The sequence below is a fragment of the Streptomyces sp. NPDC029044 genome, assembly GCF_040637495.1.
In the GTDB taxonomy this organism is placed as follows: Bacteria; Actinomycetota; Actinomycetes; order Streptomycetales; family Streptomycetaceae; genus Streptomyces.
The window spans coordinates 1-57,327 of the sequence record NZ_JBEZWN010000038.1 but is presented as its reverse complement, the minus strand read 5'-3'; the positions used below and the strand labels follow the sequence as shown (position 1 = coordinate 57,327).

Below are 57,327 nucleotides of genomic sequence, written 5' to 3'. Positions count from 1 at the left end.
GCACGCGATGGCTGCCGGAGTGCCGTACGCCGACGCCCGGTGTCTGGTCGCCTACGACGGCCGGGGCGACGCCGTCGCGACGGTGACGGTGTGGTCGGCGGGTCCGGGGAAGCCCGGGGTGCTCGAGCCGATGGGCGTGCACCGGGACCATCGCGGGCAGGGCCACGGCAAGGCGATCACCGTCGCCGCGGCCGCCGCCCTGCGTGAGCTGGGCTCGTCGAGCGCGCTCGTGTGCACTCCGAGCTCCAACGCCGCCGCCGTCGCCACCTACCGGGCGGCCGGCTTCGCGTCCCTCCCCGAGGTCAGGGACCGACGCCGGGACGCGAGCTCGTCCCTGCGGTCCGGACCTAGTAGGGCGCCCGGAAGTTGATGTACCCCAGCAGCACGATCACCGCCGCCACACAGCCCAGCACCACGGCGGTCGAGACCCACGGGGAGCGGCGGCGGGAGCCGACGTGCTCGGGGTCGGCACGGAACGGTACCGGACCGGGCGGGTCGTGCTTCCAGCGCGCGGCGAGCATACGGGCCCGCGCCGAGGGCTCCTTGTGCTCGGCTCCGTCCGCCCATCTGAGGTCGAACTCGCGCTGCTGGTCGTCCTGTTCGTGATCCGCCATGCCCGCTCCACCCCGTGTGATCCTGCCCCCAGAATAGAACAAACGCCCGCGCTCCCGCTGTCGGAGACGACAGCGGGAGCGCGGGCGCGATGCCTAGATCAGGCGTCGATCGATCAGGCGTCGATCACACGTCGAAGTACAGCTCGAACTCGTGCGGGTGCGGACGCAGCTGGAGCGGCGCGATCTCGTTGGCACGCTTGTAGTCGATCCACGTCTCGATCAGGTCCGGGGTGAACACGTCACCCTGGAGCAGGAACTCGTGGTCGGCCTCCAGGCGGTCGAGGACGGCAGGGAGGGAGGTCGGCACCTGCGCGACGCTCGCGTGCTCCTCGGGGGCCAGCTCGTAGAGGTCCTTGTCGATCGGCTCGGCCGGCTCGATCTTGTTCTTGATGCCGTCGAGGCCCGCGAGGAGGAGGGCCGAGAAGGCGAGGTACGGGTTGCCGGAGGAGTCGGGCGCGCGGAACTCGACGCGCTTGGCCTTCGGGTTGGAGCCCGTGATCGGGATACGCATGGCCGCGGAGCGGTTGCGCTGCGAGTACACCAGGTTGATCGGCGCCTCGAAGCCCGGGACCAGACGGTGGTAGGAGTTCACCGTCGGGTTGGTGAAGGCCAGCAGCGACGGGGCGTGCTTGAGGATGCCGCCGATGTAGTAGCGGGCGGTGTCCGACAGGCCCGCGTAGCCGGCCTCGTCGTAGAACAGCGGCTGGCCGCCGGTCCACAGCGACTGGTGGACGTGCATGCCCGAGCCGTTGTCACCGAAGATCGGCTTCGGCATGAAGGTCGCGGTCTTGCCGTTCTGCCAGGCCACGTTCTTCACGATGTACTTGAAGAGCTGGAGGTCGTCGGCAGCGGCGAGCAGCGTGTTGAACTTGTAGTTGATCTCCGCCTGGCCGGCGGTGCCCACCTCGTGGTGCTGGCGCTCGACCTGGAGGCCGGAGGCGGCCAGCTGGAGGGAGATCTCGGCACGCAGGTCGGCGAAGTGGTCGACCGGCGGGGTCGGGAAGTAGCCGCCCTTGTAGCGGACCTTGTAACCACGGTTGTTCTCGACCGCACCGGTGTTCCAGGCGCCGGCCTCGGAGTCGATGTGGTAGAAGCTCTCGTTCGCCGAGGTGGAGAAACGGACCGAGTCGAAGACGTAGAACTCGGCCTCGGGACCGAAGTACGCGGTGTCCGCGATACCGGTCGACGCGAGGTAGGCCTCGGCCTTCTTCGCCACGTTGCGCGGGTCACGGGAGTACTGCTCGCCCGTGATCGGGTCGTGGATGAAGAAGTTGATGTTGACGGTCTTGTCGCGCCGGAACGGGTCGACCCGGGCGGTCGACAGGTCCGCGCGGAGCGCCATGTCGGACTCGTGGATGGCCTGGAAGCCGCGGATCGAGGAGCCGTCGAAGGCGAGCTCCTCGGCCGGGTCGAAGGCCTCGGCAGGGATCGTGAAGTGCTGCATCACGCCCGGCAGGTCGCAGAAGCGGACGTCGATGAACTTGACGTCCTCGTCCGCGATGAACTTCTTGGCCTCGTCGGCGTTCTGGAACATCCAGCTCCTCCTACTCCCGACCGTCCCGCCGGGGTGGTAGTTCGTTCGTGCGGCCAGTGCGGGTGGCACACGCTGACCTCGACCCTAGGGACGGGTGGTTTCTCGGGCGTGACTCATTTGTTTCGCACAAGTTAACCGGCTCACCCTCCACCGTAGCCCCGACGCACCCCGCCGTGCCCTGGTCATTTACGGGCGCAGTACCGTGGACGGGTGGACAACAGGCAAGCACTCGGATCGTGGCTTTCCGGGCCCCGCGCGGCCGCGGAAGAGGCCGGTGTCGACTTCGGATACCGGGGTGAGCAGCTCGGTCTGCCCGAGGAGGGCCCCGGCTCGATCGCCCGCCCGGGCCGCCGGCTCCTCGCCCTCGCGGTCGACTGGGGCCTGTGCCTCCTGATCGCATACGGTCTCATCACCCAGAGCTACAACGAGGCGGCCCAGATCTGGGCACCGCTCATCATGTTCGCGCTGATGGTCCTCACGGTCGGTTCGGTCGGCTTCACTCCGGGCAAGCGCCTGCTCGGCCTGCGGGTGCTCGCCCTGGACACCGGCCGGGTCAGCCCCTGGCGCGCCGCGCTGCGCACGGTGCTGCTCTTCCTCGCGATCCCCGCCCTGATCTGGGACCGTGACGGCCGCGGCCTGCACGACCGGCTGGCCGGTACGGTCGAGGTCCGCATCTGAGGCGAGCGCGACACGAGATGAACGAGGGGCGCCCGGAGTGATCCGGGCGCCCCTCGTTCATCTCGTGTGCGGTGTGTCAGCGAGCCTTCGGCCCGCCCTTCGGCAGCCGCATGCCCTTCGGCATCGGCCCCTTCGGCAGCGGCATGTTGCTCATCAGGTCACCGAGGGCGCGCAGCCGGTCGTTGGTGGCCGTGACCTGCGGGCCGGTCAGGACGCGCGGGAGCTTCAGCATGGTCGTCCGCAGCTTCTTCAGCTCGACCTGGCCCTCGCCCGTGCCCACGACCAGGTCGTGCACGGGGACGTCCGCGACGATGCGGTTCATCTTCCGCTTCTCGGCGGCCAGCAGGGTCTTCACCCGGTTCGGGTTGCCCTCGGCGACCAGCACGATGCCGGCCTTGCCGACCGCGCGGTGCACCACGTCCTGGTTGCGGTTCATCGCCACCGCGGGGGTGGTCGTCCAGCCCCGGCCGATGTTGTCGAGCACCGCCGCCGCGGCGCCGGGCTGTCCCTCCATCTGCCCGAAGGCGGCCCGCTCGGCCCGGCGCCCGAACACGATCGCCGACGCGAGGAAGGCGAGCAGGAGGCCCAGGATGCCGAGATAGATGGGGTGACCGATCAAGAAACCGATCGCGAGGAAGACACCGAAGGTGACGATTCCGACTGCCGCGAGTACAAGACCGATCTTCTTGTCGGCCCTACGGGTCATCTTGTAGGTCAGGGCGATCTGCTTCAGTCGCCCGGGGTTCGCAGCGTCCGCTGCAGGTTCCTTCCTCGCCATGCCACGCAGTCTACGTGGCCCCACAAGCGCCGACGACGGCAGTGCCCGCGGGGGCCCTGGGGGAGGGCCGGGGGTCAGGGGCGGACGGACAGGGACTGCTCGATGACGCGCTGCGTCTCGACCCGGTCCTTGGCGCGACGGCGGTCCTCCAGCACGGAGGTCCAGGCGTTGCGGCGGGCGGTGCGCTGACCGCTGCTCAGCAGCAGCGACTCGACGGCACGCAGTGCGGTCGTGAAGGACGGGATCGCGGTGGCGCGGACGGGCGGCGCGGCCTGCATGGGTGAGGTCCCCCCTCGGGATGGGTGTACGTGCTGTGAGTTCAGCGTCACTGATTGGTGTTACCAGGGCGTGACCGGCCGGTCAAACACCCATGAAGCCCTGGCGGGGAGCGGTGGAACGCCGACGCGGTCCTGACATGTGCCCTCATCTGCGAGGACGGTCAGGACCGCGTCAAATCGGTCACTACCGGCGAGTAGTCTCTTGTGCGCGAATTCACACGCTTGTCCCGCCCCGAGGTGGGCAGGGGGTGGTGACGATGCGTCAGACGGCCTGCGCCGCGATGTACCCGTCCCGCTTCTCGACGGCCATCTGGTACAGCCGTCCGGCCCGGTACGAGGAGCGCACCAGCGGCCCGGACATCACACCGGAGAAGCCGATCTGCTCGGCCTCCTCCTTCAGCTCCACGAACTCGTGCGGCTTCACCCAGCGCTCGACGGGGTGGTGGCGCACCGAGGGCCGCAGGTACTGCGTGATGGTGACCAGCTCGCAGCCCGCCTCGTGCAGCTGCTTGAGCGCGTCGCTGACCTCCTCGCGCGTCTCGCCCATGCCGAGGATGAGGTTCGACTTGGTGACCAGTCCGTAGTCGCGCGCCTCGGTGATGACCTTCAGGGAGCGCTCGTAGCGGAAGCCGGGGCGGATGCGCTTGAAGATCCGCGGGACCGTCTCGACGTTGTGCGCGAAGACCTCGGGACGGGAGGAGAAGACCTCTTCCAGCTGCTCCGGGACGGCGTTGAAGTCCGGGGCGAGCAGCTCGACCTTGGTGCGTCCGGCCTCGCGACCGGCCGTCTGCTGGTGGATCTGGCGCACGGTCTCGGCGTACAGCCAGGCGCCGCCGTCCTCCAGGTCGTCGCGGGCCACGCCGGTGATCGTGGCGTAGTTCAGGTCCATCGTGACCACGGACTCGCCGACCCGGCGGGGCTCGTCACGGTCGAGCGCCTCGGGCTTGCCGGTGTCGATCTGGCAGAAGTCGCAGCGCCGGGTGCACTGGTCGCCGCCGATCAGGAAGGTCGCCTCGCGGTCCTCCCAGCACTCGTAGATGTTCGGGCAGCCGGCTTCCTGGCAGACCGTGTGCAGGCCCTCGCTCTTCACCAGCTTCTGCATCGCGGTGTACTCGGGACCCATTTTCGCCCGGGTCTTGATCCACTCGGGCTTGCGCTCGATGGGGGTCTGGCTGTTGCGGACCTCCAGGCGCAGCATCTTGCGTCCGTCGGGTGCGACTGCGGACACGACCGGCTCCCTAGCGATTGATTCTTCGGCGTCCTCAAGGGTACGCCCGTTGATTTGAAAGCTCGCGGGGCGTCAACCCCTCCAGCTCCCGCGCGGGCCGATTTATGCCGCCGGCGTCTTCTCGATCTCCCGCGGCTTCAGGTCCGCGTTCTCCAGGACCTCCGTCAGGTGGCGCTCCACCACCGGCAGGACCTCCTCGATCGTCACGTCCCGGCCGAGCTCGCCCGCCAGCGAGGCCACGCCCGCGTCGCGGATGCCGCACGGGATGATCCGGTCGAACCACTTGTTGTCCGGGTTCACGTTGAGCGCGAAACCGTGCATGGTGACGCCCTTGGCCACGCGGATGCCGATCGCTGCGATCTTGCGGTCCTCCCGGCGCTGGCCCGCGTTGGACGGCGCGTACTCCGGGCCGTTCATCCGCGGGTCGAACTCCTCGTCGTGCAGCCGGGGGTCGAAGTCCAGCGCCAGTCCTCCGAGCGCGGGGCGCTGCTCGACGGGGTCGCCCAGGATCCAGACGCCGCTGCGGCCCTCGACCCGGCTGGTCTCCAGGCCGAACTCCGCGCAGGTACGGATCAGTGCCTCTTCCAGGCGGCGTACGTGCGCCACGACGTCCACCGGGCGCGGGAGCTTCTGGATCGGGTAGCCCACCAGCTGGCCCGGGCCGTGCCAGGTGATCTTGCCGCCGCGGTCGACGTCGATGACGGGGGTGCCGTCGAGGGGCCGCTCGTTGTCCGCCGTGCGCCGTCCGGCCGTGTAGACCGGAGGGTGCTCCAGGAGCAGCACGGTGTCGGGGATCTCGTCGGCGAAGCGCGCCGCGTGCACCCGGCGCTGCTCGTCCCACGCCTCCTGGTACTCGACGGCCTCGTCACCGAACCCCATGCGGACGAACCGCAACTCACTCACGGCAAGCGCCTCCCTCGGACGGGTGTATCAGGCACGTAGCGCGCCCAAGCCACTGTACGTCCGGCCCGGACACGTCAGTCCCGGGGCCAATCCTCACACGATCGGATGAATGTCCGGGAAAATGTGTGATGGGGTGCTTACTCTCCGCTACATTCGCGCCGTCCAGCAAGCCAAAAGGCCTGCTCACAGGCAATCCGGCACATCACCAACACCGGAAGGCAGGAGACCGCACCGCACCATGACGGAACGACCCGCGCAGCGCACCCCCAACCGACAGCTCGCCGCGCTCATCGCAGAAGCGGGGTTCTCCAACGCGGGACTCGCCCGTCGCGTGGACCAGCTCGGTCTCGAACACGGGCTTGATCTGAGATACGACAAGACCTCCGTCACCCGGTGGCTGCGCGGTCAGCAGCCCAGGGGCACCACCCCCGCCCTGATCGCCGAGGTCTTCACCCGGCGCCTCGGCCGCCGTCTGACCGCCCAGGACCTCGGCCTGGACGCCTGCGCCCCGGTCTACGCGGGGCTGGAGTTCGCCGCCACCCCCGAGGAGGCCGTCGACATCGTCAGCGGGCTGTGGCGCAAGGACTCCGGCAGCCACGCCGAGCTCCGCAAGATCGCCTTCACCCCGGCCGGGCTCGTCGTGCCCAGCCGCGACTGGCTCATCGGCCGGGCCGACGAGAAGGTCGCCCGGGGCGAGCCGGCCCCTGCCCGCATCCCGGTCCAGGGCCGCCCCGCCCTGCGCCCCACGGGCCCGGCCGAGCCGGGGGTGCCGTCCCTGCCCCGCCAGCGCGGCCAGGCCGAACGCGGACCCGGCCAGAAGGTCACCGCCGGCGACATCGCCGCCCTGCGCTCGGTCGGCGAGCTGTTCCGCACCCTCGACGACGCCTACGGCGGCGGTCACGCCCGCCAGGCCCTCGTGCGCTACCTGGAGCACGAGTGCGAGCCCATGCTGCGCGGCACCTACGGCGAGCAGACCGGCCGCCGGCTGTTCGCCGCCGCCGCGGACCTGACCCGGCTCGCGGGCTGGACGTCGTACGACATCGCCGCGCACGGACTCGCCCAGCGCTACTTCGTGCAGGCCCTGCGGCTCGCCCAGGCGGCCGGGGACCGCACGTACGGGGCCTATGTGCTGGTCACCATGAGCCGCCAGGCCGTCTACCTCGGGCACGGGCGGGAGGCCGTCCAGCTCGCCCGGGTGGCCCAGCAGGGCGTCGGCACCTCCGGGCCGCCCGTCGTGCAGGCCCTGCTGCACGCCTCCGAGGCGCGCGGGCACGGGGTGCTCGGCGAGGTCCGGGCCTGCACCGCCGCCCTGGTCCGCGCGGAACGCGCCCTGGAGACGGCCCGGCCCGGGGACGACGTCCCGCACTGGGCGAAGTTCTTCGACGAGGCCCAGCTCGCCGACGAGTTCGGCCACTGCCACCGCGACCTCCAGCAGTTCCGCGCCGCCGCCCAGCACGCGGAACGCTCACTCCAGCTGCGGGCCCCCTCCTTCGCCCGCAGCCGCCTCTTCTGCCGCGTGGTCCTCGCCACCGCCCGCCTGGGCCTCGGCGAACTCGACCAGGCCTGCCAGCTGGCCGCGGAAGCGGCGGGTCAGGCCGCGGAGATGCGCTCGGTGCGGGCGGTGGAGTACGTCAGGGACTTCGAGCGCCGCCTGGAGCCCTACAAGGACGCGGCTCCGGTGCGGACTTACCGCGACAAGGTAGCGGCCTTGGGGTGAGGTTGTTCGGCGGCGCGGGGCTGTATCGATGTGCGGCTCCGCCGCGCGGGCGCGAACAACCCCCACGCACCCGCACCAGACGAACGACCTACGCAGCCCTCGGAACAGTCGGCACGGGGTCGGCGACATGCATCGACCGCCCCGCCCCCAAGTCCGCCAGGATCGCCGCCGACGCCCGGTGTCCGGAGTGCAGAGCGCCCTGGACCGTACTGGTGTCCCGGTGATCCCCACACACATACAGTCCGGCGATCAACCGCACCGGCCGCCGCAGATCATGCGGCGGCCGCATCGCCGGCACGGCCTCGGCCGTGTGGTGCACGGCCAGCGTCTCCCACCGCGCCGTCGGTACCCCGTACAGCCGCGCCAGATGCATCCGCACCGCGGTGTCGACATCGCCCGGCGGCGGTCCCAGCACCGTCGACGACACCAGCGCCCGTCCGGCCGGCGCCCGGGTCGGATCGACGAGGCTGACCACCGCCGTGTGCGCGACCGGCCCGCCGAGATCCGCGTCGAGCAGCAGTGACGCCCCCGTGCCCGGCGGCTCGTCGGTCGTGTGGTGCACCACCGTCACCGGGTGGAACTCCGGCACCCGCAGGCCGGGCAGCAGGTCCGCGGCGGCCCGCGCGCCCGTCGCCACCAGGACCGCCCGGCACCGGATCTCACCGTGCTCCGCGGTGGTCACCGAGGTCGTCGACACGGAGGTGACGCGGACGCCGGTGTGCACCGTGCCCGGCGGCAGCGTGCGCGCCAGCAGCTCCGGCAGGGCGTCGGCGCCGCCCTCCGGCAGACACAGCCGGCCCCGGGCGAAGGCGCGCAGGGCGAGGTCCGCGCACCGGCTGGACGTCGTCAGACCCGGGTCGCACAGCAGCGCGGCGAGCAGCGGACGCAGGAAACCGTCGATCGTACGCGCGGGCAGACCGCGCGCCGCCAGGGCCTCACCGGCGGGCAGCTCCGGGCGGGACAGCAGCCGTTCGGCGGGGGTCCCTGCCAGGCGGGACAGAGCGGCCCCCAGCCGGGCCTGGTCGACGGCCGTGCCGAGCGGAGCACCGGACCGGCTCCTGGGGACGGAGACCTGCCGGCCGGGCACGGCCACCGGCCTCCTGGGCGGCCTCGGTGCGGACGGCGGCCGGGGAGCACTCGCCAGCGTGCGTACCGCGTGCAGTGCGCCCCGTGCGCCCCCCGCGCCCGGCTGGACGCCGGCGCGATGATGGCGTCCGTCGCCGTGCAGCAGGACACCGGGTGTGAAGGGCCGCAGCGCCAGCCCGTCCAGACCGGGTGTCAGCCGTAGTTCGGGATACGCCGTGGACAGCAACTGGCCGATCCGGTCGAGCCGGAAGCCGTCGACCTTCTCCGTCGCCATGCGGCCGCCGACCCCGTGGGCGGCCTCCAGGACCATGGTCGTCACTCCTGCGCTGGTCAGCCGGTGCGCGGCCGAGAGTCCGGCGACCCCGGCCCCCACGACGACCACGTCCGCCTGGTACGCGGGCTCAAGCACGTGCCCCTCCTCGAGGTTGCGCGGGCGCTGGAGACGTCATGCCCTCAACAGGCCGCAGGGATACGCGAGTTCTGGTCGAGGGTAGGACCGTGATCGGTCAGCGGGAGTCGCGCATCGGCAGGGCACGGTCGCACGGCGGTCGCATACGGACGCCTTGTGGGCATGAAGTGGTCGCAGGAGGCTGGTGTGCGGCGCGAACGAGCTGTCTCGGAACGGCCGGTCGGATCCCGGACAGACGGCCGGTCCGCGCCGCCGCCGTCGCCGACGCGCACCGCGAGGCACCGCCGGGGTCCGGCCCCGCAGGCCGGGGAGGCGTCACAACGCCGCCCGGACCGCTCCCTCGATCTCCGGGAAGGCGAACCGGAAGCCCGACTCCAGCAGCCGCGTCGGCAGCACCCGCGCACTGCCGAGGACGTCCCCGGCCATCTCGCCGAGCACCGTCCGCAGGACGGCCGCGGGCACCGGGAACAGGGTCGGGCGGTGCAGCACGCGCCCCATCGCCGCCGTGATCTCACGGTTCGTCACGGGGTGCGGGGCGGTGACGTTGAACGGCCCGGACAGGCCGTCGGTGTCGATCAGATGCCGGATCGCGGCGACCTCGTCGTGCAGCGCGACGAACGACCAGTACTGCCTTCCGTCGCCCATCCGCCCGCCGGCCCCCGCCCGGAACAGCGGGAACAGCCGCCCCCAGGCGCCGCCCTCGCGGGACACGACAAGACCGGTCCGGGTGAACACCGTGCGGACACCGGCCTCCTGGGCGGGTGCGGTGGCCCCCTCCCACTCGACGCACAGCTCGGGCAGGAAGCCCTCACCCGCCGGTGCGCTCTCGTCGACCGTGCGCTGTCCCGTCTCGCCGTAGTAGCCGATGGCGCTGCCGTTCACGAAGACCTGCGGCCGGTCCTTAGCGCCCAGCGACGCGACCGCCTCGGCGAGGGCCGCCGTGCCGTTCACCCGGCTGTCGCGGATCCGCCGCTTGTAGGCATCCGTCCAGCGCCGGTTGCCGACCCCGGCCCCGGCCAGGTTCACCACCGCATGACACCCGGCCAGCCCGGCCGTGTCCACACGCCCGCCCTCGGGATCCCAGCGGATCTCCCCGGCCGAGCGGGGCGTGCCGCGCACCAGGCGGCGCACCTCGTGTCCGTCGGCGGTCAGGGACCGCACCAGGGCGCTGCCGATGAGCCCGGACGCACCCGCCACCGCGATTCTTGAACGTTCCATGAACCCATCCTGCCGCGCTGCTCCGTAAAACCACTGCAAGGCCCTGATCCGCTCGCCGTAGGGTGACGCCCATGCCCGAGCTCCCCGCACCGCACATCCGCACCGCCCGGCCCGACGACGACGGCGAGCTGGCGCTGCTCGACCGGCTCGCCTGGTCGCACCTGCACGCGGTGACGCCCGAGCCCCAGCCGCCCTACGCTCCCTTCTTCAGCGAGCGGCACACCCCCGAGGACTGCCTGGTCGCCGAGCTCGACGGCCGTCTCGCGGGCTACGTCCACCTCGGTTTCCCCACACCGCTCGACTCGAACCGGCACGTCCGCCAGATCCAGGGTCTCGCCGTCGCCGAGGAGGCACGTGGCCGTGGCGTCGGCCGGGCGCTGGTCAGGGCCGCCGTCGAGGCGTCCCGCCGGCGCGGCGCGCGCCGTATCACCCTGCGGGTCCTCGGGCACAACACCAAGGCCCGGGCGCTCTACGAGGCCGAGGGGTTCGTGGTCGAGGGCGTCCTGCCCGAGGAGTTCCTGCTCGACGGGGCGTACGTCGACGACGTGATCATGGGGCGCGTCCTGTGAGCCGGAGCTAGGCCGTGTCCGACCTAGGGCCCCCTGCCCGAGCGAAGCCGAGAGCTTGGGGGAGCGTGCCGGCCCCGGCCCTCGCGGGGCAGGCGGGACCCCGCGGAAACCCGCTAGGACGCGGCCAGCTCGCCCGTGTCCACCGGGGCCGTCGCCGTCGCTGCGTCGCGTGCGTCGGAGGCGACCTCGTCCGCCGTCAGCACGTAGCCCGTCTCGGCGTCCGTGGTGGAGCGGGCGAAGACCACGCCGAAGACCCGGCCGTCCGTGGTGAGCAGCGGGCCGCCGGAGTTGCCCGGGCGGACGGTGGAGCGGATCGAGTAGATCTCCCGGGTGGCCGTCCCGTCGTTGTAGATGTTCTGGCCCGTCGCCCGCACCCGGTTCGCGACCGTCGCCGCCTGGAGGTTCAGGTCGCCGTCCTCCGGATAGCCCGCGACCACCGCCGAGTCGCCCCGCTCGGCGTCGTCGTCGAAGCGCAGCACGGGCGCCTTCAGCCCCGGCACGTACAGCACGGCCACGTCCTTCTGCGGGTCGAAGAGCACCACCCGCGCCTCGTACGTCCGTCCGACCCCGCCTATCTGCACGGTCGGCTCGTCGATGCCCGCCACCACGTGGGCGTTGGTCATCACGTGCTCCCGGGAGTACACGAACCCGCTGCCCTCGCGGCCCTGCGTGCCCGCCACGCCCTCGACCTTCACGGTGCTCCGCTTGGCGGCGTCGGTCGCGGCGGCGGTGACACTGTCGCCGGTGGGTTTGGCGACCTCGGCCGTCGACTCGTTCTCGAAGGGGTTGAAGACCTGCGGGAAGCCCGCCTGCGTCAAAGCGGACGTGGCCCCCGAGAACCAGGCCGGGGTCGTGTCCGGCATCGTGCGCTGCACGGCGCCGAGCAGGCGTGAGTCCCGGATGGCCGAGGTGACCAGCGGCGACGAGGACGCGCCCAGGACGCTCGCGGCCACCCACGCCACGATCAGCACGGCCACCGCGTTAGCCACGGCCCCGCCGATCCCGTCCGCCACTCTGAGCGGCCCCCGGTCCAGCTCCCTCCGCAGCCGCAGCGCGAGACGCCCCGCCAGTTCGTGCCCCACGACCGCCGGGAGCAGCACCGTGAACACCGCCGTCAGCGTCGCCCGCGTCGTCCCCGGCTCGACCAGGCCCATCACCCACGGCAGGACCCACACGCCGACGACCGCACCGCCCACGAAGCCCGCCAGCGACACGCAGCCGGCCACCAGCCCGCGCCGGTAGCCGGACGCTGCGTAGGCCAGGACGACCAGCAACAGCAGGATGTCGAGCAGGTCCACGCACGCCGCCTTTCTCTCGGAACCCCTTAATACGCGGGGGGAGGGCCCGGTGATCAGTCACACGCGCACGCGATGATCGGAATCGGCCACGCGGGCGTGCATTCGGAAAAACGTCGCGGACCGTGACGATGGTTCCACCGGGTGGCACATCACACATCGCGGACGGACCCGATCAGGCCGACAGTGGGACCATGCGTGTCTTCCGAAGACGGCGGGGCACACGCAGGCACTCCGCCGACGGGACACCCGGCACAGCCGGCCTGCCGCGCGCGGCCCGGGTCCTGCTCGGCTGCCTCCCGGGCGTCGCCGCCGTCGTGGCGCTGGTCCTGTGCGCCCACGGCGTCGAGAACGCCGCCGAGACCGGCTCCGACGCCGCCCCGCCCCGCTCCGAAGCCACGCCCTACAGCGCACCGCGCCCGTCCGTCGTACCGAGGGCGCACTGGCTGGGCGACGCCGCCCGCGCGCAGCCCCGCCCGCGCTACGACGACCGGGTCGCCGCCGTCTTCGTCCACCACACCGACTCGCCCAACGGCTACGACTGCGCCGACGCGCCGCGCATCATCCGGGACCTCTACACCGGCCAGACCGGTACCCGTGACTGGGACGACATCGGCTACAACTTCGTCGTCGACCGCTGCGGCACCATCTACGAGGGCCGCGCCGGGGGCGTGGAGCGCGCCGTCACCGGCGCCCACACCCAGGGCTTCAACCACCGCACCGCCGGCATCGCCGCCCTCGGCACCTTCACCGAGGGCATGCCCGTCCCGCGGCCCATGGTCCGCGCGATCGCCGCGCTGTCCGCCTGGAAACTGGGCCTGAGCGGCACCGACCCGCGCTCGCACGTCCGTCTGGTCTCCAGCAACGGCCTGAGCCGGTACGCGGCCGGCTCCACCGCCCGCCTGCCCGCCCTCGCCGGCCACAACGACGGCTACATGACCAGCTGCCCGGGCGCCGCCCTGCACGCCCGCCTGCCCGAGATCAGACAGCTCGCGGCCCGTCTCCAGGGCCGGCCGGACGGCCCGCAGCGAGGCCACAGCGAACGCGCGGCGTCCTGAGATCCCGGCTGCCTACGGTCGTCCCCACAGCCGGCCGACCGAAGGCGGGGACCATGAACAACGGTCGTAGCAGGACTCCGGGAGACGCGGACGTGCGGGCGGGGAGCACCCGCGGCCCCTGGGCGGTGCTCTGCGCGGTCGTGACCGTCGTCCTGGGCCCGGCCGCGGTCACCGCCTGCGCCCTCGGCCAGGCCAACGCCGCTCCGATGCACCACGCGGTGCGGGCCGGTCAGACGCACGCGGAGCGCCCGTCCGGCACCAGCCGCCGCCGGGCCGCCTGATCAACCCCTGAAGCGCTCCCACAGCCGGGGGTAGCGCTCGGCGAGCAGCGCCTCGTTCTCGAAGTCGAGCGGTGTGCCCTCCGGCTCGGGGGGCGCCGGCGCGATCTCCAGATCGGGGGCGACCACCCCGGTGAGCTGCTCGTAGGCCTCGTCCGCCGCGTAACCGAGCTCCTCGCCGTCGCCGTCGATCTCCTCGTCGAAGTCGTCCAGCAGACCGGCGAGCGCGTCCGGGTCGTGCACGGCGCCTTCGAACACCTCGCGGCCCTGGCCGATCAGCCAGCACCGGAAGAAGTCGAAGGCGTCGTCGCTCGCCCCGTCGAGCAGCACCCAGGCAGCGCCCCACAGGTCCCAGCGGTAGGCGCGGTTGTAACGGGACTCGAAGTGACGGGCGAAGTCCAGGACCGAGTCCGGGTCCAGCTGGGCGAGCCGGTCCACGAGCAGGTCGGCCTGCTCCTCCGGGTCGCCTTCGGCTGCCTCCCGGGCGTCGTCCACCAGCTCCCAGAACTCCGTCTCGTCCATCACGGGTCAAGCATCGGCCCTGGGACACAGGGCCGCACCCGGAGTGCGCGGGATCGTTATGCGCCTCACTCGGGCCGGTAGAGCCGGGCCAGCCGCTCCGCGTCGGCGGCGAACCGCTCGCGCAGACCCGCCGGCTCCAGCACCTCCGCCTCCGGGCCCAGCGCCGCCAGCTGGGTGTGGGCGACCTCCTCGGACTCCACCGGCAGGTCCACCGTCACCCAGCCGCCCTCGTCCGGGGCGCCCGCGTCCGCCAGGGCCTCCCGGGCGGTCAGCGCGTCCAGGGCGTACGGCAGTGCGCGCACGCCGTCGGGGGACAGCCGCACCACGACCCGCGTCCGCAGGATGGACCGCGCGAACTGTTCCGCCCGCTCCTCCCAGAACGCGGGCAGGTCGAAGTCCGGCTCCCGCTCGAAGCGCTCACCGTCCGCGTCCACCGCCGTGAACCGGTCGATCCGGTACACCCGGAAGGACCCACCCCGGGCCACCCGCGCGCACAGGTACCAGACGCCCGCCTTCAGCACGAGCCCGTACGGCTCCAGCTCCCGGACGACCTCGTCCTCCCCGCGACGGTAGCGGGCGGCGATCCGCCGGTCGTCCCACACCGCGTCGGCGACGGCGGGCAGCAGGGCCGGCGTCTTGGGCTCCTTGAACCAGCTCGGCGCGTCCAGGTGGAACCGCTGGGCGGCCGACCTGGACGCGTCCCGGAGGGAGGGCAGCAGCGCCGCCGACACCTTCAGCCGAGCCGCCGACGCCGCGTCCTCCAGGCCCATCTCGCGCAGCGCCCCCGGCACCCCGGACAGGAACAACGCCTCGGCCTCGCCGCGGTGCAGCCCGGTCAGCCGCGTCCGGTACCCGCCGATCAGCCGGTAGCCACCGGCCCGTCCCCGGTCCGCGTACACCGGCACGCCCGCCTCCGACAGCGCCTGCGCGTCCCGGGTGACGGTCCGCTCCGACACCTCCAGCTCACGGGCGAGTTCGGCGGCGGTCATGGAAGGCCGGGACTGGAGGAGCAGCACCATCTTGATCAGCCGGGCAGCACGCATGGCCACATCATGCAGCAGGCCCCCACCGCGGTGGGGGCCTGCCGATCACCGGTCTGCGATCACAGACCGTACTTCTCGCGCGCTTCCTTCACGGACGCCGCCTTGACCTCGCCGCGCCCCGCGAGCTGGGCCAGGGCCGCGACGACGATCGACTCGGCGTCGACACCGAAGTGGCGGCGGGCCGCCTCACGGGTGTCCGACAGGCCGAAGCCGTCGGCACCCAGCGAGGACCAGTCCTGCTCGACCCACTGCGCGATCTGGTCCGGGACCTGGCGCATGTAGTCGGAGACCGCCAGCACCGGGCCCTCGGCGCCCTGGAGCGCCTGCCGCACGAACGGCACCCGCTCCTCGCCGCGCAGCAGCGCCTCGTCCGCCTCCAGGGCGTCCCGGCGCAGCTCGCTCCAGGACGTCGCCGACCACACGTCCGCCGCCACGCCCCACTCCTCGGCGAGCAGCTGCTGTGCCTTCAGCGCCCAGTGGATCGCCGTACCGGAGCCGAGCAGTTGGATCCGCGGGGCGTTCGCGGGAGGCGTGATGCCCGCCGACTCCGCCGTGTTGAAGCGGTACAGGCCCTTGACGATGCCCTCGTCGACGCCGTCGACGGACGGCTTCGCGGGCTGCGGCATCGGCTCGTTGTAGACCGTCAGGTAGTAGAAGACGTTCTGGTCCTCACCCGGGGCCGCCTCGCCGTACATCCGGCGCAGACCGTCCTTGACGATCGTGGCGACCTCGTAGGCGAACGCCGGGTCGTACGTCAGCGCCGCCGGGTTGGTCGCCGCGATCACGGGGGAGTGGCCGTCGGCGTGCTGAAGGCCCTCGCCCGTCAGCGTCGTACGGCCGGCCGTGGCGCCGACGAGGAAACCGCGGCCGAGCTGGTCGCCGAGCTGCCACATCTGGTCGGCCGTGCGCTGCCAGCCGAACATCGAGTAGAAGATGTAGAACGGGATCATCGCCTCGCCGTGCGTCGCGTACGACGTCGAAGCGGCGATGAAGTCGGCCATCGAACCGGCCTCGGTGATCCCCTCGTTGAGGATCTGGCCGTTCTGGGCCTCCTTGTAGTACATCAGCTGGTCGCGGTCGACCGGCTCGTACGTCTGGCCCTTGGGCGAGTAGATGCCGAGCGAGGGGAACAGCGACTCCATGCCGAAGGTGCGCGCCTCGTCCGGGACGATCGGCACCCAGCGCTTACCCGTCTCCTTGTCGCGGACCAGGTCCTTGACCAGACGGACGAACGCCATGGTGGTGGCCACGTTCTGCGAGCCGGAGCCCTTGTCGAAGGAGGCGAACGCCTTCTCCGCCGGGGCGGGCAGCGGCGCGACCGGGTGCACGCGGCGGGCCGGGGCCGGACCGCCGAGGGCGGCACGCCGCTCCTGGAGGTAGCGGACCTCGGGGGAGTCGGCGCCCGGGTGGCCGTAGGGCACCACGCCGTCGACGAAGTCGCTGTCCTTGATCGGCAGTTCGAGCAGATCGCGCATGTTCTTGAACTCGTCCACCGAGAGCTTCTTCATCTGGTGGTTGGCGTTCTTCGACGCGAAGCCCTCACCGAGGGTGTGGCCCTTGACCGTCTGGGCCAGGATCACGGTCGGCGCGCCCTTGTGCTCGACGGCCGCCTTGTACGCGGCGAACACCTTGCGGGACTCGTGGCCGCCGCGCGAGAGGTGGAAGCACTCGAGGATCTTGTCGTCGCTCAGCAGCTTCGCCATCTCCACGAGCGCCGGGTCGCCGCCGAAGAAGTCCTGGCGGATGTATGCGGCGTCGCGGGTCTGGTACGTCTGGATCTGCGCGTCCGGTACCTGACGCAGGCGGCGTACGAGCGCGCCCGTGGTGTCGAGCTGGAACAGCTCGTCCCAGGCCGTGCCCCAGAGCGTCTTGACGACGTTCCAGCCGGCGCCGCGGAACTGGGCCTCCAGCTCCTGCACGATCTTGAAGTTGGCGCGGACCGGGCCGTCGAGGCGCTGGAGGTTGCAGTTGATGACGAACGTGAGGTTGTCCAGCTCCTCACGGGCCGCGAGCGCCAGGGCCGCCGTCGACTCGGGCTCGTCCATCTCGCCGTCGCCGAGGAACGCCCACACGTGCGAACCGGCGGTGTCCTTGATGCCGCGGTTGGCCAGGTAGCGGTTGAAACGGGCCTGGTAGATCGCCGACAGCGGGCCGAGGCCCATGGAGACCGTCGGGAACTCCCACAGCCAGGGCAGCCGGCGCGGGTGTGGGTAGGAGGGCAGGCCGTTGCCGCCCGACTCCCGGCGGAAGTTGTCGAGCTGCTCCTCGTTCAGCCGGCCGTCGAGGAACGCGCGGGCGTAGATGCCGGGGGAGGCGTGGCCCTGGATGTAGAGCTGGTCGCCGGAGCCGTCCTGCTCCTTGCCCTTGAAGAAGTGGTTGAAGCCCGTCTCGTACAGCCAGGCCGCGGAGGCGAAGGTGGCGATGTGGCCGCCGACGCCGTATTTGCTGCCCCGGGTCACCATGGCGGCCGCGTTCCAGCGGTTCCAGGCGGTGATCCGCTGCTCCAGCGCCTCGTCACCGGGCACGGCCGGCTCGGCGGAGGTGGGGATGGAGTTGACGTAGTCGGTCTCGAGGAGCTTCGGCAGCGCGATGCCGGCGCCCTCGGCGCGCTCCAGCGTGCGGCGCATCAGGTATGCGGCACGGTGCGGCCCGGCAGCCTTGGTGACCGCGTCCAGAGAGGCCTGCCATTCGGCGGTCTCCTCCGGGTCCCGGTCGGGGAGCTGGTCGAGCTCGCTCGGCTGGATGGCGTTGGGGTCGGTCATGTCGCCGCCTTCCTCAGTCGAAGGGGGTTCCCTCACATAAGGGGATCGGGGGTGCCCTTTGTCTTTGGCAGGACAGGGCGTGAGGCTCTGGTGGAAGCCCGTCGGCGACTGTAACCCGCTGATCGATGATCGATCAAAGGGTTGAGGGGCAAAACCTCTTGATCACGAGAAAATAGGCACGGGGTGCCTTCGGCGGTGGCACGCGGTGACGGGCTGATGAACGGTTTTCGCAGGTCGGAGGCGTCTGAGCGAGGGTGCGCTCGGGTGTCACGCCCGGGGCGCGCAGCCCAGCACGTGGGCCTTCACGAGTTCGGCGATGCGGGGGTCGCGGCGCTTGAAGGCGGCGACGAGCTCCTCGTGCTCCTCCGCGTACGACTGCTGCTGGGTGCCCAGCCAGCGGATCGACAGGGCCGTGAACACCTCGATGCCGAGGCCTTCCCAGGTGTGCAGCAGGACGGAATTGCCCGCGGCGCGCACGAGTTCGCGGTGGAAGGCGACGGTGTGGCGGACCTGGGCCGTGCCGTCGGAGACGCGGTCGGCCTCGTACAGGGCGCTGACGTGGGGCTCCAGAGCCGAGCAGTCCTCCGCGAGGCCCTGGGCGGCGAGCTCGGCGGCGATGGCCTCCAGACCGGCCCGGACCGGGTAGCTCTCCTCCAGGTCGGCGGCCGTGAGGTTGCGGACGCGCACGCCCTTGTTCGGAGCGGACTCGATCAGGCGCAGCGACTCCAGCTCACGCAGGGCCTCGCGGACCGGGGTCTGACTGACCTCCAGCTCGGTGGCGATCCGGCGCTCGACGATCCGCTCGCCCGGCTGCCAGCGTCCGCTGATGATCCCTTCCAGGATGTGCTCGCGGATCTGCTCGCGGAGCGAGTGGATGACGGGCGCGGTCATGAGGGCTCCTCGGTCGGGATTGACGTTTAGACAATACGGCCGGTTCGCTCCGCGGGTGGGGCGGGTGGGGGTGTCTTGATGCAGGTGAGACGAGACTTACACAACGGGTGTCGGGCGGTCCTTCGGCTGCCGCGCCGTCGTGGTCGGTCGCGCCCCGCGGCGGAGCCGCACATCGATACGGCCCCGCCCCCGGGTACGACGGTGCCCCGTCCGGGAGATCCGGACGGGGCACCGATCAGCCGTGGAGCCGAAGGTCAGAGGCCGAGCTCGACCTCGAACTCGCCCGCCTCCAGGATGGCCTTGACCGCCGTCAGGTAACGGGCCGCGTCGGCGCCGTCCACCAGTCGGTGGTCGTAGGACAGGGTCAGGTACGTCATGTCGCGGACGCCGATGACCGTGCCCTCCTCCGTCTCGATGACGGCGGGGCGCTTGACCGTCGCGCCGATGCCGAGGATCGCGACCTGGCCCGGCGGCACGATGATCGTGTCGAAGAGCGCGCCGCGCGACCCGGTGTTGGAGATGGTGAAGGTCGCGCCGGACAGCTCGTCCGGGGTGATCTTGTTGGCGCGGACCTTGCCCGCCAGGTCGGCCGTGGCCTTGGCGATACCGGCGAGGTTGAGGTCACCGGCGTTCTTGATGACCGGGGTCATCAGGCCCTTCTCGGAGTCCACCGCGATACCGATGTTCTCGGTGTCGAAGTAGGTGATGGTCCCCTCGGCCTCGTTGATCTTGGCGTTGATCGGCGCGTGCGCCTTCAGCGCCTGGGCCGCGGCCTTGACGAAGAACGGCATCGGGGAGAGCTTGACGCCCTCACGCGACGCGAACGCGTCCTTGGCACGGGCGCGCAGCTTCATCAGCCGCGTGACGTCGACCTCGACGACCGAGGACAGCTGGGCCTGCTCGTGCAGGGCCTTGACCATGTTGTCGCCGATGACCTTGCGGATCCGCGGCATCTTGACGGTCTGGCCGCGCAGCGGGGACGCCTCCAGCACCGGGGCCTTCTTGCCGACCGCCGGAGCGGCGGCCGCGGCCGGAGCCGGGGCGGTGGTGGCGGCCTTGGCGGCCTCGGCGGCGGCGACGACGTCCTGCTTGCGGATGCGCCCGCCGACGCCGGTGCCCTTGACGGTGGCCAGGTCGACGCCCTGCTCGGCGGCGAGCTTGCGCACCAGCGGGGTGACGTAGGCGCCGTCGTCGGCCGGCTTGGCGGCGGCCGGAGCGGCCGGGGCCTGGGCCGGAGCCGGGGCGGGCGCCGGAGCGGCCGGGGCCGGGTCGGGAGCCGGGGTGACCTGCTGCTGCGGGGCCGGGGCCGACGGGGCCTGCGGGGCCGGGGCGGCCTGCTGCGGCGCCGGAGCCGGGGCGGGCTCGGGCTGCGCCGGGGCGGCCGGGGCCTCCTGCGCGGGGGCGGCGGCCGGAGCGGCACCCGCCTCGCCGATGACGGCGAGCTTGGCGCCGACCTCTGCGGTCTCGTCCTCGCCGACCACGATCTCCAGCAGCGTGCCGGAGGTGGGGGCGGGGATCTCGGTGTCGACCTTGTCCGTCGACACCTCCAGCAGCGGCTCGTCGGCCTCGACGCTGTCACCGACCGACTTCAGCCAGCGGGTGACGGTGCCCTCGGTGACGGACTCGCCGAGCGCGGGCAGGACGACGTCCGTGCCCTCGGCGGAGCCGCCGCCGGCAGCGGCGTCGGCGGTGGGAGCGGCCGCCGGGGCGGCCTGCTCGGTGGACGGGGCGGCCGCGGCCGGCTCGGGGGCCGGCTCGGCGACCTGCTCCGCGGCGGGGGCCGGGGCGGCGGCGGGCGCGCCGCTGCCGTCGTCGATCAGGGCCAGCTCGGCGCCGACCTCGACCGTCTCGTCCTCGGCGACCTTGATGGAGGCCAGGACACCGGCGGCGGGCGAAGGAATCTCGGTGTCGACCTTGTCGGTCGACACCTCGAGCAGCGGCTCGTCGGCCTCGACGCGCTCGCCCTCGGCCTTCAGCCAGCGGGTGACAGTGCCCTCGGTGACGCTCTCGCCGAGCGCCGGAAGGGTTACGGAAACCGCCATGGTTTCGGTTGCTCCTTACGGAAAGTGCGGAAGTCTGTGTCGTCGCGTTCGTCGACCGAGGGGTCAGTCGTGCGCGTGGAGGGGCTTGCCGGCCAGGGCCAGGTGGGCCTCGCCGAGCGCCTCGCTCTGGGTCGGGTGGGCGTGGATGAGCTGCGCGACCTCGGCGGGCAGCGCCTCCCAGTTGTAGATCAGCTGGGCTTCGCCGACCTGCTCGCCCATGCGGTCGCCGACCATGTGGACGCCGACGACGGCACCGTCCTTGACCTGGACGAGCTTGATCTCGCCCGCGGTGCCCAGGATCTTGCTCCTGCCGTTGCCCGCGAGGTTGTACTTGAGAGCGACGACCTTGTCCGCGCCGTAGATCTCCTTGGCCTTGGCCTCGGTGATACCGACGGAGGCGACCTCCGGGTGGCAGTACGTCACCCGCGGGACACCGTCGTAGTCGATCGGAACGGTCTTCAGACCGGCCAGGCGCTCCGCCACCAGGATGCCCTCGGCGAAGCCGACGTGCGCGAGCTGGAGGGTCGGGACGAGGTCACCGACGGCGGAGACGGTCGGCACGTTCGTGCGCATGTACTCGTCGACCAGGACGTAGCCGCGGTCCATGGCGACGCCCTGCTCCTCGTAGCCCAGGCCCTGGGAGACCGGGCCGCGGCCGATGGCGACCAGCAGGACCTCGGCCTCGAACTCCTTGCCGTCGGCGAGGGTGACCTTGACGCCGTCCTGGGTGTACTCGGCCTTCTGGAAGAAGGTGCCCAGGTTGAACTTGATGCCGCGCTTGCGGAACGAGCGCTCCAGCAGCTTGGAGGAGTTCTCGTCCTCGACCGGGACGAGGTGCTTCAGGCCCTCGACGATCGTGACCTCGGTGCCGAAGGACTTCCACGCGGAGGCGAACTCGACGCCGATGACACCGCCGCCCAGGATGATCGCGGACTTCGGCACGCGGTCCAGGACGAGGGCGTGGTCGGAGGAGATGATCCGGTTGCCGTCGATGTCCAGGCCGGGCAGCGACTTCGGCACGGAGCCGGTCGCGAGCAGGATGTGGCGGCCCTCGACGCGGCGGCCGTTCACGTCGACGGACGTGGGGGAGGACAGCCGTCCCTCACCCTCGATGTACGTCACCTTCCGGGAGGCGACGAGCCCCTGCAGGCCCTTGTACAGGCCCGCGATCACGCCGTCCTTGTACTTGTGGACCCCGGCGATGTCGATGCCCTCGAAGGAGGCCTTCACACCGAACTGCTCGCTCTCGCGGGCCTGGTCGGCGATCTCGCCCGCGTGCAGCAGGGCCTTGGTGGGGATGCATCCCCGGTGCAGGCAGGTGCCGCCGACCTTGTCCTTCTCGATCAGGGCGACGTCCAGGCCCAGCTGCGCCCCGCGCAGGGCCGCGGCGTAACCACCGCTGCCACCGCCGAGGATCACTAGGTCGAAAACGGTGCTGGCGTCGTTCGCCACGTCACGTCCTCCATGCATGTGCGCCGTGAGCCGGTCTTCGGTGACCGGCAGGCGGCTGGTGTCCGGCCGCTCGTTCTTCGGCCCTTCGGTGGGGCCCTGTCCTGCCGAGCCCCATCTTCGCACTTGTCGACACACAAAGAGACGCCGGGCTGCTGTGTGAGACGCCCCACGTTGTCCGACCCAGGGGGCGCGGGGAACTGCGCGACCAGCCCCCACGCCCCCGCACTCGCCACACAACGGACGAGACCGGGCTCTCAGGCGAAGGTCAGCCCAGGTCACCCGCTGCCGTCAGCTCGGCCAGCCGCACCAGCGTCCGCACGGCCGTCCCCGTGCCGCCCTTCGGCGTGTACCCGAACGGCCCGCCCTCGTTGAAGGCCGGCCCGGCGATGTCCAGGTGCGCCCAGGTGATGCCCTCGCCCACGAACTCGCGCAGGAAGAGACCGGCGACCAGGCCGCCGCCCATCCGCTCACCCATGTTCGCGATGTCGGCCGTGGGCGAGTCCATGCCCTTGCGCAGGTGCTCCGGCAGCGGCATCGGCCACGCCGGCTCGCCGACCTCCTCGGCGGCCTCGCACAGCGCGGCGCGGAACGCGTCGTCGTTGCCCATGATCCCGAACGTCCGGTTGCCCAGCGCCAGCACCATCGCCCCGGTCAGCGTCGCCACGTCGACGATCGCGTCCGGCTTCTCCTGCGACGCCGCCCACAGGGCGTCCGCGAGCACCAGCCGGCCCTCGGCATCGGTGTTGAGCACCTCCACCGTCTTGCCGCTGTACATCCGCAGCACGTCACCCGGACGGGTCGCGGACCCGGAGGGCATGTTCTCGGCCAGGGCGAGCCAGCCGGTGACGTTGACCTCCAGGCCGAGACGCGCGGCGGCGACGACCGCGGCGAACACCGAGGCCGCGCCGCTCATGTCGCACTTCATCGTCTCGTTGTGACCGGCCGGCTTCAGCGAGATGCCGCCCGAGTCGTAGGTGATGCCCTTGCCGACGAGGGCGAGGTGCTTCTTCGCCTTCGAGGAGGTGTAGGACAGCTTCACCAGGCGCGGTCCCGCCGCCGAGCCGGCCCCGACGCCGAGGATGCCGCCGTAGCCGCCCTTGACCAGGGCCTTCTCGTCGAGCACCTGCACCTTGATGCCGTGCTCCTTGGCCGCGGCCTGGGCGATCGCGGCGAACGACTCGGGGTTCAGGTCGTTGGGCGGGGTGTTGACCAGGTCGCGGGCGCGGTTGAGCTCCTCGGACACGGCGACGGCACGTTCGAGCGCGGCCTTGTACGCCTTGTCGCGGGGCTTGCCGCCGAGCAGGGCGACCTCGGCGAGGGGGGCCTTGCCGTTCTTCGCCTTGGGGTCCTTGTCGTTGTCCTTGTAGGCGTCGAACGAGTACGCGCCGAGCAGCGCGCCCTCCCCGATCGCGCCGGCGTCGGCGGCGTCGCCCAGCGGCAGCGCGAAGGCGGCCTTCTTGGACCCGGCCAGGGAGCGGGCGGCGACGCCGGCGGCCTTGCGCAGGACCTCGGTGCCGTACTCGGCGTCCTTCTCCGGGACGGGGCCCAGACCGACCGCCAGGACGAGCGGTGCCTTGAAGCCGGACGGCGCCGGCAGCTTCGTCACCTCGCCCTCGCCGCCGGAGGCGCCGAGCGTCTCCAGAACGCCGGCCAGCCTGCCGTCGTACGCCTTGTCCACGGCCTCGGCGCCCGGTGCGACGACCGGCCCCTTGGCACCCTTGGCGACACCGATCACGATCGCGTCGGCCCGCAGGCCGGGCGCCGCGGCGGTGCTGAGAGTGAGAGCAGTCACGGTGGTGAAATCTCGCTTCCGATGTGAAGTTGCTGTGGTCGAACGGTGTGGGTCGACCGGGCCCGACAGCCGACCCTACGGGTCCGGGGCTCGCGGGGCCTTCCCCCGGTGCGGCGAACACTCGACGACGAGACTACGCGCGTGGCCCCGTTCGCTCATTCCTGCGGGCGTTCACCTGTCGGTGGCGTAGTGGCCATTTCTTGATCCTCCATGTCGGTGAACTGAGTCACACTCGTCCCGATCCGGCGAGCGTCCTGCTCGCCGCTTTGCATGATTTCCACGGGTCCTCCTCTGTTCGAACGCAAGAGGATCCCGGGATCTTCTGGGGGAGGAACCATGGCGCAGCGTGCGCGCGGGTGGAGAAGGACGGCCGCCGCGATGACGGCGGCAGGCATGATCACGGCGGGGGCGACAGCGCCCGGGGCGGCCGCCGCGGAGGCACCACGCATCGATCTGAAGGTGCTGGTGGTGGACAACGGCGACAGTCCCGTGCAGGCCGTCACCGCCCAGCTCAGGAGCACGGGCATCCCGTACACGACCATCGACCTGAGCGACTCCGGCCGGCCGAGGATCACGGCCGCGTTCCTGAGCGACACCGTGAACGGCCGGCCCCGCGCCAAGTACCAGGGCGTCGTCCTGCCCAACGAGGCCCCGTTCGGCGCGGACTCCGCCGAGCAGACCGCACTGGAGACCTACGAGCGGACGTACGGCATCCCGCAGGTCGACGCCTACACCTGGGCGCACCCGGGGGTCGGCCTCGACTACACCAGCGAGGGTGGCTGGGCAGGCACTCTTGACGGCCGCGAGGCATCCGTCACCGCGGCCGGGAAGGCCGGCTCGTTCGGCTATCTCGACGGCGCGTTCCGCTTCGAGGACGGCTCCCCGGCCGTGCAGGAGAGTTACGGCTACGTCGCCCGGCCCCGCACCGGCTTCACCAGCTACGTCGACATCCCCGTGCCCGGCGGCACCGGCCGCGGCAGCCTGGTCGGCGAGTACGCCCATGACGGCCGCCGCGAACTGGTGGTGACCTTCGCCTACAACAACAACCAGCAGCAGTTCCGGTTGCTGGCCCGCGGCATCGTCGAGTGGCTCACCCAAGGCGTGCACCTGGGCCGGACCCGCAACTCCTTCGCGGTGCACGTCGACGACGTGTTCGCCCCGGACAGCCGCTGGGACACCGAACGCAACTGCACCCCGGGCGACTTCGACTGCGCGGGCGGGGACGGCGAGGGCACCGCGCCGATCCGCATGACCGCCGACGACGCCGCCTACGCCGCCCAGTGGCAGCGCGAGCACGGCTTCACCATGGACATGGTCTTCAACGCCGGCTCCGGCGAGGAGTGGAAGACCGAGCACGGCGGCACCGACGCCCTCACCACCCGGCTGCTCGCCGACAAGGCGCAGTACCGCTGGGTCAACCACACCTACACGCATCCCTTCCTCGGCTGCGTCCAGGACACGTCCAGCGTGCCGTGGAGCTGCGCGAAGAACGCCGACGGCTCGACGAAGTACATGAGCCGTGCCGAGATCGCCGCGCAGATCCGGGACAACCACAACTGGGCCGTGAACAAGGGCCTGCCCGTCGACCGCACCGAGCTGGTCACCGGTGAGCACTCGGGCCTGAAGACCCTGCCGCAGCAACCGGACGACAACCCGGGCCTGGCCGGCGCCCTCGCCGACACCGGCGTCAAGTGGATCGCCTCCGACAACTCGCGCGAGCCGGAGCAGCGGAAGGTCGGCAACGCCCTGACCGTCCCGCGCCACCCGATGAACGTGTACTACAACGTGGGCACGGCGGCCGAGATGGCCGACGAGTACAACTGGGTCTACACCTCGCGCGCCGACGGCGGCAGCGGCGTCTGCGAGGACAACCCGACGTCGACGTGTCTGGACGAGCCGCTCGACCCGGCCACCGGCTACGCCGAGCACATCGCCCCGCAGGAGGCCCGCACCGCCCTCGGGCACGCCCTCAGCGGCGACCCCCGGCCGCACTACGCGCACCAGTCCAACCTGGCCGAGGACCGGTTGCTCTACCCGGTCATGGAGAAGGTGCTCGCCGACTACCGGGCCCTGTTCGCCGGCAACACCCCGCTGGAGAACCCCCGGCACAGCGCGATCGGCACCGAGGTGCAGCGCCGCGCCGCCTGGCAGACGGCCCTGACGAACAACCGCGTGACGGCGTACCGGATCGGCGACACCGTCACGGTCACCGCCCCGTCCGGCACGCAGATCCCGGTGACCGCGCCGGAGGGCACGAAGAAGCAACTCGTGCTGGGCACCTCCGCGTTCGGCACCCCGTACGCCGGAGCCCGCTCGGCCTGGACGACCCCGGCAGCACTCCAGTCGGCTTTGACCTTGAAGTTGCCCTAGAGCTCTCGGGGGCGCGGGGCCGCATGTGATGTGCGGCTACGCCGCGGGGCGCGACCAGCCCACCACGAGCCCGCACTCGTGATCCGGGCGGCAGTTCCCCGCACACCATCCGCACCACAGGGGGAAAACACCGCATGAGGCGAACAGGCCGTCATGTCACCATGCTCACGGAAGGCACCTACCCGCACGTCCACGGCGGCGTCAGCACCTGGTGCGACCAGCTCGTCAAGGGCATGCCCGAGGTCGACTTCCACATCGTCTCGCTCACCGGCAACGGCAGAGAACCCGTCACCTGGGAACTGCCGCCCAACGTCTACGCGCACACCTCGGTCCCCACCTGGGGCCCGCGCCCCGGGCGCACGAGACCCCCGTACGGCAGGGCCCGCCGCCGCTTCACCGAGAGCTACGAGCGCTTCCTGCTCTCCTTCCTGGACCCCGGCTCGCACGCGGACTTCGGTGAATCCCTGGACGAGCTGGCCGAACTCGCCCGGGACGGAGTGCTGGCGGCGGCGCTGCGCACCGAGTCGGCGCTGCGGTCCCTGATGTGGATATGGACGATGCCGCACCTGCCGACCGCCGCCGCCGGCCCCACCGTGCACGACGCGCTGACCGCGACCGACCTGCTGGAGCACGCGCTGCGCCCGCTGGGGGTCCGTATCCCCGAGGACTCCGTCGCGCACGCCGTCAGCAGCGGCCTCGCGACCCTGCCCGCGCTCGCCGCGCGCCACCTGGACGGGGTGCCGTTCCTGCTCACCGAGCACGGCATCTACCTGCGCGAGCGCTACCTCGGCTACCGGCGCGACGCCCAGCGGTGGCCCGTGAAGGCCTTCATGCTGGGCTTCTACCGCGAGCTGAACTCCTACGGCTACCGGGCCGCCGACCTGATCACCCCCTGCAACCAGTACAACCGCCGATGGGAGGAGCGCGGCGGCGCCGACGCCGGCAAGATCCGCACGGTCTACAACGGCGTCGACCCGGCCGCCTTCCCGCACGCCGGCCCCGAGCCCGAGGTCCCCACCCTGTCCTGGTGCGGCCGGATCGACCCCATCAAGGACCTGGAGACCCTGATCCGCGCCTATGCGATGGTGCGTGCCGAGATCCCGGCGGCCCGGCTCCGGCTCTTCGGCCCGGTGCCGCCCGGCGGTGAGGCCTACCGCACCCGGCTGGAGAAGCTCGCCGCCGAACTGGGCGTCACCGACGGCCTGACCTTCGAGGGCCGCATCACCGAGGTCTGGCGTGCCTACGCGGCCGGGCACCTCGTCATGCTGTCGTCGATCTCGGAGGGCTTCCCGTTCTCCATCATCGAGGCCATGTCCTGTGGCCGTACGACGGTGTCGACGGACGTCGGCGGGGTGCGCGAGGCCGTCGGGGACACCGGCCTGGTGGTGCCCCCGCGTGAGCCGGAGAAGATGGCCGCCGCCGCGCTGACCCTGCTCAAGGACGATCAACGGCGTCTCGAACTGGGCGAGTTGTCCCGCCAGCGCGTCATCGACCGCTTCACGCTGCGCCGCTCGGTGGACGCCTTCCGCACCATCTACAAGGAACTCGCGGGCGAGGACGAGGTGTACGAGCCGACCCTGGAGACCGTCGCCGACTGGACCCTGGAACTGCGCGACCCCTGGTACGCGTCCGTCGCGACGGACGGGGCCGGCTGGTGAGCGGAAGCGTCTGGCTGCCCCCGGGCTCCCGCCCGGACACCCTTCCCGCCATTCCCCGGCAGCGCACCCCCAGCTGGGCCCGGCCCGACCCGGTCGACGAACTGACCGCCCGGCTGGAGGAGTTCATAGCCGCTGCCGTCCACCCGGACGAGATAGCCGCCCTGCTGGAGTCCGACGGCCTCTCCGACGACCAGATACGCGAGCGGTACGGCGTGAAGAACTCCTTCGCGCTCGCCGAGACCCTCTACGAACGCGTCGAACGCCGCTACCCCGAACCCGACGGCCCCGCCCCCGACCCCTGGCGGACCGGCCTCCTCGGCTGCCTGCTGCGCGGCGTCGTCTTCGCCCTGCCCGGGCTCGCCTACGTCCTCGGCGCGCCCCTGTTCACCGGCCCGGGCGACCTCGGCCTCCCCGCGGGCACCGTCCCGCTGCTGGCAGGGGCCCTGTGCGGCTGGACCTGGAACCAGGGCCTCGCCCACCGGGCGTACGCGTGGCTGGGGCTAGGCGACCGGCCGGCCGCCCGGCGCGCCCTGCTGCTCGGCGCCCCGGCGGGCGCGCTGCTCGGCTCCCTGGTCGCCGTGTCGTTCGCGGGCGGCGCCGCCCCGGGGGTGGTCGCCTTCGCCGCCGGGCAGTCCTGCTACCTGGCCGCGGCGACCGTCCTGCTGGTGATGGGCCGTGAGCGGCTCCTGCTGCTCGCGCTCGCACCCATGGCGACGGGCGCGGTCTGGTCACTCGCCGACCCGCTGCCCGAGCCCGCGACCCTGGCCCTGCTTCTGGGCTCGCTCGCGGCGGTCGTCACGCTGGCACTGCGCGAGGTGGCACCCGCCCTCAAGGACGAGCAGGGCTGGACGGCAGGCCTCGTCGCCCTGCTCCCGTTCGGCGCGTTCGGCACCCTCCCCGCCCACCGCCGTCCCGCCGGACCCCGGCTCACGGGCTCCCTGCCGTACGCCCTGTTCGGGCTCGCCACCGGTGTGCTCGTGCTGTACGCGGCGCTCGGCGACGTGCTCGCCGGCGAGAGCGCCGGAGCGGTCGCCGCGCCCGCCGCCGTGGCGCTCACCCTCAGCATGGGGCCCGCCGAGTGGCTGCTGTACCGCTTCCGCACCGGCAGCCTCGCCGCTCTGCGCTCCAGCAGCACCGCCCGCGACTTCCGGCGGACCACGGTCCGAACCGTCGCGCGGTGTCTGGCCGCCTACCTCGCCGTGCTGCTCGCGCTGAGTCTCGCCGCCTGGGCCCTGTGGCCCAACGCCCCGGTACCGGGCGGTGTCCGGCCGGCCGCCCTGCTCCTGCTGGGCGTGGTCCTGTGGACGGGGCTGCTGCTCCAGTCGTTCGGAGCGGTGACCGGCGCGACGGCGGTGTGCTGCGCCGCGGCCCTCGTCCAGACCCTGCTCCTCGTCACCCGTGCCGGCGATCCGCACGTGGCCGGAGCGGTCGTGTACGGCACGGCGGCCGCCGTCCAGGCCGCCCTGGTGTGCCAGCTGCTGGGGAGGGCAACCGCCCACCGATGAGCACTCTCCTGGTCCCGTACTACGAGCACCCGTCCGTCCGCCCCGCCGAATGGGACGCGATCGTCGCGGCCGCGCCCCGCCTGTACGGGGTCGTCCTCAACCCGGCCAGCGGCCCCGGCGACCGCCCCGACCCGGCCTTCGCCGAGGTCGCCGCCCGGCTGCGGGCCGAGGGCGCGAGGGTCCTCGGATACACCGACACCGACTACGGCCGCCGCGCCGCCACCGACGTCGTCCGCGACCTCACCCGGCACCGCGACTGGTACGGCACCGACGGCGCCTTCCTCGACCAGGTTCCGTCCGGGCCCGAGGAGTTCGAGCACTACCAGAGGCTGGCGGTCGCGGCCTGGGGCGTCGGCTGCGCCACCCTCGTCCTCAACCACGGCACGGCACCCCACCCCTGCTACGCCCGCATCGCCGACGTCCTCGTCACCTTCGAGGGCCCCTGGGCCTCGTACCGCGCCCTGCCCCCGCAACCCCGGCCCGGCGGCCCGGACGTACGGCTGTGCCACCTCGTCTTCGACGTGCCGCCCGGCGCCGACCCGGAGGGCCTGGCCCGGGCGCGGGGCGCGGCGGTGCACTGCGCGGTGCCCGGCTCCGGCGATCATCCTTGGGGCACGCTCCCGTACCCCCTGCACAAGCCGGAGAACACCTCGTGAGACGCCCGTCCCTGCTCGTCGCCCTGCTGGTCCTCCTGCTCGCGGGCTGCACCCGGGAGTCCGACGACAAGCCCGGCCCCCGCTGGCAGCCCCGCCCCGGCACCGCCTGGCAGTGGCAGCTCAGCGGGCGCCTGGACACCTCCGTCGACGTGCCGGTCTACGACATCGACGGCTTCGACCACTCCGAGGACACGGTCGCCCGGCTGCACCGCGAGGACCGCAAGGTCATCTGCTACCTCTCCACCGGTGCCTGGGAGGAGTTCCGCCCGGACGCGGGGAAGTTCCCGAAGGCCGTGCTCGGGCGCGGCAACGGCTGGAAGGGCGAGCGCTGGCTCGACATCCGCCGCACCGACGTCCTGGAACCGCTCATGGCGGCCCGGATCGACATGTGCCGCGACAAGGGCTTCGACGCGGTGGAGCCGGACAACATGGACGGCTACCGCAACGACACCGGCTTCCCGCTCACGGCCACCGACCAGCTCCGCTACAACCGCCTCATCGCCCGGCTGGCCCACGACCGCGGTCTGGCCGTCGGTCTGAAGAACGACCTGGACCAGATCCCGGAACTGGTCGGGGACTTCGACTTCGCGGTCAACGAGCAGTGCGCCCAGTACGGCGAATGTGCGGCGCTCAAGCCGTTCGTCGAGGCCGGCAAGGCCGTCTTCCACGTCGAGTACGAGGTGCCCACCGGCCGCTTCTGCGCCGACTCCCGCCGCCTGAAGCTCAGTTCGCTGCTCAAGAAGTACGAACTGGGGGCATGGCGACGGGCCTGCTGACCCCGATGCCGGTGACCGCCGTGCCCGCGACGCGGTCGGCGAGGGACCGGCGGCCGGGGGAGAGGACCGGCAGCGCGTTCGTCAGGAACAGCACCACCGCGACCCCCCACACCAGGACCGACAGCACGACCTGACCCTCGACCAGCAGCACACAGGCCACGGCGTACACGGCGATGTCGGCCGCGGTGGTGACCGCGGCCCGCCGCGCCGCCCTGACCCGGCGCGGCAGGTTCGCAGTGACCTTGAGCCCGGTCAGGGCCTTGCCGATCGTGCGCCGGCCAGGGCCAGGCACGCCCACTGGTAGAGGAACACCGTCAGCACCAGCAGCCCGAAGGCCTGCTCGACGTACAGCACCGACTTGTCCCACAGCGAGAGCCCCAGGTCCTGGGAGGCGTCGAGCACGTCGCCGCGCGAGGTCAGCAGGTCGAAACCGCCACGGGTGGCCAGCTCGGGCACGTCGGTGACGAGCGCGGAGACCCGGTGGAAGGTGAGCACGGCGAGCGCCGAGGCCAATGCCACCACGAGCGCGAAATCGACGAGCCAGGCCGTGGCACGGCGCAGCTTCGGCATGAACGTCCCCCGATCGTTGTGTGTCGGGGCAGGAAGCTAGCGGCTGGGCGGCCCGTGCAGGAGAGGGACGGGAAGATCGTTTCAGCCCAGTGACAGAACGACGAGCGCCGTGGTCGCCGCCGTCTCCGCCAGACCGCCGAAGACATCCCCGGTGACCCCGCCGAAGCGGCGCGTGCAGTGGCGCAGCAGCGCCTCGGCGGCGGCCAGGGCGAGGACGACCGCGAGCACGGTGCGGACCGGGCCGTACGGCCCGAGGAGGGCACCGGCCGCTGCCACGGCTCCCGCCACGGCCACGGCGGCGAGCACCGCCCCGCGCAGCGGCACCACCCCCGCGACGGCCGCTCCCAGCCCCTCCGGCCGCGCCGCCGGCACTCCGGCCCGGGCCGCCAGGGTCAGGGCCAGCCGGGCTAGGGTCGCCGAGACGACGGCGGCACACGCGCCCCGGGCCCAGGAGGTTTCGTACGCCTGGGCGAGCGCGGCGACCTGCGCGAGCAGGGTGAGGACGAGGGTGATCACCCCGAACGGACCGATGTCCGACTGCTTCATGATCCGCAGCGCGTCCTCGGCGGGCTTGCCGCTGCCCAGCCCGTCGGCGGTGTCCGCGAGCCCGTCGAGGTGCAACCCCCGGGTGAGGGCGGCCGGGACGGCGACGGTCGCCACGGCGGCCAGCGGCGCGCCCGCGCCGAGGAACAGCAGCACCAGCCCGAGCCCGGCGGCGGCGGCGCCGACGGCCAGCCCGGCCAGCGGAGCGCACAGCATGCCGCCGCGAGCGGCCTCCCGGTCCCACCGCGTCACCCGGACCGGGAACACCGTGAGGGTGCCGAAGGCGAAGCGGAGGGCGTCGAGGGGCGAGATTCCGGGCACCGGCGCAGGCTACCGGCCGGTCAGGAGAGCGAGCACGGCGGCCGAGGATAAAGTGCGCATATGGGATGGTTCGAGCGGAACATCATGGAACCCGGCAAGCTGCCCCTGCTCCTCGCTCTCATCTCCTTCGTCCTGACCTTCCTGATCACCCGGGTCATCACCCGCCTCATCCGGGCGGGCAAGGGCCCCTTCGGCAACGTCAGCAGCGGAGGCGTCCACGTCCACCACGTGGTTCCCGGGGTCATCCTGACGATCGTCGGGGGCTTCGGTGCGGTGGCGGGTGGCCGACACGGCTTCGGTTCCTGCCTGGCGGCGGTGATCTTCGGTATCGGCGCGGGGCTCGTCCTCGACGAGTTCGCCCTGGTCCTGCACCTCGCCGACGTCTACTGGACGCCGAACGGCCGCAAGAGCGTGGAGATGGTCGTCCTCACGGCCTCCCTGGTGGGTCTGCTCCTGATCGGCTTCTCGCCCCTGGGTGTCAACGACCTCAACGAGGACCAGCAGCAGAACCGAGCCGTCGTCCTCGTGAACGTCCTCGTGAACTTCGCGTTCGCGCTGATCTCGCTGTTCAAGGGCAAGGTCCGCCTCGCGGTCGTGGGCGTGATCATCCCCTTCGTCGCCCTGGTCGGGGCCGTACGGCTGGCTCGCCCGACTTCGCCCTGGGCCAAACGCTTCTACCGCAACCGGCCCCGCGCCCGGGCCAAATCCGCCCTGCGCTCCTATCACCACGACCGCCGCTGGGCGACCCCCATGCGAGCCGTTCAGGACTGGATCGGCGGCGCGCCCGACCCCGAGCCCGCCCGGTCCCTCGAACGCCGCTGACGCAGCTCGCCCACCGCGCACAGCACCAGCACCGCCGTGATCGCGGCGAGGTGCTCCTTGCCCGCGAGGTTCTCCTTCAGCACCACCTCGACCACCATCGCCACGATCACCACCGAGGCCGTGACGTACGCGCGGTAGCGCCAGCCCAGGAAGACGGCCAGGCCCACCACCGCCGCCGACGGTCCGGTGTCCACCACGTAGGCGTCCGAGGCGGGCAGGCCGAGCGGGGAGTGCGGACCCAGCCGGATGCCCACGCGGGCGTACAGCGTGCCCGCGAGCGTCGCGACGTAGGCGAGGGCCAGTGTCCGCCACCGGCCCAGGCACAGCTCGGCGATGCCGAACACCAGCAGGATCTGCACGAGCGCGCCCCACACCGGCAGATCCAGGGCGGGCACGAACAGCGACAGCGGCGTCCGCAGCAGCGCCGGCCACAGCGGGTCCACGGCCCGCACCCCGCCGGCGTCCTGCACGAACTGATAGCCCCACGCCTGGCTGTGCACGAGGTGCAGCACCGCCGTGAGGCACACGGCCGCGACCGCCAGCGGCACGGCCCGCCACCGGCGCTCGGCCAGCGGCCCGCGCACCGCGGCGTACAGCCGTCCCCATTCGGCGCGGGCCCAGCGGGCGAGCGTGGTCATCCGGCGATCGTCCTCGTCCGTGCGCGGCGATGTCTGAGGGTGTCTGCGACTCAGGGGTCCTTTCACTATGCCCGTCCGGGTCGCGCGGCCTGGCACCGCACCTCGCCGCGTTGCCGAAAAGCCCTAGTAGCTCCTCCCCCGAGCTCTCGGCTCCGCTCGAGCAGGGGGTACCCCCATCAAGGGCTTCCCGGCGCCTTGCGATGCACGGCACCAGACCACGCGCCCTGATCGGACGCTCATAGTGAAAGGACCCCTCAGTCAAACCGACACCACGTTCCAAGACCGACCGGAACGGGACGAAGTTGAGCCAGGCGGGAGTGACCTGGATCTCGGGGGTGCTACTGCTCGGCGGGCGCCTCCGACGCTTCCGGCTCCGCCGGTCCGGCCGGCGCCTCGGACTCCTTCGGCTTCTCGGGCAGCTCCGCCGCCAGCGCGGCCGAGGCCTGCACGAGCGGCAGCGCCAGCAGAGCGCCCGTACCCTCCCCGACGGTCACCCCGTGCGCCAGCAGCGGCTCCAGGGCCATCCGGTCCAGCGCCTTCGCCTGCCCCGGCTCCCCGCTGTCGTGCGCGGCCAGCCACCAGTCCGGCGCCCGGAACGCGATCCGCTGCCCGACCAGTGCGCACGCGGCCGTCACGACCCCGTCGAGCACCACGGGCAGCTTGCGCACCGCGCACTGCAACAGGAAGCCCGTCATCGCGGCGAGGTCGGCCCCGCCGACCGCCGCCAGCAGCTGCAACTGGTCCCCGAGTACCGGCCTGGCCCGGCGCAGCGCATCGCGGATCGCCGCGCACTTGCGCATCCACGCCAGGTCGTCGATCGCCTGCCCGCCGCGCCCGGTGACGACCGACGCGTCGACCCCGCACAACGCCGCGACCAGCACGCTCGCCGCCGTGGTCCCGCCGACGCTCACATCGCCGAGCACCACCAGGTCCGTGCCCGAGTCGGCCTCCTCGTCGGCCACCGCCATGCCCGCGCGGAACGCCGCCTCGGCTTCCTCCGCGCTCAGCGCGTCCTCGCTGTCGATCCTTCCGCTGCCGCGCCGTACCCGGTGCCGCACGACGTCCTCGGGCAGCGACTCGGGGTCGCAGTCCAGGGCCATGTCGACGATCCGCACCGGCACGTCCAGCCGCCGGGCCAGCACCGACACGGGCCGGCCGCCCTCCAGCACCTCGCGCACCAACTCCCCGGCGCTGCCCGCCGGACGGGCCGAGACGCCCAGCTCGGCGATGCCGTGGTCACCGGCGAAGAGCACCACCCGCGGCCGTTCGACCGGCCGCACCGGCACGGCCGACTGCGCCGCCGCCAGCCACTCACCCAGTTCGTCGAGGCGGCCCAGCGATCCGGGCGGCACGATCTGTCGCTCCCGGCGTGCCTCGGCGTCACGGCGGATCCCGCCGTCCGGACGCTCGATCAGATCGGTGAAGTCGTCGAGATTAAGCGAGCTCATTCGCCGAACAGTACCGGCCCCGGTCGAACAGCACGGCGCCACATCACCACTCCGTCACGGCGACGTCGTTGCACCCGAGATCGGCATCCCATACGTTCCGTTTTGCAGCAGATTGTCGTACGTGGTACGTGCGACGTCCCCGCCGTACGCCGTCGCCCCCGGGAGCCGCCCATGCCCGCACATCCCGCCTCCTCGGCACCCCCCGCCCCCCAGACGACCGCACGGGTCCACGAACCGCGCCGGGAGGACTGCCCCTGGTGCGGCTCCGACCGGCTGCGGAACCGGCTGCGCACCGGTGACCTGCGGCAGTACAAGCCGGGCGGCTTCACCGTCGACGCCTGCCGGGACTGCGGCCACACCTTCCAGAACCCCCGCCTCACCCCGGAGGGGCTGGCTCTCTACCACCGGACCGCGCGCGGGGCGCCCAGGGACCCGGCGAGCGACGGCCTCCTCGCCCTCCGCGCCAGTCCGCGCCGCCACCGCTCGGCCGCCCGCGCCATGCTGCGCTGCGGCGAACCGGAGAGCTGGCTCGACGTCGGGACGGGCCACGCCCGCTTCCCCGCCACGGCCCGGCAGTTCTTCCCGTACACCGCCTTCGACGGCCTGGACCCCACCCCGCGTGTGGTCCGCGCCCGCACGGCCGACCGCGTCGAGGAGGCCCACGTCGGCCGCCTGACGGACCCCGGAATCGCCGGCCCCCTGCGCGCCCGCTACGACGTGGTCAGCATGCTCCACCACCTGGAGGGCACGCCGGACCCCCGGGCGGAACTGCGGGCCGCCCTGGCGGTCCTGCGCCCGGGCGGCCACCTGCTCATCGAGACCCTCAGCCCCCGCAGCGTCTTCGCCGCCCTGCTGGGCCGCTGGTGGCTCCCCTACGACCAGCCGCGCCACCTCCACCTCCTGCCCCCGCAGAACGTCCGCGCGGAACTGGAGTCGGCCGGCTGCGCGGTCCTGGCGCTCGACCACCGCCCGGTCCACGTCCCCCACGACCTCGCGGGCGCCGCCTCCCTGGCCCTCTCGCACGCACTGCCCGCCCCGGACACCCCCTGGCGGGCCATTCCCCCGCCCCCCGTGCAGCGGCACGCCCGCACGGCCCTGCTCCGCGCCGGGATGCCCCTGGTGGCCGTGGCCGCGCTGGCCGACCACCTCATCGCCCCGGTCGCCCGCCGCACGCGTTTCGCCAACACCTACCGGGTCATCGCACGCAAGACTCCGTAGCCCGGGGGAGAGGGCAGCCGTGGGGCCCCGGTCAGCAGCCCGGGGGAGAGGGCAGCCGTGGGGCCCCGGTCAGCCCCGCAGCACCACGGCCTGCCCCGCCACCACCAGCAGCACGTGCTCGCACTCGTCCGCGAACCCCGCGTTCAGCCGCCCGAGTTCGTCCCGGTAGCGCCGCCCCGACGCCGTCGACGGCACGATCCCCGACCCCACCTCGTTCGACACGGCGACCACGGTCCGCCGGGTGACCCGCACCGCCTCCGTGAGCTCCCGCACCCGCTCCCGCAGCACCTTCTCGCCCCGCTCCGCCCACACCGCGTCGTCCCACGCCCCGGCGTCGTCCATCGCGTCGGTCAGCCACAACGACAGACAGTCGATGAGCAGGGGCGGCCCCTCCGCCTCCAGCAACGGCACCAGGTCGCAGGTCTCGACCGTCTGCCACGACCCCGGCCGCCGCTCCCGGTGGGCCGAGACCCGCGAGGCCCACTCCGTGTCGCCGTTGCGCGACCCGCCCGTGGCCACGTACAGCACGTCCGGAAAGGCCTCCAGCCTCCGCTCGGCCTCCACCGACTTGCCCGACCGCGCCCCGCCCAGCACCAGCGTCCGCCGCGGCACGTCCGGCACCTCCTCGTACGCCCCCACCACCAGCGTCAGCCCGTCCGGCACGGCCCGGGCCCCGGCCGCCGCGAGCCGCCGCCCGAGCTCGGGGCCGGGCGGCACGTCGTGGTCCAGGTGGACGGCGACCACGTCGGTCGTCGGCCCGACCGCCCCCACCGCCCGCAGCTTCGCCAGCGCGTCCGGCCGCCCCACGACGTCCGCCAGGACCATGTCGTACGACTCGGCCGGCCCCTCCAGGCCCGCCGGCGCCCCGCCCGGCGGCAGATACAGCAGCCGCTGCCCCTCCGGCCCGGTCACCGCGTACCCCGTGCCCGGTGCGTCCAGCGCCACCGCCCGCACCCGGTGCCCCGTCAACAGGGTCAACTCCCGCCCGTCCGGCACCCGTCCGGGCTGCGGCAGCCCCGCGGGCACCTCGACCGCCGGCCCGTCGTGCGGATGCGACAGCAGCACCTGCCGGACGCCGGTCAGGGAACGGCCCGCCCGCGCCGCCGCGAACGCCGCACCGGGCGTCAGGTCGAGCAGCAGCGCCCCGTCCAGGAGCAGTGCGGTGGCCGCCCGCGCGTCGGGGCCGAGGGCGGCCGCACAGGCCGCGCAGGGACAGTCGGGGCGGGGGAGACCCGCGGGGGCGCCGGTGCCGAGCAGAGTGAGTTCCACGCAACGATTCTCACCCGTGGCCATGAGTCACGCGTGATGGAGACGCCCCCAAGGGGGCGTGGGGAGCCGCGCAACGCCCACGACCCGCACCCAACCGGTGACCCATACCCCCGCAAGGCCTATAACACCCCACCCGGCGGGAACGCTTAGGCTCGGGACGGGAGCCGGACCAAGATCCGGCTTTCGCTGTGCAGTGTGCTCACACACATGGGAGGCGTACATGGCGGCATGGACGTGGCGGTTCGAGAAGACCGACGGGACGGAGGTCCAGCCCGCGGTGCCGCCGGAGGAGTTCCCCACCCAGGGGGACGCCGAGTCCTGGATCGGGGAGCACTGGAAGGCCCTCCAGGAGGGCGGTGCCGATCAGGTGCGGCTGTTCGAGGACGCCACGGAGATCTACGGGCCGATGAGTCTGCACGCGGCCGAGGCGTGAGCCCGGCGGGGGCGGGGGCCGACGGCTCCCGCCCCTGTTCCGTGTGTCAGCCGCGCACGCCGCACAGGTGCAGCAGCGCCGCCACCCCGCGGTACGGATCCGTCCGCCCGGCCTTCTCCTCCACCGCGAGCAGCGTCTCCACGTCGGCCGGTACCTCCGCGTCGTCCGCCGCCGTGTCGGTGAACACCCGCACCCCGTACCAGGCGTGCAGCGGCGCCCCGATCCCCGCGAGCGTCGACGTCAGGTCCTTCAGCCGGTCGGCCCGCACGTCGAGGCCCAGCCGGATGGGGGTCCCCCCGTTCGAGTCTTTTCGAGAATGGGGGAGGTAGGAGACGGTGTCGAAGGCCGCCAGCGCCCCGGACCAGTCACCGGACAGGCCCGGCCGGATCGCGAGCGCGTCGCCGTTGCGCACGAGCAGCGACAGCAGCCCGCCGTGCGCCAGCATCCGGGCGAGGCCCGCCAGCAGCGGGTCGGGCTCCTCGACGTACATCAGGACGCCGTGGCACAGCACCACGTCGAAACTGCCCGGCAGGAAGTGCACACCGGTGTCCCGGCCGTCGCCCTCGATGATCCGCATCCGCTCCCGGATGCCCTCCGGTTCCCCGGCGAGGGACTCCCGGGCCGCGGCGACCATCGTCGCGTCCTGCTCCAGACCGGTCACCTGGTGCCCGGCCCGGGCCAGCCGCAGCGCCTGGGTGCCCTGGCCCATCCCCACGTCCAGCACCCGAAGGCGCTTGCCGACCGGGAACCGGCCGACTATCTGCTCGTCCAGCTGGCGGGCCACCAGCTCCTGCCGGACCACATCGCGCAGCCCGCCCAGCTCGTCCAGCCAGGCTGGTGCCGCACCCCCGGAGAACGGCGTCGTGGTCAGGGCCGTTCTCCGCGCTTGACCTGCGGCTTCGGCAGCCGGAGCCGACGCATCTGGAGAGAGCGCATCAGGGCGTAGGCGACGGCGCCGCGCTTGTTCTCACCTGCGAAGCGCTCGGCCAGCTGCTTCTTCAGACGGAAGCCCGTGACGAACGAGTCGAGCACGATCAGCACGATCACCACGAGCCACAGCAGCAGCGCGATGTTCTGAAGCGCCGGCACCCGCACCATGCTCAGCACGAGGATGACCACGGCCATCGGCAGGAAGAACTCCGCGATGTTGAACCGCGAGTCGATGAAGTCACGCGCGAACCGGCGGACCGGCCCCTTGTCACGGGCGGGCAGGTAGCGCTCGTCGCCGCTGGCCAGCGCCTGGCGCTGCCGCTCCAGCGCGCTGCGGCGCTCTTCACGCTGCCGCTTGGCGGCCTCCTTGCGCGTCATCGACGTGTTGGCCACGCTGCGGCGCTGGCTCTGGGCCTGGCTGCGCTTCGGCGTGGGGCGGCCCTTGGGGGCCTGGGGGTCGCGGGGCTGCTTGGAGAAGTTCACCGGCGCCTTGTCGGCGTCCTGGGCCTTCTCATCCTTCGCACGGCTACGGAACACAAAACCCAAGGGTAAGGGCTTCCGGGCATGGACCCCAGCCCGGTGGGGAACGATCCGGCAACACCAGTCGTCAGTAAGGGGACAGAGGGGACGTTGCGTACGCCTCCGGATGTTCCCCGGGGTGTACGGCTCCGGTAACCCCGGGGACCACCTACTCCCTACGCCGGAGCGGGAGCGCACGCAGTCGTCCTTGGGGATGAGCGCATCCGTCCCCGAACAGTGCGGTAATGGATGCAGGGCCCGTACTGTGGGTTCTGTCGCTGGAGCTGGAACCGGAGTCGGTCAGAAGGGGGCGCGCGAAGCCCATGAGCGGTGTCATGAAGCGTATGGGGATGATCTTCCGCGCGAAGGCGAACAAGGCCCTTGACCGGGCCGAGGACCCGCGCGAGACCCTCGATTACTCGTACCAGAAGCAGCTGGAGCTGCTCCAGAAGGTCCGCCGCGGTGTCGCCGACGTGGCCACCAGCCGCAAGCGCCTGGAGCTCCAGCTGAACCAGCTCCAGTCGCAGTCCGGCAAGCTGGAGGACCAGGGCCGCAAGGCGCTCGCGCTGGGCCGTGAGGACCTGGCCCGTGAAGCGCTCTCCCGCCGGGCCGCGCTCCAGCAGCAGGTGACCGACCTGGAGACCCAGCACGCGACACTCCAGGGTGAGGAGGAGAAGCTCACCCTCGCGGCCCAGCGGCTCCAGGCCAAGGTCGACGCCTTCCGCACGAAGAAGGAGACGATCAAGGCGACGTACACGGCGGCCCAGGCGCAGACCCGGATCGGCGAGGCCTTCTCCGGCATCTCCGAGGAGATGGGCGACGTCGGCCTGGCGATCCAGCGCGCCGAGGACAAGACGGCCCAGCTCCAGGCCCGCGCCGGCGCCATCGACGAGCTGCTCGCCTCCGGTGCCCTCGACGACCCCTCCGGCATGCACAAGGACGACATCCAGGCCGAGCTGGACCGGCTCTCCGGTGGTACGGATGTAGAGCTGGAACTGCAGCGCATGAAGGCGGAACTGGCCGGAGGCTCGGGCAGCGGGCAGCAGGCGCTCGAAGGCGGCACGGGCCAGCAGTCCCAGCAGCAGCCGCAGGACACCCCGCGCTTCGACAAGCAGTAGGGGTCCACGCCTAGGAGGGCGACATGATCGTACGGATCATGGGGGAGGGCCAGGTGATCCTGGCCGACGGCCACCTCGCCGAGCTGAACAAGCTGGACGACGAACTCCTGGCGGAAATGGAGAACGGCGACGGCCCCGGCTTCCGCCGCACCCTCCAGGCCCTCCTGACGAGGGTCCGCGACCTGGGCGAACCCCTCCCGGACGACTCCCTGGAGCCGTCGGAACTGATCCTGCCCTCCCCGGACGCCACCCTGGAGGAGGTCAGGGAGCTCCTCAGCGACGACGGCTTGATCCCGGGCTAGTGTCCGCGGGGAGTCGTGCCGCTGGGGCCCGCCCGACGCCGGTCACAGCGCCGAGCACCTCCCACAGCCACCGCCGGCCCGGCTACGGTGAACAACCGTGAGCACCCTCGCGCGGGCCAAACACCAGGCCAAGGCGCACCCCCTGGCCCTGGACGCCGTCCTCGCCCTCGCCGTCCTGGTCTGCATGGTCGCCGGCTCCTTCGTGGAACCCCGGCACCGGGACAGCGTCAGCTGGGTGCTGCGCACCCCCGACCCGCTCAGCCTCCTCCTCATGACCTTCGGCGCCGCGGCCCTGGTCTTCCGCCGACGCGCCCCGATGACGGTCCTCGCCCTCACCGGCACCCTCTCCGTCATCGAGTCCGTCACCGGCGACCCCCGCGCCCCCGTCGCGATGTCCGCCGTCATCGCGCTCTACACCGTCGCCTCCACCACCGACCGCCCCACCACCTGGCGCGTCGGCCTGCTCACCATGACCGTGCTGACCGGCGCCGCCATGGCCGCGGGCCCCCTGCCCTGGTACGCCCAGGAGAACCTCGGCATCTTCGCCTGGACCGGCATCGGCGCCACCGCCGGCGACGCGGTCCGCAGCCGCCGCGCCTTCGTCCAGGCGATCAGGGAACGCGCCGAGAAGGCGGAACGCACCCGTGAGGAGGAGGCCCGCCGCCGGGTCGCCGAGGAACGCCTGCGCATCGCCCGGGACCTGCACGACGTCGTCGCCCACCACATCGCCCTGGTCAACGTGCAGGCCGGGGTCGCCGCCCACGTCATGGACAAGCGGCCCGACCAGGCCAAGGAGGCCCTCGCGCACGTCCGCGAGGCCAGCCGCTCCGCGCTCAACGAACTGCGCGCCACCGTCGGGCTGCTCCGGCAGTCCGGAGACCCGGAGGCCCCGACCGAACCGGCCCCGGGCCTCGACCGCCTGGACGAACTCACCGGCACCTTCCGCAGCGCCGGCCTGCACATCGAGGTCGCCCGCGCCGACCAGGGCACCAGCCTCCCGGCGGCGGTCGACCTGGCCGCCTACCGGATCATCCAGGAGGCCCTCACCAACGTGCAGAAGCACGCCGGGCCCCGCGCCAAGGCGGAGGTCAGCGTCGTCCGCGTCGGACCGAACATCGAGATCACCGTGCTCGACGACGGCAGCGGCGAGCACGAGACCCAGGACGGCGGCGGCCACGGACTGCTCGGTATGCGCGAGCGCGTCACCGCCCTGCGCGGCACGCTCACCACCGGTCCCCGCTACGGCGGAGGCTTCCGCGTCCATGCCATCCTGCCGGTCAAGAACCGCACACCGACCGGGGAGGACCCCGCATGACCATCCGTGTCCTGCTCGCCGACGACCAGGCGCTCCTGCGCAGCGCCTTTCGCGTGCTCGTCGACTCCGAGCCCGACATGGAGGTGGTCGGCGAGGCCTCCGACGGCGCGGAAGCGGTCCGGCTGACGAAGGAGCAGCAGCCCGACGTCGTCCTCATGGACATCCGCATGCCCGGCACCGACGGCCTCGCCGCGACCCGCATGATCAGCGCCGACCCCGATCTCGCCGACGTCCGGGTGGTCATCCTGACGACGTTCGAGGTGGACGACTACGTCGTGCAGTCGCTGCGGGCCGGCGCCTCCGGCTTCCTCGGCAAGGGCTCCGAACCCGAGGAACTGCTGAACGCCATCCGTATCGCGGCCGGCGGCCAGGCCCTGCTCTCCCCGGCGGCCACCACGGGGCTGATCGCCCGGTTCCTCGCCACGGACGACCCGGCGGACGGCGACCGCGACCCGGCTCGCGGGGAACGGCTCGACTCGCTCACCGTCCGGGAGCGCGAGGTGCTCGTCCAGGTCGCCGGCGGGCACTCCAACGACGAGATCGCCGAGCGCCTGGAAGTCAGCCCGCTGACCGTGAAGACGCACGTCAACCGGGCCATGGCCAAGCTGGGGGCGCGGGACCGCGCCCAGCTCGTGGTGACCGCGTACGAGTCCGGGCTGGTCCGTCCGAGGGTGGAGTGAGCCCCACCCGGGCGTACTGCGGCCGGAGTATGCGCCGCATAAGGATTTGGACCTGGGGCCTACGGAACCCGGTTCCCGCATGGCTCAGGGTGTAGGGGCGGGCGCTCGTCTGCGCGCCCGCTGCCGCTTCTGCCGTTAACAGAAGAGAGACCTTCACCCATGTCCTGGCTGTCCAGGTTCAGCCTCGCACAACGGGCCTTGATCGGGCTGATGTCGATCATCGCGCTCGTCTTCGGGGCGATCGCGATACCCCAGCTCAAGCAGCAGCTGCTGCCGACCATCGAACTGCCCGTGGTGTCCGTGCTGGCGCCGTACCAGGGCGCGTCCCCGGACGTGGTCGAGAAGCAGGTCGTCGAACCCATCGAGGACTCCCTCGAAGCCGTCGACGGCATCAGCGGCGTCACCTCCACCGCCGGCGAGGGCAACGCCGTGATCATGGCGTCCTTCGACTACGGCAACGGCACCGAGCAGCTGGTCGCCGACGTTCAGCAGGCCGTCAACCGGGCCCGCGCCCAGCTCCCGGACGACGTCGACCCGCAGGTCGTCGCCGGCTCCACGGACGACATCCCGACCGTCGTCCTCGCCGTCACCTCCGGCCGCGACCAGCAGGCCCTGGCCGACCAGCTCGACAAGACCGTCGTGCCGGACCTGAAGAGCATCGACGGCGTCGGCCAGGTCACCGTCGACGGCGTGCGCGACCTTCAGGTCACCGTCACGCCCGACGACGCCGAGCTGGCGAAGGCCGGTCTGACCTCGCAGTCGCTCTCCCAGGCGCTCCAGGCGGGCGGCGCGACCGTCCCGGCCGGCTCCTTCGACGAGGACGGCGCCAACCGCACGGTGCAGGTCGGCGGCGGCTTCACCTCGATCGAGCAGATCAAGGACCTGATGGTCACGGGCGAGCCGGGCAAGGGCAAGCCGGTGCGCCTCGGCGACGTCGCCGCGGTGAAGCAGCAGGAGGCCACAGCCGACTCCATCACCCGCACCGACGGCAAGCCCAGCCTCTCGGTCGCCGTGACGATGGACCGCGACGGCAGCGCGGTCGCCATCTCCGACGCCGTCCAGGACAAGCTGCCGGACCTGCGCAAGGACCTCGGCTCCGGCGCGAGCCTCACGGTCGTCAGCGACCAGGGCCCGGCCGTGTCCAAGTCCATCAAGGGCCTGACCACCGAGGGCGCGCTCGGTCTGCTCTTCGCGGTCCTGGTGATCCTCGTCTTCCTGGCCTCGATCCGCTCGACCCTCGTGACCGCGGTGTCCATCCCGCTGTCCGTGGTCCTCGCCCTGATCGTGCTGTGGACGCGCGACCTGTCGCTGAACGTCCTCACGCTGGGGGCCCTGACCATCGCCATCGGCCGGGTCGTCGACGACTCGATCGTGGTCCTGGAGAACATCAAGCGCCACCTCGGCTACGGCGAGGAGCGCCACTCGGCGATCCTCCAGGCCGTCCGCGAGGTGGCCGGCGCGGTGACGTCCTCGACGCTCACCACGGTCGCCGTCTTCCTGCCGATCGGCCTGGTCGGCGGCATGGTGGGCGAGCTGTTCGGCTCGTTCAGCCTCACGGTCACGGCGGCGCTGCTGGCGTCCCTCCTCGTCTCCCTGACGGTCGTACCGGTCCTGTCGTACTGGTTCCTGCGGCCCCCCAAGGGCACCCCCGAGGACGCGGACGAGGCGCGCCGGATCGCGGAGGAGAAGGAGGCCAGGAGCCGCCTCCAGCGCATCTACGTCCCGGTCCTGCGTTTCGCGACCCGCCGCCGCCTCACCAGCGTGGCCATCGCGGTCGTCGTGCTGGTCGGCACGTTCGGCATGGCGCCGCTGCTGAAGACGAACTTCTTCGACCAGGGCGAGCAGGAAGTCCTCACCGTCAAGCAGGAACTGAAGCCCGGCGCCAGCCTGGCGGCCACCGACGCCCAGGCGAAGAAGGTCGAGAAGCTGCTCGCCGGCACCGAGGGCGTCAAGGACTACCAGGTCACGATCGGCTCGTCCGGCTTCATGGCGGCCTTCGGCGGCGGCACGGACAGCAACCAGGCCTCGTACCAGGTGATGCTCGACGACTCGGCGTCCCACGCGGACGTCCAGGACAGCATCGAGAAGGGCCTCGCCGGCCTGAAGGGCATCGGCACGACCACCGTCGCCGCCGGTGACGGCTTCGGCAGCCAGGACCTCAGCGTGGTCGTGAAGGCCGCCGACGCGGGCGTGCTGCGCACGGCGTCCGAGGAGGTCCGCAAGACGGTCGCCTCGCTCGACGACGTCACGGACGTCAGCAGCGACCTCGCGACCAGCGTGCCGCGCATCTCCGTCAAGGCCAACGACAAGGCGGCCGCGGCCGGTTTCAACGACCAGACGCTCGGGGCCGCCGTCGCCCAGGCCGTTCGCGGCACCACCGCGGCCAAGGCGGTCCTGGACGACACCGAGCGCGACGTCGTCATCCGCTCGGCCAAGCCCGCCACGACCCTGAAGCAGCTTCAGGACCTGCGTCTGGGCGGCAAGGTGAAGCTCGGCGACATCGCCACGGTGAAGATGGTCGACGGCCCGGTCTCGATGACCCGCATCGACGGCCAGCGCGCCGCCACCATCACCGCGAAGCCGACCGGCGACAACACCGGCGCGGTCAGCACGCAGCTCCAGTCGAAGATCGACGCGCTGAAGCTCCCGGACGGCGCCACGGCGTCGATCGGCGGTGTCTCCGAGGACCAGGACGAGGCGTTCGCCAATCTGGGCCTGGCGATGCTGGCGGCCATCGCGATCGTCTTCATGCTGTTGGTCGGCACCTTCAAGTCCCTGGTCCAGCCGCTGATCCTGCTCGTCTCCATCCCGTTCGCGGCGACGGGCGCGATCGGCCTGCTGATCGCCACCGGCACCCCGATGGGCGTCCCGGCCATGATCGGCATGCTGATGCTGATCGGCATCGTGGTGACGAACGCGATCGTGCTGATCGACCTGATCAACCAGTACCGCAAGCAGGGCCACGGCGTCGTCGAGGCCGTGGTCGAGGGCGGCCGGCACCGGCTGCGCCCGATCCTCATGACCGCCCTGGCGACGATCTTCGCCCTGCTTCCCATGGCCCTCGGCATCACCGGCGAGGGCGGCTTCATCGCCCAGCCGCTGGCCGTGGTCGTGATCGGCGGCCTGGTCACGTCGACGCTGCTGACGCTGCTGCTGGTCCCGACGCTGTACGCGATGGTCGAACTCCGCAAGGAGCGCCGGGCGAAGAAGCGCGCGGCCAAGCGTGCGAAGAAGGCGGGGGACCGCTCCGGCGCGACGCCGTCCTCGGACGAGCCGGAGCCCGCGACCGTCTGATCGCGAGTCCTCGCCGGGCCCGTACGCCAGGTCCGGATCCAGGCCGGGGCCCGAACCGGAAGCCAACGGTTCGGGCCCCGGCCTGTGCCGTGCGGGCGTTACGTAGCAACGGTTCGGGCCCCGGCCTGTGCCGTGCGGGCGTTACGTATCCTGACCCGGACTGCTTGGCGGGGGAGAGGAACCGGGCGTGCCGCTGCAGAAGGACGACCCGAAGTCGGTCGGCGGGTACAAGCTGGTCGGCCGGCTCGGGTCCGGGGGCATGGGGATCGTCTACCGCGGCCGGGCCCGCTCGGGACGCGAGGTCGCCGTGAAGGTGGTGCACGCCCAGTACGCGGAGGACGCGGTCTTCCGCGCCCGTTTCCGCCAGGAGATCGAGGCCGTCCGCAAGGTGAGCGGCGCCTTCACCGCGCCGGTCCTGGACGCCGACCCGGAGGCGGTCCGGCCCTGGATGGCCACCCAGTACGTGCCCGGGCCCTCCCTGGCCGCGCTGATCCGGGAACAGGGCCCGCTGCGCGGTGCCGCCCTGCGCCGGCTGGCGCTCGGACTGGTGGAGGCGCTGCGGGAGATCCACCGGGCGGGGGTGGTGCACCGGGACCTCAAGCCCGCCAACGTCCTGATGGCGGAGGACGGCCCGCGCGTCATCGACTTCGGCATCTCCCGCGCGGCCGAGAACCACAACACCCTGACCGAGACCGGCCAGATGATCGGCACCCCGCCGTTCATGTCGCCGGAGCAGCTCACCGACGCCCGCTCCGTGGGCCCGGCCTCCGACGTGTTCTCCGTCGGCGCCCTGCTCGTGCACGCGAGCACCGGCCGGGGCCCCTTCGACGCGGACAGCCCCTACCTGACGGCCTATCGGGTGGTGCACGACCCGCCCGTCCTGGACGGCGTTCCGGAGCCCCTGCATCCGCTGCTGGAGCGCTGCCTCGCCAAGGACCCCGCGACCCGGCCCGGCCTGGACGACCTGGCCGCGGAATTCGTGGCCGCGCTGCCGGAGACGGGCCCGGACGAGCCTGACACCGTGGCACTGCGCAGGGACGAGGCGGCCCTGGTCAGCACCCGGCCCGCCGCGGTCTCCGACGCCGACCCCGGCCCCCCGGCCTCCGTGCGACGCCCAAGCCGTGCCCGGCGGTGGTGGGCCACGGCCGGCACGGCGACCGCCCTCGCGCTCGGCCTGACGGGCTATCTGCTGCTCGGTCCGGGGCTCGGCGAGGACGACTCCCGCTCGGGGGCGGACACCACCGGCTCCACGCCCTCCCGCTGGACGCCCGTCCCGGCCGGCTGGAAGCCCTGGCAGACCACGGTGCACGCCACCGCCGCGCAGGGCGTGAAGCAGGGACGCGGCATCGACGAGGGCGGGTCGATGAACGGCCCGGAGTGCCAGGTGTACGAAGGGGCCGTCCACTGCGCGGGCGACGGTGTGCTGCCCGTGCGCCTGGACGCCCGCACCGGACGGGCCCGCTGGCGCGCCGACGTGCTGCCGCCCGGCACGGGCGACGGGGCGTACAGCTTTTCCGTGCTGGGCATCACGGACGACGCGATGCTGGTCGAGCAGACGTACGATCCCCACCAGGGGGACGACGTCAAGGTCACCGTCGCCGCCCTCGACACCGGCACCGGCGAGCGGCTGTGGCAGCGCACGGTCAACGTCGACGCGGTGCGCCCGTACGTCTCGGGCGGGCTGGTGATCGTCCCGGACGACGGCGGCCGCTCGGTGACCGCCCGCTCTGCGCGCACCGGCGAGGAGCGCTGGACGGCGCCGCTGCCCGCGGGGCAGTACTGCGGTCCGGCGGATACCGGCGCGAACCCCTACCTGCGGTGCGGCCCGGACGAGATGCCCTCGAAGGAGACGGTCCTGCTGCGGCTTGACCCCTCCGACGGCTCGGCACGGCGTCTGACGGTACCCGTCGACCAGACGGTCGTCGGCACGTCCGAGGGCCGTCTGGTCCTCCTCGAACCGACCGAGGACGAGCAGGACGAGGCGTTCGCCGGGATCCGGCTGCTGGACCCGGACACCGGAAAGGCACGCGCGGTGAAGTTCGCGGAGCCGCTGGAGGGCAACGCGGCGTACTCGGACGGCACCCTGTGGTTCGCCACGTCCTCCGGGCAGGTCGTCGCCGTGTCGGTCCGCACGGGCGAGCGGTTGTGGCAGACCCGGACGAGCCTGGAGCAGCCCAGCGGCATCGTCCACGACCCGCGTGCCCGCGCGGTCTACCTGTCCAGCGCCAGCGGCCGGGTCGCCGCCCTCGACACGAGGAAGGGCACGCTGCTGTGGGAGACCCTGCCGCGGGCCCGGCGGGTGACGAACCCGGGCTGGTCGGGCTCCGCTGTGCTGCTCCACGCGGGCGCCCTGGTCGTGGCCACCACGGACGGCGACGTCTTCACCCTCGACCCGGCCCACCCCGACCGGAAGCCCGTCCCGGGGTGAGCCGCACCAGCCGCGAGGGCCGGGGCAGGGCTACGGCAGGGCCAGCATCCGCTCCAGGGCCAGCTTCGCGAACGCCTCCGTCTCCTTGTCCACCTCGATGCGGTTGACGAGGTTGCCCTCGGCCAGCGACTCCAGGGCCCAGACCAGGTGGGGGAGGTCGATGCGGTTCATGGTCGAGCAGAAGCAGACCGTCTTGTCGAGGAAGACGATCTCCTTGCCCTCCGGCGCGAAACGGTTCGCCAGGCGGCGGACCAGGTTCAGCTCCGTGCCGATGGCCCACTTGGAGCCGGCCGGCGCGGCCTCCAGGGCCTTGATGATGTACTCCGTCGAGCCGACGTAGTCCGCCGCGGCCACGACCTCGTGCTTGCACTCGGGGTGCACCAGGACGTTCACGCCGGGGATGCGCTCGCGCACGTCGTTCACCGAGTCCAGGCTGAAGCGGCCGTGCACCGAGCAGTGGCCGCGCCACAGGATCATCTTCGCCGCGCGCAGCTCCTCGGTCGTCAGCCCCCCGTTCGGCTTGTGCGGGTTGTAGAGGACGCAGTCCTCCAGGGACATGCCCATGTCCCGCACGGCGGTGTTGCGGCCCAGGTGCTGGTCGGGCAGGAAGAGCACCTTTTCGCCCTGCTCGAACGCCCAGTCCAGGGCCCGCTTGGCGTTGGACGAGGTGCAGATCGTGCCGCCGTGCTTGCCGGTGAACGCCTTGATGTCGGCGGAGGAGTTCATGTACGAGACGGGCACGACCTGCTCGGCTATCCCGGCCTCGGTCAGCACGTCCCAGCACTCGGCGACCTGCTCGGCCGTCGCCATGTCGGCCATCGAGCAGCCGGCGGCGAGGTCGGGCAGGACGACCTTCTGGTCGTCGGACGTCAGGATGTCCGCGGACTCCGCCATGAAGTGCACGCCGCAGAACACGATGTACTCGGCCTCCGGGCGGGCGGCCGCGTCGCGGGCCAGCTTGAACGAGTCACCCGTCACATCGGCGAACTGGATGACCTCGTCGCGCTGGTAGTGGTGGCCGAGCACGAAGACCTTGTCCCCGAGCTTCTCCTTCGCCTTGCGGGCGCGCTCCACCAGGTCCGGGTCGGACGGCGAGGGCAGGTCGCCGGGACACTCCACACCGCGCTCGCTCTTCGGGTCGGCCTCACGGCCGAGGAGCAGCAGGGCGAGGGGCGTCGGCTGTACGTCGAGCTCCTGGGTCTGGGCGGTGGTCACGACACGCACCCTTTCTGTTTCTGCGACTTTTCGTCGATTTGACGCTATCTATCATAACCGCTTCACGTCACTTTGACGATGGCCATAGCGTCTGTGTGACGTGAATCCCGGTGGGCCGCCGTTCATTCCCGGGAAGACCCGGAAAGAGCCGTTTTCCGGTTCCCGATGCGTGTGCGAGCATGAAAAGGAGCCGAGATCGAGCGACCGGCCCCGGAATGATTCCGAGGCCCCGCCGGTTGGAACCGTCGGCAAGCAGTCTCCGTACAACCCGGGAGAGATGTAGATGTCCGTATCGGACGAGACCAGCACCGTCACCGACGGCATCATCCTGACCGACGCCGCCGCGTCCAAGGTCAAGGCGCTGCTCGACCAGGAAGGCCGCGAGGACCTCGCGCTGCGCGTCGCCGTCCAGCCCGGCGGCTGCTCGGGCCTGCGCTACCAGCTCTTCTTCGACGAGCGCGCCCTCGACGGCGACGTCGAGAAGGACTTCGATGGTGTGAAGGTCGTCACCGACCGCATGAGCGCCCCGTACCTGGGCGGTGCCACGATCGACTTCGTGGACACCATCGAGAAGCAGGGCTTCACGATCGACAACCCGAACGCGACGGGCTCCTGCGCCTGCGGCGACTCCTTCAGCTGAGCCTGCCGAGCCGCCCCCCGGCGGCCGCGGACACGACGAAGGCGGCGGCCCCCTCCGACGGGGCCGCCGCCTTCGTGCCGTACGGCCGCTCCTACCGCTCCTGGGTGGGCGGAGCCGGCAGCCGCGCGCCCTCCTTGGCCAGCGGGACGGCCTCGCCGTCCGCGTCGACGACCGCCCGGTCGCCGAGCGGCCCGTCCAGCTGCACGGTCTTCTGGAACTGCTTGGCGATCATGACGCAGATCGCGTCCGGCCACGGGGTCGACGTCACGGTGACGGTCACCTCGCCGCCCTTCTCGTTCGCCTTCACGTCGTAGTCCGCGCACACCCCGCCCGTGAAGGTCACCGTCAGCTCCGCGCCCTCGGCCCGGTAACCGTCCACCTTCACCTCGCGCGGGCCCGGATCCGCCGTCGGCCGGTCACTCGGCTCGCTCGGCTCGGGGGAGATGAGGAACCTCGGCTCCACCGCCGGGTACGTCACCGTGAACGGGTCCTTCGCGCCCGGCGCCGTCACCTCGAACAGCCACGACGGCACCAGCGCCTGCCGCCCGTCCACGACGTGCGCGGCCAGCCCGAACACCGCGTTCTCGACCGTGACCGTGTCCTGCTGGGGAGCGCCGCTCGACGGCTGCTCGCAGGGCTGCTCCAGCCGGTCCTTCAGCGGCACCGGGCTCGCACAGCCGCCGATGCCCATCCGGTGGTCGCTCTTCGGCTGCCCCTCCATCAGCTCCAGCGCCTTCTCTGCGCCGACCACGGGGTACGTGTCGCCCTTCACCGGCGCCTTCAGCTGACCGCTGCCGCCGACGACCTCGCCGTCGGAGCCGACCGTGATCCCGGTCGTCCAGCCGTGCGTCGGCAGTCCGCCGACCTCGGGGGAGGCGTTCACCATCCGCTGGGCGCCCATGACCTGACTCGCGTCGACCTTCGCGTCGTCCTGACCCAAGGCCTTCAGCACCGGCGCCGCGGCCTTCTCCGCCACGTCCTCGCCCACCGGGGTGCCGCCGGGCTGCGGGGCGGTGCAGGTGTCGGTGCCCTTGCAGTCGTCGGCGCCCGGGGCGTACCGGCTGAACGTCCAGGCGCCCGGCGCCTGCCGGTTCACCTGGAGGCTGGGCCCCGACCCGTCCTGGCCCCCGATCTTCCAGGCCTCGCCCTGTGCCACCGGCGCCCCGTCGACCCCGAGGGCCTCCGCCAGCCGGGCCGCCTCCGCCTTCGTGACCTCGCCCTGCGCCCGGTACACCGGCGCCTTGCCGGGGCCCTCGGGCAGGGTGCCGTCGACCCGGTAGGTGGCGCCGTAGGGGTTGGGCTCGCCGGGCGCGATGCCGTTGCCGCCGCCCGCCGTGGACTCCGAGTAGCCGTCGAGTGCGAGCGGCGGGGGAGTGTCGTCCCCGCCGGGCGCGCCGGACGACGTACCGCCGCCCGATCCGCTCGACGCGTTGGAGGCGAGCCAGGCCCCGCCACCGCCGATCAGCAGCACGGCTGCGGCGACGGAGGCGATGATCGCGGGGGTACGGGGACGGCCACCGCCGTGCCGGACCAGGTCCTCTTCGTCCCGGGGGAGGTCACCGACCGGTACGGGGGTGGCATCGGGGCGGGCTTCCTCCTCGACGCCCCCGGCTTCCGGCGTGTCCGGCTCGTCGGCTGCCGGGGCCGCCTCGCCCGTGCTGCCCCCGTGGGCCTGTGCATCCTCATCAGGCGCCTGGGAAGCATCGGCCTCGGAGGCTTCAGAGGTCCCGGCGGTCTCAGAGACCCGGATGGCCTCAGCGGCCTCAGAGGTCTCGGCGGCCTCAGTGACCTCGGAGGTCTCTCCCGAGCCAGCGGCATCCGGTGACCGCTCGGCCTCGGCCTCAGTCGCCACCTCGGCCTCCGCCGACGCCTCAGCTTCAACCGGCGCTTCAGCCTCAGCCAGCTCATCGGTCTCCGCCGACGCCCCGGTCTCCGCCGACGCCCCGGCGTCCGCCGGGGTTCCGGCGTCCGCCGTACCCGGCTCCTCGACCTCCGGGGCATCGGCGGTGGCGCCGGCCGCTTCCCTGGCGTCGTCGTCGTTGTCGGGTCGCTCGGTGTTCACCGCATCGCTCCTTCGGCTGCACAGCTGTCCCATGGGACCCGGCCCGTCACCTACGGGCCCGCTGGTGGGTCGTATCCCGCCTCCCCTTTACGGGGGACGGCGATGGGACGCAGCGGGGGAGCACACGGTTCCCGCGTGTGCGCCGTTCAGTCCCCGTAGTCCTCCATGGCGTCGAGCAGCCGCGCCGACGCGGGGGGTACGGACACGCCGTGGATCAGGGCCGGGGAGACCGGCCGCGAGGCGGCCCGGGCGGGGACCGCCCAGTGCGGAGCCATGCGCGCCCCGTCCCCGGGCAGCGACGCGAGATCGCCTTCGAGATCGACCGGAACGGGTGCATGGACTTTGAGGTTCGTCATAGCGGCACCGTATGCACGGTCGAGCTCACGGAGAAAGATCTACTATCGGGTAGTTTCGATGCCTTCAGAGCTGCCCAGCCCACCCGATAGCGTGAACTGTCAAGGTCCGCCTCCCACAGGAGAATCCACGCCGTGCGCATCGCAGTCACCGGCTCCATCGCCACCGACCACCTCATGACCTTCCCCGGCCGCTTCGCCGACCAGCTCGTAGCGGACCAGCTGCACACGGTCTCGCTGTCGTTCCTGGTCGACAAGCTCGACGTCCGCCGCGGCGGCGTCGCGGCGAACATCGCCTTCGGCATGGGGCAGCTCGGCACCCGCCCGATCCTGGTCGGCGCCGCGGGCGCGGACTTCGACGAGTACCGCGCCTGGCTGGAGCGGCACGGCGTCGACACCGACTCCGTCCGTATCTCCGACACGCTGCACACCGCCCGCTTCGTGTGCACGACCGACGCCGACCACAACCAGATCGGCTCCTTCTACACCGGCGCCATGAGCGAGGCCCGTCTCATCGAGCTGAAGACCGTCGCCGACCGCGTCGGCGGCCTCGACCTGGTCTCCATCGGCGCCGACGACCCGGAGGCCATGCTCCGCCACACCGAGGAGTGCCGCTCCCGGTCCATCCCGTTCGCCGCCGACTTCTCCCAGCAGATCGCCCGGATGGACGGCGAGGAGATCCGCATCCTGCTGGACGGGGCCACGTACCTCTTCTCCAACGAGTACGAGAAGGGCCTCATCGAGACCAAGACCGGCTGGAGCGACGAGGAGATCCTGTCCCGCGTCGGCCACCGCGTCACCACCCTGGGCGCGCGCGGGGTCCGCATCGAGCGGGTCGGCGAGGACCCGATCGAGGTCGGCACGCCGGACGAGGAGCGCAAGGCCGACCCGACGGGCGTCGGCGACGCCTTCCGTGCGGGCTTCATGTCGGGCCTGGCCTGGGGCGTCTCCCTGGAGCGGGCCGCGCAGGTCGGCTGCATGCTGGCGACCCTGGTCATCGAGACGGTGGGGACGCAGGAGTACCAGCTGCGGCGCGGGCACTTCATGGAGCGGTTCACCAAGGCGTACGGGGACGAGGCCGCGGAAGAGGTCCGGGGGCATCTGGGCTGAGGTGCCGCCTGCGGGGGTGCGGGGCTGGTCGCGCCCCGCGGCGGCAGCCGCATGTCGACCCGGCCCCGCGCCCCTGAGCCGGTCAGCTCGCCCGGCGGACCAAGTACGCCGTTCCTTGGTCCGCCGGTTCCTCGCCCACGTACTCCTGGCCCCGCATCTCGCACCACGCCGGGATGTCCAGTCGCGCCGCCTCGTCGTCCGACAGGACCCGGACCAGCCCGCCCACGGGCACGTCGCCGATGACCTTCGCCAGCTCGATCACCGGGATCGGGCAGCGCTTGCCGAGGGAGTCCACGACCAGGACGTCCTCCTCGCGGACCACCTCCGAGGCGACCGGCGCCCCCAGCTTCTCCCGCACCGCCGCCACAGCCCGGGGAAGCACCTCCAGGAACCTCTCCACGTCCTCCTCGGCCGCCCCGGGCGGCAGCGAAACCCGCACATTTCCCTCACTCAGCACGCCCATCGCCCGCAGCACATGGCTCGGCGTCAGCGTGCTGCTCGTGCAGGACGATCCGGACGAGACCGAGAAGCCCTCCCGGTCCAGCTCGTGCAGCAGCGCCTCCCCGTCGACGTAGAGACAGGAGAAGGTGACGATCCCGGGCAGCCGGCGCGCCGGGTCGCCGACGACCTCCACGTCGGGCACCAGCCGCGGCACCCCGGCCCGGATCCGGTCCGTCAGCTCCCGCAGGCGCACCGACTCCTCGGCCGCCTCGGCCCGCACGGCCCGGAGCGACGCGGCCGCCGCCACGATCGCCGGGATGTTCTCGAAACCGGGCGCCCGCCCCGACTCCCGCTCGTCCACCGGCCCTTGCGCCGCGAACCGCACGCCCTTGCGGACCACGAGCAGCCCGACGCCGGACGGCCCGCCCCACTTGTGCGCACTGGCCGTCAACAGCGACCAGTCCCCGTCCACCGGCCCCCACCCGAGCGTCTGCGCCGCGTCCACCAGCAACGGCACCCCGGCCTCCCGGCACACCTGCGCCACCGCCCCGACGGGCTGCTCGGTCCCGACCTCGTGATTGGCGGACTGGAGGCACGCCAGCGCGGTGTCCGCGCGCAGGGCAGCGCCGTAGGCGATCGGATCCACCGCCCCGCCCCGGTCGACGGGCACCTGGGTGACGGACCCGCCGCCCGCCTCGTGCGCCTCGGCCGAATGGAGTACAGAGGAGTGTTCGACGGCTGACACGATCAGGTGGCGTCCGACCCGCCGCCGCCCGGCCAGCGCCCCCGCAACGCCCGTGTGCACGGCACGGCTTCCGGACGAGGTGAACACCAGCTCGTCCGCCCGGCACCCCACGGCCTCGGCGGCGGCCTCCCGGGCGGCGTCCAACAGCAGCCGCGCCCGCCGCCCTTCCTTGTACAGCCGCGCGGGATCCGCCCACCCCTCGTCGAGCGAGGCCAGCAGCGCCTGCCGGGCGACGGGGTGGAGAGGAGCACTGGAAGCAGCATCGAAGTAACCCACACAGCAACGCTAAAACGCCCAGCGCACAGACGTCCCTCAGGGGCGCGGGGAACTGCGCGACAAGCCACGACGACTGCCGCACCCGCCAATCAAGCGAACACCCCACCCCACTAGGCACCCCTCCCCGAGAACCCCCGGAGGGCGTCGGCTAGGGTTTGGTCCGCATAAACATCCAAACCCCTGCCCGACGCAGGGCGGCGACCGACCAGCGAGAAGGCCAGGCCGCAGCCGACCGCGCGGGCGAGACTCTCGGGAAGGCGCTACGTGAGTCCCAACGGCTCCGACCGCTCGCCGCGGCGCCCGATGCGGCGGAAGCTGCTGCAGGCACTGACCGCGGGCCTGGTCTTGGCGACAGCCACCGGTTGCTCGTACAACTGGGAAGACTTCCCCCGCCTTGGTATGCCCACCCCGACCACGGAAGAGGCTCCGCGGATCCTCTCCCTGTGGCAGGGGTCCTGGGCGGCTGCGCTCGCCGTCGGCGTGCTGGTGTGGGGTCTGATCCTGTGGAGTGCTTTCTTCCACCGGCGCAGCCGCACCAAGGTCGAAGTTCCTCCGCAGACCCGGTACAACATGCCCATCGAGGCGCTGTACACGGTGGTCCCGCTCATCATCGTCTCGGTGCTGTTCTACTTCACCGCCCGTGACGAGTCCGAGCTGCTCAGCCTCAAGAAGAAGCCCGACGTCACGGTCAACGTGGTCGGCTTCCAGTGGAGCTGGTGCTTCAACTACATCGAGCCGGTCGCCGGTTCCACCGGGGACGCCAAGACCTCCAAGGACCTGGACGCGATCCCGGACCGCTTCAAGGAGGACTTCCCGGCCAACGCCGGCGGCGTCTACGACTGCGGCACCCCCGGCACGCGGAACCCGCAGACCAACAACCCGGGCCCCACGCTCTGGCTGCCCAAGGGCAAGACGGTCCGCTTCGTCCTCACCTCGCGTGACGTCATCCACTCCTTCTGGGTGGTGCCGTTCCTGATGAAGCAGGACGTCATCCCGGGCCACACCAACGCCTTCGAGGTGACCCCCAACAAGGAGGGCACCTTCCTCGGCAAGTGCGCCGAGCTCTGCGGCGTCGACCACTCTCGGATGCTGTTCAACGTGAAGGTCGTCTCCCCCGAGCGTTACGAGCAGCACCTCAAGGACCTCGTGGACAAGCAGCAGAACGGTTACGTTCCTGCCGGCATCGCGCAGACGAGCCACGAGAAGAACCGGGAGACGAACAACCTGTGAGCATCCTCAACGAACCCCAGGGTGCCGCGGCAGCAGGGTCCCACTACCAGGACGAGCTGCCGGTCAGGCGCCAGAACCGCGGCAGTGTCGTGGTCAAGTGGCTGACGACGACGGACCACAAGACGATCGGCACGCTGTACCTGGCCACGTCGTTCGCGTTCTTCGTCATCGGCGGCGTCATGGCGCTGCTCATGCGCGCTGAGCTCGCCCGGCCCGGTCTTCAGATCATGTCGAACGAGCAGTTCAACCAGGCGTTCACGATGCACGGCACGATCATGCTGCTGATGTTCGCGAC

At 72.1% G+C, this 57,327-nt stretch carries 53 protein-coding genes (1 of these 53 only partly in view); 24 read left to right on the top strand and 29 right to left on the bottom strand.

What is annotated here, in order from left to right; translation table 11 throughout:
- Positions 1–370, top strand: partial view of a GNAT family N-acetyltransferase gene (locus tag AB0E85_RS26410; protein ID WP_361931828.1) — the 3' portion only. The gene continues 539 nt to the left of window position 1, outside the view; the window shows 370 of its 909 coding nt (coding positions 540–909); the start codon falls outside the window, past its left edge; it ends in the stop codon at positions 368–370.
- On the opposite strand, the gene AB0E85_RS26405 is transcribed toward AB0E85_RS26410, so the two are convergent.
- Positions 348–614, bottom strand: a complete 267-nt coding sequence (locus AB0E85_RS26405) for a hypothetical protein (protein ID WP_361931825.1) — start codon at positions 612–614, stop codon at positions 348–350. The genes AB0E85_RS26410 and AB0E85_RS26405 overlap by 23 nt on opposite strands.
- A 124-nt stretch (positions 615–738) precedes the next feature.
- Entirely contained in the window at positions 739–2,148 is a 1,410-nt protein-coding gene (gene glnA, locus AB0E85_RS26400) for a type I glutamate--ammonia ligase (protein WP_361931822.1), read from the bottom strand.
- Between the two features lie 210 nt (positions 2,149–2,358).
- Between glnA and AB0E85_RS26395 the strand changes: the two genes are divergently transcribed.
- The gene (locus AB0E85_RS26395) at positions 2,359–2,826 is read left to right on the top strand and encodes an RDD family protein (protein WP_361931819.1); all 468 of its coding nucleotides are present in this window, start codon (positions 2,359–2,361) and stop codon (positions 2,824–2,826) included.
- A gap of 76 nt (positions 2,827–2,902) precedes the next feature.
- Here AB0E85_RS26395 and AB0E85_RS26390 read toward each other — a convergent pair whose 3' ends face one another.
- The 4 genes from AB0E85_RS26390 to lipB form a co-directional block, all read right to left on the bottom strand.
- Positions 2,903–3,604: a DUF4191 domain-containing protein gene (locus AB0E85_RS26390; protein ID WP_033312590.1), complete on the bottom strand. Its 702-nt coding sequence runs from the start codon at positions 3,602–3,604 to the stop codon at positions 2,903–2,905.
- Positions 3,605–3,678: 74 nt separating this feature from the next.
- The gene (locus tag AB0E85_RS26385; RefSeq protein ID WP_361931815.1) at positions 3,679–3,882 is read right to left on the bottom strand and encodes a hypothetical protein; all 204 of its coding nucleotides are present in this window, start codon (positions 3,880–3,882) and stop codon (positions 3,679–3,681) included.
- A gap of 262 nt (positions 3,883–4,144) precedes the next feature.
- Positions 4,145–5,110, bottom strand: coding sequence for a lipoyl synthase (gene lipA / locus AB0E85_RS26380; protein ID WP_184556766.1), 966 nt, complete (start codon positions 5,108–5,110; stop codon positions 4,145–4,147).
- 102 nt (positions 5,111–5,212) lie between these two features.
- Complete coding sequence (gene lipB / locus AB0E85_RS26375) at positions 5,213–6,013, bottom strand: lipoyl(octanoyl) transferase LipB (protein WP_361931811.1); 801 nt, start codon at positions 6,011–6,013, stop codon at positions 5,213–5,215.
- Between the two features lie 238 nt (positions 6,014–6,251).
- On the opposite strand from lipB, the gene AB0E85_RS26370 reads away from it, so the two are divergent.
- The gene (locus AB0E85_RS26370) at positions 6,252–7,730 is read left to right on the top strand and encodes a regulator (protein WP_361931808.1); all 1,479 of its coding nucleotides are present in this window, start codon (positions 6,252–6,254) and stop codon (positions 7,728–7,730) included.
- An 88-nt stretch (positions 7,731–7,818) separates the two neighbouring features.
- On the opposite strand, the gene AB0E85_RS26365 is transcribed toward AB0E85_RS26370, so the two are convergent.
- Both AB0E85_RS26365 and AB0E85_RS26360 read right to left on the bottom strand, forming a co-directional pair.
- A complete protein-coding gene (locus AB0E85_RS26365; protein WP_361931805.1) occupies positions 7,819–9,225 on the bottom strand; it encodes an NAD(P)/FAD-dependent oxidoreductase in 1,407 nt (468 codons plus the stop codon).
- Positions 9,226–9,540: 315 nt separating this feature from the next.
- Positions 9,541–10,443 carry a TIGR01777 family oxidoreductase gene (locus tag AB0E85_RS26360; protein WP_361931802.1) on the bottom strand — a complete coding sequence of 301 codons (903 nt, stop codon included), beginning with the start codon at positions 10,441–10,443 and terminating at the stop codon, positions 9,541–9,543.
- Positions 10,444–10,514: 71 nt separating this feature from the next.
- On the opposite strand from AB0E85_RS26360, the gene AB0E85_RS26355 reads away from it, so the two are divergent.
- Complete coding sequence (locus AB0E85_RS26355; protein WP_361931799.1) at positions 10,515–11,012, top strand: GNAT family N-acetyltransferase; 498 nt, start codon at positions 10,515–10,517, stop codon at positions 11,010–11,012.
- A gap of 113 nt (positions 11,013–11,125) precedes the next feature.
- On the opposite strand, the gene AB0E85_RS26350 is transcribed toward AB0E85_RS26355, so the two are convergent.
- Complete coding sequence (locus AB0E85_RS26350) at positions 11,126–12,310, bottom strand: MarP family serine protease (protein WP_361931797.1); 1,185 nt, start codon at positions 12,308–12,310, stop codon at positions 11,126–11,128.
- Between the two features lie 191 nt (positions 12,311–12,501).
- Between AB0E85_RS26350 and AB0E85_RS26345 the strand changes: the two genes are divergently transcribed.
- Positions 12,502–13,365 (top strand): peptidoglycan recognition protein, encoded by an 864-nt coding sequence (locus tag AB0E85_RS26345; protein WP_361931794.1) that lies wholly within the window; start codon positions 12,502–12,504, stop codon positions 13,363–13,365.
- 53 nt (positions 13,366–13,418) lie between these two features.
- On the top strand, positions 13,419–13,646 hold the full coding sequence (locus AB0E85_RS26340) for a hypothetical protein (protein ID WP_361931792.1): 228 nt from the start codon (positions 13,419–13,421) through the stop codon (positions 13,644–13,646).
- Here AB0E85_RS26340 and AB0E85_RS26335 read toward each other — a convergent pair whose 3' ends face one another.
- The 8 genes from AB0E85_RS26335 to AB0E85_RS26300 all read right to left on the bottom strand — a co-directional run bounded on the left by AB0E85_RS26335 (position 13,647) and on the right by AB0E85_RS26300 (position 24,428).
- Entirely contained in the window at positions 13,647–14,168 is a 522-nt protein-coding gene (locus AB0E85_RS26335; protein WP_181361285.1) for a DUF4240 domain-containing protein, read from the bottom strand.
- Positions 14,169–14,230: 62 nt separating this feature from the next.
- Positions 14,231–15,208: a WYL domain-containing protein gene (locus AB0E85_RS26330; protein WP_361931790.1), complete on the bottom strand. Its 978-nt coding sequence runs from the start codon at positions 15,206–15,208 to the stop codon at positions 14,231–14,233.
- Between the two features lie 59 nt (positions 15,209–15,267).
- Entirely contained in the window at positions 15,268–17,970 is a 2,703-nt protein-coding gene (aceE, locus tag AB0E85_RS26325; RefSeq protein ID WP_361931787.1) for a pyruvate dehydrogenase (acetyl-transferring), homodimeric type, read from the bottom strand.
- A gap of 267 nt (positions 17,971–18,237) precedes the next feature.
- Positions 18,238–18,861 (bottom strand): GntR family transcriptional regulator, encoded by a 624-nt coding sequence (locus tag AB0E85_RS26320; protein ID WP_033312601.1) that lies wholly within the window; start codon positions 18,859–18,861, stop codon positions 18,238–18,240.
- A gap of 254 nt (positions 18,862–19,115) precedes the next feature.
- Complete coding sequence (gene sucB, locus AB0E85_RS26315) at positions 19,116–20,903, bottom strand: 2-oxoglutarate dehydrogenase, E2 component, dihydrolipoamide succinyltransferase (RefSeq protein WP_361931783.1); 1,788 nt, start codon at positions 20,901–20,903, stop codon at positions 19,116–19,118.
- Positions 20,904–20,966: 63 nt separating this feature from the next.
- Positions 20,967–22,355 (bottom strand): dihydrolipoyl dehydrogenase, encoded by a 1,389-nt coding sequence (gene lpdA / locus AB0E85_RS26310; protein WP_361931781.1) that lies wholly within the window; start codon positions 22,353–22,355, stop codon positions 20,967–20,969.
- Between the two features lie 265 nt (positions 22,356–22,620).
- Complete coding sequence (locus AB0E85_RS26305) at positions 22,621–24,147, bottom strand: leucyl aminopeptidase (RefSeq protein ID WP_361931779.1); 1,527 nt, start codon at positions 24,145–24,147, stop codon at positions 22,621–22,623.
- Positions 24,148–24,302: 155 nt separating this feature from the next.
- Positions 24,303–24,428, bottom strand: a complete 126-nt coding sequence (locus AB0E85_RS26300) for a hypothetical protein (protein ID WP_361931776.1) — start codon at positions 24,426–24,428, stop codon at positions 24,303–24,305.
- Positions 24,429–24,525: 97 nt separating this feature from the next.
- Between AB0E85_RS26300 and AB0E85_RS26295 the strand changes: the two genes are divergently transcribed.
- The 5 genes from AB0E85_RS26295 (at position 24,526) to AB0E85_RS26275 (ending at position 31,112) form a co-directional block, all read left to right on the top strand.
- Positions 24,526–26,517, top strand: coding sequence for a hypothetical protein (locus tag AB0E85_RS26295; protein ID WP_361931773.1), 1,992 nt, complete (start codon positions 24,526–24,528; stop codon positions 26,515–26,517).
- A gap of 134 nt (positions 26,518–26,651) precedes the next feature.
- Complete coding sequence (pelF, locus tag AB0E85_RS26290) at positions 26,652–28,175, top strand: GT4 family glycosyltransferase PelF (RefSeq protein ID WP_361931771.1); 1,524 nt, start codon at positions 26,652–26,654, stop codon at positions 28,173–28,175.
- Entirely contained in the window at positions 28,172–29,680 is a 1,509-nt protein-coding gene (locus AB0E85_RS26285) for a hypothetical protein (RefSeq protein ID WP_361931768.1), read from the top strand. The genes pelF and AB0E85_RS26285 overlap by 4 nt, the downstream gene beginning before the upstream one ends.
- Positions 29,677–30,336: a spherulation-specific family 4 protein gene (locus AB0E85_RS26280; protein ID WP_361931765.1), complete on the top strand. Its 660-nt coding sequence runs from the start codon at positions 29,677–29,679 to the stop codon at positions 30,334–30,336. Before AB0E85_RS26285 ends, AB0E85_RS26280 begins: the two co-directional genes overlap by 4 nt.
- Complete coding sequence (locus AB0E85_RS26275; protein ID WP_361931762.1) at positions 30,333–31,112, top strand: endo alpha-1,4 polygalactosaminidase; 780 nt, start codon at positions 30,333–30,335, stop codon at positions 31,110–31,112. The genes AB0E85_RS26280 and AB0E85_RS26275 overlap by 4 nt, the downstream gene beginning before the upstream one ends.
- Here the strand turns inward: AB0E85_RS26275 and AB0E85_RS26270 are convergent.
- From AB0E85_RS26270 to AB0E85_RS26260, 3 genes are all read right to left on the bottom strand, one after another.
- Positions 31,072–31,404: a hypothetical protein gene (locus AB0E85_RS26270; RefSeq protein WP_361931759.1), complete on the bottom strand. Its 333-nt coding sequence runs from the start codon at positions 31,402–31,404 to the stop codon at positions 31,072–31,074. The genes AB0E85_RS26275 and AB0E85_RS26270 overlap by 41 nt on opposite strands.
- Positions 31,365–31,682 carry a hypothetical protein gene (locus tag AB0E85_RS26265; RefSeq protein ID WP_361931756.1) on the bottom strand — a complete coding sequence of 106 codons (318 nt, stop codon included), beginning with the start codon at positions 31,680–31,682 and terminating at the stop codon, positions 31,365–31,367. Before AB0E85_RS26265 ends, AB0E85_RS26270 begins: the two co-directional genes overlap by 40 nt.
- Positions 31,683–31,763: 81 nt before the next feature.
- Positions 31,764–32,546 (bottom strand): adenosylcobinamide-GDP ribazoletransferase, encoded by a 783-nt coding sequence (locus AB0E85_RS26260; protein ID WP_361931753.1) that lies wholly within the window; start codon positions 32,544–32,546, stop codon positions 31,764–31,766.
- 60 nt (positions 32,547–32,606) lie between these two features.
- Here AB0E85_RS26260 and AB0E85_RS26255 point away from each other — a divergent pair, with 60 nt between their 5' ends.
- Positions 32,607–33,368: a hypothetical protein gene (locus AB0E85_RS26255; protein WP_361931750.1), complete on the top strand. Its 762-nt coding sequence runs from the start codon at positions 32,607–32,609 to the stop codon at positions 33,366–33,368.
- Here the strand turns inward: AB0E85_RS26255 and AB0E85_RS26250 are convergent.
- Positions 33,308–34,006, bottom strand: a complete 699-nt coding sequence (locus tag AB0E85_RS26250) for a hypothetical protein (RefSeq protein ID WP_361931748.1) — start codon at positions 34,004–34,006, stop codon at positions 33,308–33,310. The two genes, AB0E85_RS26255 and AB0E85_RS26250, sit on opposite strands and share 61 nt — an antisense overlap.
- A gap of 338 nt (positions 34,007–34,344) precedes the next feature.
- A complete protein-coding gene (cobT, locus tag AB0E85_RS26245) occupies positions 34,345–35,454 on the bottom strand; it encodes a nicotinate-nucleotide--dimethylbenzimidazole phosphoribosyltransferase (protein WP_361931745.1) in 1,110 nt (369 codons plus the stop codon).
- 171 nt (positions 35,455–35,625) lie between these two features.
- On the opposite strand from cobT, the gene AB0E85_RS26240 reads away from it, so the two are divergent.
- Positions 35,626–36,672, top strand: a complete 1,047-nt coding sequence (locus AB0E85_RS26240) for a class I SAM-dependent methyltransferase (protein WP_361931742.1) — start codon at positions 35,626–35,628, stop codon at positions 36,670–36,672.
- Positions 36,673–36,741: 69 nt separating this feature from the next.
- Here the strand turns inward: AB0E85_RS26240 and AB0E85_RS26235 are convergent, their stop codons facing one another.
- The gene (locus AB0E85_RS26235; RefSeq protein ID WP_361931739.1) at positions 36,742–37,941 is read right to left on the bottom strand and encodes a bifunctional adenosylcobinamide kinase/adenosylcobinamide-phosphate guanylyltransferase; all 1,200 of its coding nucleotides are present in this window, start codon (positions 37,939–37,941) and stop codon (positions 36,742–36,744) included.
- 220 nt (positions 37,942–38,161) lie between these two features.
- Between AB0E85_RS26235 and AB0E85_RS26230 the strand changes: the two genes are divergently transcribed.
- The gene (locus AB0E85_RS26230; RefSeq protein ID WP_062926420.1) at positions 38,162–38,374 is read left to right on the top strand and encodes a hypothetical protein; all 213 of its coding nucleotides are present in this window, start codon (positions 38,162–38,164) and stop codon (positions 38,372–38,374) included.
- A 46-nt stretch (positions 38,375–38,420) separates the two neighbouring features.
- Here AB0E85_RS26230 and AB0E85_RS26225 read toward each other — a convergent pair whose 3' ends face one another.
- Positions 38,421–39,158: a methyltransferase domain-containing protein gene (locus AB0E85_RS26225; protein ID WP_361931736.1), complete on the bottom strand. Its 738-nt coding sequence runs from the start codon at positions 39,156–39,158 to the stop codon at positions 38,421–38,423.
- An 83-nt stretch (positions 39,159–39,241) separates the two neighbouring features.
- The gene (locus tag AB0E85_RS26220) at positions 39,242–39,841 is read right to left on the bottom strand and encodes a DUF3043 domain-containing protein (RefSeq protein WP_355833265.1); all 600 of its coding nucleotides are present in this window, start codon (positions 39,839–39,841) and stop codon (positions 39,242–39,244) included.
- Positions 39,842–40,158: 317 nt separating this feature from the next.
- Between AB0E85_RS26220 and AB0E85_RS26215 the strand changes: the two genes are divergently transcribed.
- The 6 genes from AB0E85_RS26215 to AB0E85_RS26190 all read left to right on the top strand — a co-directional run bounded on the left by AB0E85_RS26215 (position 40,159) and on the right by AB0E85_RS26190 (position 48,960).
- Positions 40,159–40,941 (top strand): PspA/IM30 family protein, encoded by a 783-nt coding sequence (locus tag AB0E85_RS26215; RefSeq protein WP_361931733.1) that lies wholly within the window; start codon positions 40,159–40,161, stop codon positions 40,939–40,941.
- Between the two features lie 23 nt (positions 40,942–40,964).
- A complete protein-coding gene (locus AB0E85_RS26210; protein WP_355833262.1) occupies positions 40,965–41,243 on the top strand; it encodes a hypothetical protein in 279 nt (92 codons plus the stop codon).
- 97 nt (positions 41,244–41,340) lie between these two features.
- Positions 41,341–42,558 carry a sensor histidine kinase gene (locus AB0E85_RS26205; RefSeq protein ID WP_361931730.1) on the top strand — a complete coding sequence of 406 codons (1,218 nt, stop codon included), beginning with the start codon at positions 41,341–41,343 and terminating at the stop codon, positions 42,556–42,558.
- A complete protein-coding gene (locus tag AB0E85_RS26200) occupies positions 42,555–43,238 on the top strand; it encodes a response regulator transcription factor (RefSeq protein ID WP_361931728.1) in 684 nt (227 codons plus the stop codon). The genes AB0E85_RS26205 and AB0E85_RS26200 overlap by 4 nt, the downstream gene beginning before the upstream one ends.
- A 159-nt stretch (positions 43,239–43,397) precedes the next feature.
- Positions 43,398–46,532, top strand: a complete 3,135-nt coding sequence (locus AB0E85_RS26195) for an efflux RND transporter permease subunit (RefSeq protein WP_361931725.1) — start codon at positions 43,398–43,400, stop codon at positions 46,530–46,532.
- A gap of 187 nt (positions 46,533–46,719) precedes the next feature.
- Complete coding sequence (locus AB0E85_RS26190; protein ID WP_361931722.1) at positions 46,720–48,960, top strand: protein kinase; 2,241 nt, start codon at positions 46,720–46,722, stop codon at positions 48,958–48,960.
- A gap of 30 nt (positions 48,961–48,990) precedes the next feature.
- On the opposite strand, the gene nadA is transcribed toward AB0E85_RS26190, so the two are convergent.
- Positions 48,991–50,175, bottom strand: a complete 1,185-nt coding sequence (nadA, locus tag AB0E85_RS26185; protein WP_361931719.1) for a quinolinate synthase NadA — start codon at positions 50,173–50,175, stop codon at positions 48,991–48,993.
- A gap of 283 nt (positions 50,176–50,458) precedes the next feature.
- Here nadA and erpA point away from each other — a divergent pair, with 283 nt between their 5' ends.
- Positions 50,459–50,815: an iron-sulfur cluster insertion protein ErpA gene (gene erpA / locus AB0E85_RS26180; protein WP_030837535.1), complete on the top strand. Its 357-nt coding sequence runs from the start codon at positions 50,459–50,461 to the stop codon at positions 50,813–50,815.
- 91 nt (positions 50,816–50,906) lie between these two features.
- On the opposite strand, the gene AB0E85_RS26175 is transcribed toward erpA, so the two are convergent.
- Both AB0E85_RS26175 and AB0E85_RS26170 read right to left on the bottom strand, forming a co-directional pair.
- On the bottom strand, positions 50,907–52,877 hold the full coding sequence (locus AB0E85_RS26175) for a hypothetical protein (RefSeq protein ID WP_361931715.1): 1,971 nt from the start codon (positions 52,875–52,877) through the stop codon (positions 50,907–50,909).
- 146 nt (positions 52,878–53,023) lie between these two features.
- Positions 53,024–53,233: a hypothetical protein gene (locus AB0E85_RS26170; protein WP_033312635.1), complete on the bottom strand. Its 210-nt coding sequence runs from the start codon at positions 53,231–53,233 to the stop codon at positions 53,024–53,026.
- Between the two features lie 132 nt (positions 53,234–53,365).
- On the opposite strand from AB0E85_RS26170, the gene AB0E85_RS26165 reads away from it, so the two are divergent.
- Entirely contained in the window at positions 53,366–54,340 is a 975-nt protein-coding gene (locus AB0E85_RS26165) for a carbohydrate kinase family protein (protein ID WP_361931712.1), read from the top strand.
- Between the two features lie 82 nt (positions 54,341–54,422).
- Here AB0E85_RS26165 and AB0E85_RS26160 read toward each other — a convergent pair whose 3' ends face one another.
- Complete coding sequence (locus tag AB0E85_RS26160; protein WP_361931709.1) at positions 54,423–55,802, bottom strand: aminotransferase class V-fold PLP-dependent enzyme; 1,380 nt, start codon at positions 55,800–55,802, stop codon at positions 54,423–54,425.
- 264 nt (positions 55,803–56,066) lie between these two features.
- On the opposite strand from AB0E85_RS26160, the gene coxB reads away from it, so the two are divergent.
- Positions 56,067–57,032, top strand: coding sequence for a cytochrome c oxidase subunit II (coxB, locus tag AB0E85_RS26155; protein ID WP_107454510.1), 966 nt, complete (start codon positions 56,067–56,069; stop codon positions 57,030–57,032).
- On the top strand, positions 57,029–57,327 hold a 299-nt coding region (locus AB0E85_RS26150), incomplete at its 3' end, for a cbb3-type cytochrome c oxidase subunit I (RefSeq protein WP_361931706.1). The genes coxB and AB0E85_RS26150, both read left to right, overlap by 4 nt.

Coding starts and splice junctions, on each gene's coding strand:
- AB0E85_RS26295 (WP_361931773.1), top strand. CDS start 24,526: ATGACGGCGGCAGGCATGATCACGGCGGGGGCGACAGCGCCCGGGGCG.
- AB0E85_RS26265 (WP_361931756.1), bottom strand. CDS start 31,682: ATGCCGAAGCTGCGCCGTGCCACGGCCTGGCTCGTCGATTTCGCGCTC.
- AB0E85_RS26200 (WP_361931728.1), top strand. CDS start 42,555: ATGACCATCCGTGTCCTGCTCGCCGACGACCAGGCGCTCCTGCGCAGC.
- cobT (WP_361931745.1), bottom strand. CDS start 35,454: ATGAGCTCGCTTAATCTCGACGACTTCACCGATCTGATCGAGCGTCCG.
- AB0E85_RS26210 (WP_355833262.1), top strand. CDS start 40,965: ATGATCGTACGGATCATGGGGGAGGGCCAGGTGATCCTGGCCGACGGC.
- AB0E85_RS26385 (WP_361931815.1), bottom strand. CDS start 3,882: ATGCAGGCCGCGCCGCCCGTCCGCGCCACCGCGATCCCGTCCTTCACG.
- AB0E85_RS26320 (WP_033312601.1), bottom strand. CDS start 18,861: ATGACCGCGCCCGTCATCCACTCGCTCCGCGAGCAGATCCGCGAGCAC.
- AB0E85_RS26390 (WP_033312590.1), bottom strand. CDS start 3,604: ATGGCGAGGAAGGAACCTGCAGCGGACGCTGCGAACCCCGGGCGACTG.
- AB0E85_RS26330 (WP_361931790.1), bottom strand. CDS start 15,208: ATGCGTGCTGCCCGGCTGATCAAGATGGTGCTGCTCCTCCAGTCCCGG.
- AB0E85_RS26405 (WP_361931825.1), bottom strand. CDS start 614: ATGGCGGATCACGAACAGGACGACCAGCAGCGCGAGTTCGACCTCAGA.
- AB0E85_RS26280 (WP_361931765.1), top strand. CDS start 29,677: ATGAGCACTCTCCTGGTCCCGTACTACGAGCACCCGTCCGTCCGCCCC.
- AB0E85_RS26195 (WP_361931725.1), top strand. CDS start 43,398: ATGTCCTGGCTGTCCAGGTTCAGCCTCGCACAACGGGCCTTGATCGGG.
- AB0E85_RS26250 (WP_361931748.1), bottom strand. CDS start 34,006: ATGACCACGCTCGCCCGCTGGGCCCGCGCCGAATGGGGACGGCTGTAC.
- sucB (WP_361931783.1), bottom strand. CDS start 20,903: ATGGCGGTTTCCGTAACCCTTCCGGCGCTCGGCGAGAGCGTCACCGAG.
- AB0E85_RS26355 (WP_361931799.1), top strand. CDS start 10,515: ATGCCCGAGCTCCCCGCACCGCACATCCGCACCGCCCGGCCCGACGAC.
- AB0E85_RS26345 (WP_361931794.1), top strand. CDS start 12,502: ATGCGTGTCTTCCGAAGACGGCGGGGCACACGCAGGCACTCCGCCGAC.
- AB0E85_RS26215 (WP_361931733.1), top strand. CDS start 40,159: ATGAAGCGTATGGGGATGATCTTCCGCGCGAAGGCGAACAAGGCCCTT.
- glnA (WP_361931822.1), bottom strand. CDS start 2,148: ATGTTCCAGAACGCCGACGAGGCCAAGAAGTTCATCGCGGACGAGGAC.
- pelF (WP_361931771.1), top strand. CDS start 26,652: ATGAGGCGAACAGGCCGTCATGTCACCATGCTCACGGAAGGCACCTAC.
- AB0E85_RS26340 (WP_361931792.1), top strand. CDS start 13,419: ATGAACAACGGTCGTAGCAGGACTCCGGGAGACGCGGACGTGCGGGCG.
- AB0E85_RS26170 (WP_033312635.1), bottom strand. CDS start 53,233: ATGACGAACCTCAAAGTCCATGCACCCGTTCCGGTCGATCTCGAAGGC.
- AB0E85_RS26230 (WP_062926420.1), top strand. CDS start 38,162: ATGGCGGCATGGACGTGGCGGTTCGAGAAGACCGACGGGACGGAGGTC.
- AB0E85_RS26255 (WP_361931750.1), top strand. CDS start 32,607: ATGGGATGGTTCGAGCGGAACATCATGGAACCCGGCAAGCTGCCCCTG.
- AB0E85_RS26240 (WP_361931742.1), top strand. CDS start 35,626: ATGCCCGCACATCCCGCCTCCTCGGCACCCCCCGCCCCCCAGACGACC.
- AB0E85_RS26360 (WP_361931802.1), bottom strand. CDS start 10,443: ATGGAACGTTCAAGAATCGCGGTGGCGGGTGCGTCCGGGCTCATCGGC.
- AB0E85_RS26370 (WP_361931808.1), top strand. CDS start 6,252: ATGACGGAACGACCCGCGCAGCGCACCCCCAACCGACAGCTCGCCGCG.
- aceE (WP_361931787.1), bottom strand. CDS start 17,970: ATGACCGACCCCAACGCCATCCAGCCGAGCGAGCTCGACCAGCTCCCC.
- erpA (WP_030837535.1), top strand. CDS start 50,459: ATGTCCGTATCGGACGAGACCAGCACCGTCACCGACGGCATCATCCTG.